At 63.7% G+C, this 57,118-nt stretch carries 50 protein-coding genes (2 of these 50 cut by a window edge); 38 read left to right on the forward strand and 12 right to left on the reverse strand.

What is annotated here, in order from left to right; all coding sequences use genetic code 11:
• The 3 genes from AAHK21_RS21995 to AAHK21_RS22005 form a co-directional block, all read right to left on the reverse strand.
• Positions 1-352, reverse strand: the start of a protein-coding gene (locus tag AAHK21_RS21995; protein ID WP_110704511.1) for a NarK/NasA family nitrate transporter. The gene continues 860 nt to the left of window position 1, outside the view; 352 of the gene's 1,212 nt are visible here — the first part of the coding sequence; the start codon lies at positions 350-352; its stop codon lies off the left edge, out of view.
• 161 nt (positions 353-513) lie between these two features.
• Positions 514-1,089: an ANTAR domain-containing response regulator gene (locus AAHK21_RS22000; protein ID WP_367858316.1), complete on the reverse strand. Its 576-nt coding sequence runs from the start codon at positions 1,087-1,089 to the stop codon at positions 514-516.
• A 10-nt stretch (positions 1,090-1,099) separates the two neighbouring features.
• Positions 1,100-2,314, reverse strand: coding sequence for a CmpA/NrtA family ABC transporter substrate-binding protein (locus tag AAHK21_RS22005; protein ID WP_367858317.1), 1,215 nt, complete (start codon positions 2,312-2,314; stop codon positions 1,100-1,102).
• Between the two features lie 126 nt (positions 2,315-2,440).
• On the opposite strand from AAHK21_RS22005, the gene AAHK21_RS22010 reads away from it, so the two are divergent.
• The gene (locus tag AAHK21_RS22010; RefSeq protein ID WP_367858318.1) at positions 2,441-3,466 is read left to right on the forward strand and encodes a quinone-dependent dihydroorotate dehydrogenase; all 1,026 of its coding nucleotides are present in this window, start codon (positions 2,441-2,443) and stop codon (positions 3,464-3,466) included.
• 135 nt (positions 3,467-3,601) lie between these two features.
• Here AAHK21_RS22010 and AAHK21_RS22015 read toward each other — a convergent pair whose 3' ends face one another.
• Entirely contained in the window at positions 3,602-3,817 is a 216-nt protein-coding gene (locus AAHK21_RS22015; protein WP_003248687.1) for a ribosome modulation factor, read from the reverse strand.
• A 550-nt stretch (positions 3,818-4,367) separates the two neighbouring features.
• Between AAHK21_RS22015 and rlmKL the strand changes: the two genes are divergently transcribed.
• From rlmKL to AAHK21_RS22055, 8 genes are all read left to right on the forward strand, one after another.
• Positions 4,368-6,566, forward strand: a complete 2,199-nt coding sequence (rlmKL, locus tag AAHK21_RS22020) for a bifunctional 23S rRNA (guanine(2069)-N(7))-methyltransferase RlmK/23S rRNA (guanine(2445)-N(2))-methyltransferase RlmL (RefSeq protein WP_367858319.1) — start codon at positions 4,368-4,370, stop codon at positions 6,564-6,566.
• A gap of 95 nt (positions 6,567-6,661) precedes the next feature.
• Complete coding sequence (locus AAHK21_RS22025) at positions 6,662-9,061, forward strand: diguanylate cyclase (RefSeq protein WP_367858320.1); 2,400 nt, start codon at positions 6,662-6,664, stop codon at positions 9,059-9,061.
• A gap of 650 nt (positions 9,062-9,711) precedes the next feature.
• Positions 9,712-11,075 (forward strand): IS3 family transposase gene (locus AAHK21_RS22030; protein WP_367856463.1). Its coding sequence is split into 2 segments (ribosomal slippage): positions 9,712-10,177 and positions 10,177-11,075, totalling 1,365 coding nucleotides; the frame shifts between segments, so codons are not numbered across the junction.
• Between the two features lie 174 nt (positions 11,076-11,249).
• A complete protein-coding gene (locus AAHK21_RS22035) occupies positions 11,250-12,428 on the forward strand; it encodes an integrase core domain-containing protein (RefSeq protein WP_367856464.1) in 1,179 nt (392 codons plus the stop codon).
• Between the two features lie 524 nt (positions 12,429-12,952).
• Positions 12,953-14,395, forward strand: coding sequence for a PLP-dependent aminotransferase family protein (locus AAHK21_RS22040; RefSeq protein WP_038706507.1), 1,443 nt, complete (start codon positions 12,953-12,955; stop codon positions 14,393-14,395).
• A gap of 62 nt (positions 14,396-14,457) precedes the next feature.
• The gene (locus tag AAHK21_RS22045) at positions 14,458-14,922 is read left to right on the forward strand and encodes a hypothetical protein (RefSeq protein ID WP_367858321.1); all 465 of its coding nucleotides are present in this window, start codon (positions 14,458-14,460) and stop codon (positions 14,920-14,922) included.
• 107 nt (positions 14,923-15,029) lie between these two features.
• Positions 15,030-15,284 carry a YkgJ family cysteine cluster protein gene (locus AAHK21_RS22050; protein ID WP_023628900.1) on the forward strand — a complete coding sequence of 85 codons (255 nt, stop codon included), beginning with the start codon at positions 15,030-15,032 and terminating at the stop codon, positions 15,282-15,284.
• A 33-nt stretch (positions 15,285-15,317) separates the two neighbouring features.
• Complete coding sequence (locus tag AAHK21_RS22055; RefSeq protein WP_110704459.1) at positions 15,318-15,923, forward strand: START domain-containing protein; 606 nt, start codon at positions 15,318-15,320, stop codon at positions 15,921-15,923.
• Between the two features lie 69 nt (positions 15,924-15,992).
• Here AAHK21_RS22055 and gltA read toward each other — a convergent pair whose 3' ends face one another.
• Entirely contained in the window at positions 15,993-17,282 is a 1,290-nt protein-coding gene (gene gltA / locus AAHK21_RS22060) for a citrate synthase (protein ID WP_046854764.1), read from the reverse strand.
• Positions 17,283-17,634: 352 nt separating this feature from the next.
• Here gltA and sdhC point away from each other — a divergent pair, with 352 nt between their 5' ends.
• From sdhC to AAHK21_RS22115, 11 genes are all read left to right on the forward strand, one after another.
• On the forward strand, positions 17,635-18,021 hold the full coding sequence (gene sdhC / locus AAHK21_RS22065; protein ID WP_023628897.1) for a succinate dehydrogenase, cytochrome b556 subunit: 387 nt from the start codon (positions 17,635-17,637) through the stop codon (positions 18,019-18,021).
• Entirely contained in the window at positions 18,015-18,383 is a 369-nt protein-coding gene (sdhD, locus tag AAHK21_RS22070; protein WP_023628896.1) for a succinate dehydrogenase, hydrophobic membrane anchor protein, read from the forward strand. Before sdhC ends, sdhD begins: the two co-directional genes overlap by 7 nt.
• A 3-nt stretch (positions 18,384-18,386) precedes the next feature.
• Positions 18,387-20,159 carry a succinate dehydrogenase flavoprotein subunit gene (gene sdhA, locus AAHK21_RS22075; protein WP_023628895.1) on the forward strand — a complete coding sequence of 591 codons (1,773 nt, stop codon included), beginning with the start codon at positions 18,387-18,389 and terminating at the stop codon, positions 20,157-20,159.
• An 11-nt stretch (positions 20,160-20,170) separates the two neighbouring features.
• The gene (locus AAHK21_RS22080) at positions 20,171-20,875 is read left to right on the forward strand and encodes a succinate dehydrogenase iron-sulfur subunit (protein ID WP_012315348.1); all 705 of its coding nucleotides are present in this window, start codon (positions 20,171-20,173) and stop codon (positions 20,873-20,875) included.
• A gap of 246 nt (positions 20,876-21,121) precedes the next feature.
• The gene (locus AAHK21_RS22085; protein ID WP_046854765.1) at positions 21,122-23,953 is read left to right on the forward strand and encodes a 2-oxoglutarate dehydrogenase E1 component; all 2,832 of its coding nucleotides are present in this window, start codon (positions 21,122-21,124) and stop codon (positions 23,951-23,953) included.
• Positions 23,954-23,995: 42 nt separating this feature from the next.
• Positions 23,996-25,222, forward strand: coding sequence for a 2-oxoglutarate dehydrogenase complex dihydrolipoyllysine-residue succinyltransferase (gene odhB, locus AAHK21_RS22090; protein WP_046854766.1), 1,227 nt, complete (start codon positions 23,996-23,998; stop codon positions 25,220-25,222).
• Positions 25,223-25,312: 90 nt separating this feature from the next.
• On the forward strand, positions 25,313-26,749 hold the full coding sequence (gene lpdA / locus AAHK21_RS22095) for a dihydrolipoyl dehydrogenase (protein WP_046854767.1): 1,437 nt from the start codon (positions 25,313-25,315) through the stop codon (positions 26,747-26,749).
• A gap of 172 nt (positions 26,750-26,921) precedes the next feature.
• Positions 26,922-28,088 carry an ADP-forming succinate--CoA ligase subunit beta gene (gene sucC, locus AAHK21_RS22100; protein WP_023629628.1) on the forward strand — a complete coding sequence of 389 codons (1,167 nt, stop codon included), beginning with the start codon at positions 26,922-26,924 and terminating at the stop codon, positions 28,086-28,088.
• Entirely contained in the window at positions 28,088-28,972 is an 885-nt protein-coding gene (gene sucD, locus AAHK21_RS22105; protein ID WP_004376004.1) for a succinate--CoA ligase subunit alpha, read from the forward strand. Before sucC ends, sucD begins: the two co-directional genes overlap by 1 nt.
• A 391-nt stretch (positions 28,973-29,363) precedes the next feature.
• Positions 29,364-30,677, forward strand: coding sequence for a branched-chain amino acid transport system II carrier protein (brnQ, locus tag AAHK21_RS22110; RefSeq protein ID WP_367858322.1), 1,314 nt, complete (start codon positions 29,364-29,366; stop codon positions 30,675-30,677).
• Positions 30,678-30,868: 191 nt separating this feature from the next.
• The gene (locus AAHK21_RS22115) at positions 30,869-31,618 is read left to right on the forward strand and encodes a DUF599 family protein (RefSeq protein ID WP_267302876.1); all 750 of its coding nucleotides are present in this window, start codon (positions 30,869-30,871) and stop codon (positions 31,616-31,618) included.
• A 67-nt stretch (positions 31,619-31,685) separates the two neighbouring features.
• On the opposite strand, the gene AAHK21_RS22120 is transcribed toward AAHK21_RS22115, so the two are convergent.
• Positions 31,686-31,961, reverse strand: a complete 276-nt coding sequence (locus AAHK21_RS22120) for a hypothetical protein (protein WP_367858323.1) — start codon at positions 31,959-31,961, stop codon at positions 31,686-31,688.
• A gap of 136 nt (positions 31,962-32,097) precedes the next feature.
• Between AAHK21_RS22120 and AAHK21_RS22125 the strand changes: the two genes are divergently transcribed.
• The 4 genes from AAHK21_RS22125 (at position 32,098) to AAHK21_RS22140 (ending at position 35,857) form a co-directional block, all read left to right on the forward strand.
• Positions 32,098-32,574, forward strand: a complete 477-nt coding sequence (locus tag AAHK21_RS22125) for a PaaI family thioesterase (protein WP_367858324.1) — start codon at positions 32,098-32,100, stop codon at positions 32,572-32,574.
• Positions 32,571-33,029: a PaaI family thioesterase gene (locus AAHK21_RS22130; protein ID WP_023629623.1), complete on the forward strand. Its 459-nt coding sequence runs from the start codon at positions 32,571-32,573 to the stop codon at positions 33,027-33,029. Before AAHK21_RS22125 ends, AAHK21_RS22130 begins: the two co-directional genes overlap by 4 nt.
• Positions 33,030-33,122: 93 nt before the next feature.
• Positions 33,123-35,030, forward strand: coding sequence for a molecular chaperone HtpG (gene htpG, locus AAHK21_RS22135; RefSeq protein ID WP_102684712.1), 1,908 nt, complete (start codon positions 33,123-33,125; stop codon positions 35,028-35,030).
• A 101-nt stretch (positions 35,031-35,131) separates the two neighbouring features.
• The gene (locus AAHK21_RS22140; protein WP_367858325.1) at positions 35,132-35,857 is read left to right on the forward strand and encodes a dienelactone hydrolase family protein; all 726 of its coding nucleotides are present in this window, start codon (positions 35,132-35,134) and stop codon (positions 35,855-35,857) included.
• 112 nt (positions 35,858-35,969) lie between these two features.
• Here the strand turns inward: AAHK21_RS22140 and AAHK21_RS22145 are convergent, their stop codons facing one another.
• Positions 35,970-36,833, reverse strand: a complete 864-nt coding sequence (locus AAHK21_RS22145; protein ID WP_367858326.1) for a pirin family protein — start codon at positions 36,831-36,833, stop codon at positions 35,970-35,972.
• A 109-nt stretch (positions 36,834-36,942) separates the two neighbouring features.
• On the opposite strand from AAHK21_RS22145, the gene AAHK21_RS22150 reads away from it, so the two are divergent.
• Together AAHK21_RS22150 and AAHK21_RS22155 are read left to right on the forward strand one after the other, a co-directional pair.
• Positions 36,943-37,950 carry an amidohydrolase family protein gene (locus tag AAHK21_RS22150; RefSeq protein ID WP_367858327.1) on the forward strand — a complete coding sequence of 336 codons (1,008 nt, stop codon included), beginning with the start codon at positions 36,943-36,945 and terminating at the stop codon, positions 37,948-37,950.
• Between the two features lie 114 nt (positions 37,951-38,064).
• The gene (locus AAHK21_RS22155; protein WP_367858328.1) at positions 38,065-39,690 is read left to right on the forward strand and encodes a methyl-accepting chemotaxis protein; all 1,626 of its coding nucleotides are present in this window, start codon (positions 38,065-38,067) and stop codon (positions 39,688-39,690) included.
• A gap of 71 nt (positions 39,691-39,761) precedes the next feature.
• Here the strand turns inward: AAHK21_RS22155 and fabB are convergent, their stop codons facing one another.
• The 5 genes from fabB to AAHK21_RS22180 all read right to left on the reverse strand — a co-directional run bounded on the left by fabB (position 39,762) and on the right by AAHK21_RS22180 (position 46,675).
• On the reverse strand, positions 39,762-40,979 hold the full coding sequence (fabB, locus tag AAHK21_RS22160; protein WP_367858329.1) for a beta-ketoacyl-ACP synthase I: 1,218 nt from the start codon (positions 40,977-40,979) through the stop codon (positions 39,762-39,764).
• Positions 40,980-40,990: 11 nt separating this feature from the next.
• Positions 40,991-41,506 carry a 3-hydroxyacyl-[acyl-carrier-protein] dehydratase FabA gene (fabA, locus tag AAHK21_RS22165; RefSeq protein WP_023631260.1) on the reverse strand — a complete coding sequence of 172 codons (516 nt, stop codon included), beginning with the start codon at positions 41,504-41,506 and terminating at the stop codon, positions 40,991-40,993.
• 206 nt (positions 41,507-41,712) lie between these two features.
• Positions 41,713-43,641: an ATP-binding protein gene (locus tag AAHK21_RS22170; RefSeq protein WP_367858330.1), complete on the reverse strand. Its 1,929-nt coding sequence runs from the start codon at positions 43,639-43,641 to the stop codon at positions 41,713-41,715.
• Entirely contained in the window at positions 43,638-44,528 is an 891-nt protein-coding gene (locus AAHK21_RS22175; RefSeq protein WP_367858331.1) for an ABC transporter substrate-binding protein, read from the reverse strand. Before AAHK21_RS22175 ends, AAHK21_RS22170 begins: the two co-directional genes overlap by 4 nt.
• A complete protein-coding gene (locus AAHK21_RS22180; RefSeq protein WP_367858332.1) occupies positions 44,528-46,675 on the reverse strand; it encodes a TonB-dependent receptor plug domain-containing protein in 2,148 nt (715 codons plus the stop codon). The genes AAHK21_RS22175 and AAHK21_RS22180 overlap by 1 nt, the downstream gene beginning before the upstream one ends.
• 142 nt (positions 46,676-46,817) lie before the next feature.
• Here AAHK21_RS22180 and AAHK21_RS22185 point away from each other — a divergent pair, with 142 nt between their 5' ends.
• The 12 genes from AAHK21_RS22185 to kdpC all read left to right on the forward strand — a co-directional run.
• Positions 46,818-47,843: an NAD(P)H-dependent glycerol-3-phosphate dehydrogenase gene (locus AAHK21_RS22185; RefSeq protein ID WP_038706499.1), complete on the forward strand. Its 1,026-nt coding sequence runs from the start codon at positions 46,818-46,820 to the stop codon at positions 47,841-47,843.
• A gap of 11 nt (positions 47,844-47,854) precedes the next feature.
• A complete protein-coding gene (locus AAHK21_RS22190) occupies positions 47,855-48,202 on the forward strand; it encodes a DUF4389 domain-containing protein (RefSeq protein WP_038706498.1) in 348 nt (115 codons plus the stop codon).
• Positions 48,199-48,657 (forward strand): phosphohistidine phosphatase SixA, encoded by a 459-nt coding sequence (sixA, locus tag AAHK21_RS22195; RefSeq protein WP_367858333.1) that lies wholly within the window; start codon positions 48,199-48,201, stop codon positions 48,655-48,657. Before AAHK21_RS22190 ends, sixA begins: the two co-directional genes overlap by 4 nt.
• 96 nt (positions 48,658-48,753) lie before the next feature.
• Positions 48,754-49,098: a hypothetical protein gene (locus AAHK21_RS22200; RefSeq protein ID WP_367858334.1), complete on the forward strand. Its 345-nt coding sequence runs from the start codon at positions 48,754-48,756 to the stop codon at positions 49,096-49,098.
• Between the two features lie 97 nt (positions 49,099-49,195).
• Positions 49,196-49,984: an alpha/beta fold hydrolase gene (locus tag AAHK21_RS22205; protein WP_367858335.1), complete on the forward strand. Its 789-nt coding sequence runs from the start codon at positions 49,196-49,198 to the stop codon at positions 49,982-49,984.
• Positions 49,981-50,835 (forward strand): alpha/beta hydrolase, encoded by an 855-nt coding sequence (locus AAHK21_RS22210; RefSeq protein WP_367858336.1) that lies wholly within the window; start codon positions 49,981-49,983, stop codon positions 50,833-50,835. Before AAHK21_RS22205 ends, AAHK21_RS22210 begins: the two co-directional genes overlap by 4 nt.
• Positions 50,836-50,937: 102 nt before the next feature.
• On the forward strand, positions 50,938-51,732 hold the full coding sequence (locus AAHK21_RS22215; protein ID WP_367858337.1) for a DUF4892 domain-containing protein: 795 nt from the start codon (positions 50,938-50,940) through the stop codon (positions 51,730-51,732).
• Positions 51,733-51,744: 12 nt separating this feature from the next.
• Positions 51,745-52,797 (forward strand): AI-2E family transporter, encoded by a 1,053-nt coding sequence (locus AAHK21_RS22220; RefSeq protein ID WP_046857716.1) that lies wholly within the window; start codon positions 51,745-51,747, stop codon positions 52,795-52,797.
• A gap of 148 nt (positions 52,798-52,945) precedes the next feature.
• Positions 52,946-53,035 carry a K(+)-transporting ATPase subunit F gene (gene kdpF / locus AAHK21_RS22225; protein WP_011534724.1) on the forward strand — a complete coding sequence of 30 codons (90 nt, stop codon included), beginning with the start codon at positions 52,946-52,948 and terminating at the stop codon, positions 53,033-53,035.
• Positions 53,036-53,044: 9 nt separating this feature from the next.
• A complete protein-coding gene (kdpA, locus tag AAHK21_RS22230) occupies positions 53,045-54,739 on the forward strand; it encodes a potassium-transporting ATPase subunit KdpA (RefSeq protein WP_367858338.1) in 1,695 nt (564 codons plus the stop codon).
• A gap of 10 nt (positions 54,740-54,749) precedes the next feature.
• On the forward strand, positions 54,750-56,804 hold the full coding sequence (gene kdpB / locus AAHK21_RS22235; RefSeq protein WP_046854788.1) for a potassium-transporting ATPase subunit KdpB: 2,055 nt from the start codon (positions 54,750-54,752) through the stop codon (positions 56,802-56,804).
• A gap of 12 nt (positions 56,805-56,816) precedes the next feature.
• A protein-coding gene (gene kdpC, locus AAHK21_RS22240; RefSeq protein WP_367858339.1) for a potassium-transporting ATPase subunit KdpC crosses the window boundary here: on the forward strand, positions 56,817-57,118 show its 5' portion. Its footprint extends 256 nt past the window's final position; only the first 302 of its 558 coding nucleotides appear in the window; it begins with the start codon at positions 56,817-56,819; the stop codon falls past the right edge of the window.

Genomic DNA, 57,118 nt, shown 5'->3' on the forward strand with positions numbered 1-57,118 from the left:
AGGCCCCGGCAAAACCAAGGAACACACCCAGCAGCAAGGCTTGTTCGTAGCTGCGCACGCCCAGCTGCCAGGCACAGGCCAGGGCGACGATCACCACCACCTGGCCGATCAGCCCGGCGGTCTTGGGCGACAGGCGATCGACCAGCACGCCCATGGCAAAGCGCAGTAGCGCGCCGGCCAGGATCGGCGTGGCCACCATCAGGCCGCGTTGCTGTGCGGTCAGTTGCAGGTCGGCGGCAATCTGCACCGCCATCGGGCCGAGCAGGTACCAGACCATGAAACTTAGGTCGAAATACAGGAAGGCGGCGAACAGGGTGGGCACATGCCCGGATTTCCAGAAGCTCGTATTCATCGGACACCTCGTGGGGCGCACAACACAGGGCGGAAACGAAAAGACGCCGCTGCCCGGTCCACGGATGAGTGGCGGGGAAGCGACGTCTTTGTCGGGGTCTGGGGGGCAACCGCCGTTGGCTACCCGGGGTTGCATGAGCAAGAGGCGGGCCAAGGTCTTGCCTAGCCCAGCAGCTCCGACATGGCGATGATCTGTTCCGCTACCTGGATCAGCTTCTGCTGGCGGCTCATGGCCTGGCGGCGCATCAGGGTGTAGGCCGCTTCCTCGTTGCAGTCCTTCATTTTCATCAGCAGGCCCTTGGCTTGTTCGATGCGCTTGCGCTCGGCCAGTTGCTGGTCGCGGGCCAGCAATTGCGCCTTCAGCGCCTGGTCGCTTTCGAAACGGGCCATGGCCACGTCGAGGATCGGCTGCAGGCGCGTGGTCTGGATCCCCTCGACGATGTAGGCGCTGACTCCAGCCTGGATCGCCTGGCGCATCACGTCGGGGTCGTGCTCGTCGGTGAACAGCACGATCGGGCGGGGGCGATCACGGCTGACCAGCACCACCTGTTCCATCACATCGCGGCCAGGTGACTCGGTATCGATCAGCACCACGTCCGGGTGCACCGTTTCGACACAGGCGGGCAGGTCGATGCTCAGGTTGCCGGCCTCGATTACTTCGAAGCCGGCCTCGATCAGGGCCGCCTTGAGACGACCGACTTTCTTTTCGGTGTCGTCGATCAGCAGGATACGCAGCATGTTCGCCCCCTCAGTGACTGGCGCGGGCATCAGGCGCCGCGTCCAGGGCGTGCAGGGGGAAGCTGCGCGCATAGCCATGGGGGTCGCTGCCGTCCCAGCGGCGGCCGTCGAGCAGCAGGCTGCTGCGCATGGGCAGGTCGGCGCAGGGCACGCCCAGTGCAGAGGCGGCCTCGCGGTAAAGGGCCAGCTGTTGCACCTGGCGGGCGACCCCGAGGTAGTCCGGGTCGTCACGCAGCAGGCCCCAGCGGCGGAACTGGGTCATGAACCACATGCCGTCGGACAGGTAGGGCAGGTTGGCCCGGCCCTGGTCGAACAGGCGCAGGCCATGGGGGTCGTGCCAGCGATGGCCGAGGCCATCCTGATAGTCGCCGAGCAGGCGCGGCTCGATGCTGTCGACGGGGGTGTCAAGGTAGGCGCTGCCGCTGAGCAATTGCGCGGTGCTGCGGCGGTTCTCCTGGCTCTGCTCGATGAAGCGCGCGGCGGCGAGTACCGACTGGATCAGCGCCCGGGCGCTGTTGGGGTACTGTTCGACGAAACTGCGGGCGCAGGCGAGGACCTTTTCCGGGTGATCGGGCCAGATCGACTGGCTGGTGGCCAGGGTGAAGCCCTGGCCCTTGGCGAGCGCGTCCGCCGACCAGGGTTCGCCGACGCAGAAGCCGTCGATGCGCCCGGCCTGCAGGTGGGCGGCCATTTGCGCCGGGGGCACCACCACGCTGCTGACGTCACGCAATGGGTGGATACCCTGGCTGGCCAGCCAGTAGTACAGCCACAGGGCATGGGTGCCGGTGGGAAAAGTCTGGGCGAAGGTCAGCCGTGCGCCTTGCTGGTGCACCAGCCGCGCCAGTGCCTCGGGGTTGGTCACGCCCTTGCGCTGCAGCGTGGGGGAGAGGTTGATGGCCTGGGCGTTCTGGTTCAGGCCCATAAGCACGGCCAGGGGGCTGGCGGGCACGCCGCCGATACCGAGGTGCACCGCGTACACCAGGCCATAGAGGCAGTGGGCAGCGTCGAGTTCGCCGCTGACCAGCTTGTCGCGCAGCCCGGCCCAGGAGGCCTGCCGGCGCAGGTTGAGGGTCAGGCCGAATGGCTGGGCGAAGCCCTGGGTGGCGGCGACCACCACCGAGGCGCAGTCGGTGAGGGCCATGAAACCGATGTCCAGGCTGGGTTTTTCCGGCGCGTCGCTGCCGTTGACCCAGGCCAGGGGCGTTGTCGGGAGGGCTGTGTCCACGGAGTTCCTCGGGTGTTCGCAAAGGGCTGCATACCACTGACATAGCAACCCATGTGCCATGGCCCTGTCGCCCTGGCGGCGCGCTGGCTATAATCGCCCCCTCACACACCGCGAGTCCGCCCGCCCATGTATAACCTGGCCCGCCAGCTGCTGTTCAAGCTCTCCCCGGAAACCTCCCACGACCTCTCGCTGGACCTGATCGGCGCCGGTGGCCGCCTCGGGCTCAATGGTCTGCTGTGCAAGCAGCCAGCGGCGTTGCCGGTGACGGTGATGGGCTTGAACTTCGCCAACCCGGTCGGCCTGGCCGCAGGCCTGGACAAGAACGGCGCGGCCATCGACGGTTTCGCCCAGCTGGGCTTCGGCTTCGTCGAGATCGGCACCGTGACGCCACGCCCGCAGCCGGGCAACCCCAAGCCACGGCTGTTCCGCCTGCCTGAAGCCACGGCCATCATCAACCGCATGGGCTTCAACAACCTGGGTGTCGACCACTTGCTGGCACGTGTGCGCGCCTCGAAGTACACCGGGGTACTGGGTATCAACATCGGCAAGAACTTCGACACCCCGGTCGAACGGGCCCAGGACGACTACCTGATCTGTCTGGAAAAGGTCTACAACGACGCCAGCTACATCACCGTCAACGTCAGCTCGCCGAATACCCCGGGCCTGCGTTCGCTGCAGTTCGGCGACTCGCTCAAGCAACTGCTCGATGCCCTGGCCGAGCGCCGCGAACAACTGGCCACGGCCAACGGCAAGCGCGTGCCATTGGCGATCAAGATTGCACCGGACATGAGCGACGAAGAGACCGCGCTGGTGGCCGCGGCGCTGCGCGAGTCGGGCATGGATGCGGTGATCGCCACCAATACCACCCTGGGCCGTGAAGGTGTCGAAGGTCTGCCGTTCGGTGGCGAGGCGGGCGGCCTGTCGGGCGCGCCGGTACTGCAAAAGAGCACGCACACGGTGAAGGTGCTGGCGGGCGAGTTGGGCGGCAAGCTGCCGATCATCGCCGCTGGCGGCATTACCGAGGGGCGTCACGCGGCTGAGAAGATCGCCGCTGGGGCTAGCCTCGTGCAGATCTATTCGGGCTTCATCTATAAAGGCCCGGCGTTGATTCGTGAAGCAGTGGATGCGATTGCGGCGATGCCGCGCCAATGACTGAGTAAAGGCCCGCACCGGCAGCGATGGTTGAAAGATTCGAAGCATAAAAAAGGGGTCCCTCAAGGGACCCCCTGGGCCGCAGCCCGCCGCCCGGATAGGGCGCGCATGGTGACTCGAATTCAGTGTCCTCGTTCAGCCAACGGCGTGATTTTCGTTGAGTCTATGAATGCCAGCGGTGCCGGTCATGCCATCCCAGTTATCGCCGCGACCTTCGCGCCAGCCGTTGATCCAGGCTTGGCGTACAGAGGGTAGATTGAAGGGGCAAAGTTCGCGGGATTTGCCGGTGACTCCATACTGGTAGCCACGTGAATATGCTCTTTCCAACGGATCACGCTTAAGTCTTCTCATAGGGTGTTGCCCTCACTTGTTGACTGTAATGTCCCGTCGGCCTCTCCGAGGCCGGGCAGAATCGTTCTGCCGGTTTGCGCCCGCTGCCGGCGTCGCGGGCTGAAAGTGCCGCCCCGTTGCGGTGCGGCCTGAGATCAGTTCTAACGAATGCGAGTCACAGTGTGAATGATCGATTTGTCATAAGGACGTAACCTTTCCAAGGGTGAGGGGATAAGTAAATAAATGCGACTCAACCTTGTTTGCCGTTGAGCCCGCTATGATCAGGGTTTAGTCAACGTTGACGTCAATTGGCCAGCGTTGCTCGCTGATGACAGTAATAATTGGTAATGCGACGAAGGGTCACATCTGAACCCTGGGTCCACGAAATTTTCACACTGCCCGACGATCAAAGCCTTTTTCGCCTCTGCGCGAGGCGTTGGTCTGCCGGGCGGCCAGGTCTTGCGAACGCTTCGCAAGGCCACCCGGGCGCCTGCTGGAAAGGTGCCCGGGCAAACAGCGGCAGCCGATGCGTCGGCTTGCCATCTACCTAGCCAAAGGCTCTGGATTGCACATGTCGGACCGTTTCGAACTTTATCTCACCTGCCCCAAGGGTCTTGAAGGCCTGCTCGCCGAGGAGGCCCGCCAATTGGGCCTGAGCGAGGTGCGTGAACACACCTCGGCCATTCGCGGCGACGCCGATATGGAAACCGCCTATCGCCTGTGCCTGTGGTCGCGCCTGGCCAACCGGGTGCTGTTGGTGCTCAAGCGTTTTTCCATGAAGAACGCCGATGACCTCTATGACGGTGTGAATGCCCTGGATTGGGCCGATCACCTGGCGGCCGACGGTACGCTGGCGGTGGAGTTCAGCGGCCATGGTTCGGGTATCGACAACACCCACTTCGGCGCCCTGAAAGTGAAGGACGCCATCGTCGACAAGCTGCGCAACCGCGAAGGCCTGCGCCCGTCGGTGGAGAAGGTCGACCCGGATGTGCGCGTACACCTGCGCCTGGACCGTGGCGAGGCCATCCTGTCCCTCGACCTGTCCGGCCACAGCCTGCACCAGCGCGGCTATCGCCTGCAGCAGGGCGCGGCGCCATTGAAGGAAAACCTGGCAGCGGCGGTGCTGATCCGCTCGGGCTGGCCACGCATTGCAGCCGAGGGCGGCGCCCTGGCCGACCCGATGTGCGGTGTGGGCACCTTCCTGGTCGAGGCGGCGATGATCGCCGCCGACATCGCCCCCAACCTCAAGCGCGAGCGCTGGGGCTTCACGGCCTGGCTCGGGCACGTACCGGCGCTGTGGCGCAAGCTGCACGACGAGGCCCAGGCCCGTGCCCAGGTGGGCCTGGCCAAGCCACCGCTGTGGATTCGTGGCTACGAGGCCGACCCGCGGCTGATCCAGCCGGGGCGCAACAACGTCGAGCGCGCAGGCCTGGGCGACTGGGTGAAGATCTACCAGGGCGAGGTGGCGAGCTTCGAACCGCGTCCGGACCAGAACCAGAAGGGCCTGGTGATCAGCAACCCGCCCTATGGCGAGCGCCTGGGTGATGAAGCCAGCCTGCTGTACCTCTACCAGAACCTCGGCGAGCGCCTGCGCCAGGCGTGCATGGGCTGGGACGCGGCGGTGTTCACCGGTGCGCCGGAGCTGGGCAAGCGCATGGGCATACGCAGCCACAAGCAGTACGCTTTCTGGAACGGCGCATTGCCGTGCAAGCTGCTGCTGTTCAAGGTCCAGCCGGACCAGTTCGTCACCGGCGATCGTCGCCAGGCCCAGCCCGAGGCGGGGGAGAACGAGCCGCGCCGCCAGGCGCCGGTGGCCAGCGAGCCGGCGCGCCTGTCGGAAGGCGCGCAGATGTTCGCCAATCGCCTGCAGAAGAACTTCAAGCAGCTGGGCAAGTGGGCCCGTCGCGAGAAGGTCGATTGCTACCGCGTGTACGATGCCGACATGCCCGAGTACGCCTTGGCTGTCGACCTGTATCACGACTGGGTACACGTGCAGGAATACGCCGCGCCCCGTTCGATCGATCCGGACAAGGCCCAGGCGCGCCTGCTCGACGCGTTGAGCGCGATTCCCCAAGCCCTGGGCGTCGATCCGCAGCGGGTGGTGCTCAAGCGCCGGGAACGCCAGACCGGCACTCGCCAGTACGAACGCCAGGCCACCGAAGGACGCTTCCAGGAAGTCAGCGAAGGTGGCGTCAAGCTGCTGGTCAACCTCACCGATTACCTCGACACCGGCCTGTTCCTCGACCATCGCCCGATGCGCCTGCGTATCCAGCGCGAGGCGGCGGGCAAGCGCTTCCTCAACCTGTTCTGCTACACCGCCACGGCCAGCGTGCACGCAGCCAAGGGCGGCGCGCGCAGCACCACCAGCGTCGACCTGTCGAAGACCTATCTGGACTGGGCACGGCGCAACCTGTCGCTCAACGGTTTCTCCGAGCGCAACCGCCTGGAGCAGGGCGACGTCATGGCTTGGCTTGAGAACGCCCAGGACAGCTACGACCTGATCTTCATCGACCCGCCGACCTTCTCCAACTCCAAGCGCATGGAAGGGGTGTTCGACGTGCAGCGCGACCATGTGCAGTTGCTCGACCTGGCCATGGCGCGCCTGGCGCCGGGTGGTGTGCTGTACTTCTCCAACAACTTCCGCAAGTTCCAGCTCGACGAGCACCTGGCGACGCGGTATGCGGTGGAGGAAATCAGCGCCCAGACCCTGGACCCTGACTTCGCTCGCAACAACCGCATCCATCGCGCCTGGCAGCTGCGTTTGCGCTGAGCCGACGAGGTACATGGCGTGGCCACTGGCCAGCGGCTATAAAGCAGGACAGGGCGGGACAATACGCAGGACGCTGACGTTGCTGAGAGTCCTCTATGTCGAACCCAGGCGTACCTGCGAAGCCGCTTGGCCTGTTCGGTGACGAGCTGTCGGCCTGGGGCGTGGCCCTGGCGGCGCTGGTCGCCGGAGCGCTGCTCACGGCCGCGCTGGCCATTGCCACGCAGACCTTCTTCAAGCAGCAACTGCGCCAGCGCTTCGAGCTGCTGGCCAGTGAGCGCTACAGCCGCATCGCCGAACGTTTCGAGGAGCAGGAGCAGCGCCTGGACGGCCTGCGCCGCTTCTTCGCCTACTCCAGTGAAATCACACCCTACGAGTTCGATGGCTATGCCCGTCCATTGCTGCATCGCACCCAGGCCTATTCCTGGGCGCCGCGGGTAGCGTCCGGGCAGCGCGCGGCGTTCGAACAGCACGCCAGCGCCTTGCTGGGGCAGCCTTACCAGATCCGCGACCTGGATGCCCAGGGGCGCTGGCAGGCGGCAGCGATGCGCGATCACTACTATCCGGTGCTGTACACCCAAGCGGCGAGCCGACAGGCCCAACCCTATGGCTTCGACCTGGGCGGGCAGGCGCTGCGCGCCGCGACCCTGGCGCGGGCCTCGGGCCCTGGCAGCATGGCGGTGTCCGCGCCGCTGGACATGATCAATGTCGAGCCGGCCTACACCCGCGGCTTGCTGATGGTCGCCCCGGTGTTCGCCGATGATGCGCCGGCGAGCGAGTTGCCCCGAGGTTATGTGATGGCCTTGCTGAGCCTGCACCAGTTGATTGCCGAGAGCCTGCCGACCGTGGCCGACGACAACCTGGTGGTGCGCATCCTCGACCTGTCCACCGAGGGCGGCCACGAGGTGCTGTTCGACTCGGGCATGCCGCCTGCGCGCATGGGCCTTGCCAGCAGTCACCTGCTGCACCTGGCCGACCATCACTACCAGCTCGATATTCGCCCCAGTCAGGGCTTTCTGTTGGCCAACCGGTCGTCTGCGGTGCCTGTCGTGGCATTGCTGGGTGGCCTGCTGAGCGTACTGCTGGCGCTGCTGCTCTACAGCCTGTTCAGCCAGCGTCAGCGTGCCCTGGGCCTGGTGGCCCGGCGTACCGCCGAGTTGCGGGTCAGCGAGCAGTCGTTGCGCGAGACCCACAACCAGCTGCGCAGCGTGCTCGATGCCGCGACCCAGGTCGCGATCATCGCCACCAGCCTGCGCGGGGTGATCGGCACGTTCAATGCCGGCGCCGAACGCATGCTGGGTTATTCGGCCGGGGAAGCGCTGGGCCAGCTGCGGCTGGAGGACCTGGTTTTGCCCGAAGAGCTGCATCAGCGTGCCCATGCCTTGAGCGTGCGCTTTGGCCGCGAGGTCGGCGCCGGCCAGGCGATGTTCGCCGAAACGGTGCAGGAGGGTGGCGCGCAGCCGGCGGACTGGACGCTGGTGCGCAAGGACGGCAGTCATCTGCTGGCCAACATGCTGGTGACGGCGGTGCTGGACGAGCAGGGCTTGTGGGTGGGTTACCTGGCGATCTGCATCGATGTCACCGAACGGCGCCGGGTCCACGAGGCCTTGGCGGCCCGCGACCGGCTGCTGGAGAAACTCAGCGCCGAGGTGCCTGGCGGGATCTACCAGTACCGCCTGGATGCCGATGGCCACTCCTGTTTTCCCTACGCCAGCCAAGGGCTGCACGACATCTACGAGGTGGACCTGGCGGTACTGCGCGAGGATGCCACGGCGGTGTTCGAGCGTATTCACCCTGACGACCTGGAGCGGGTACGACGTTCGGTGCGGTATTCCGCCGAGCACCTTGCGCCGTGGCGCGAGGAGTATCGGGTGTGCCTGCCGCAAGCGGGGCTGCGCTGGGTGCGTGGGGAGGCTACGCCGGAGATCGGCGAGCACGGCAGCACGCTGTGGCATGGCTACCTGACGGACATCTCGGATCTCAAGCGGGTCGAGGAAGAGTTACGCGCATTGTCGGTGACCGACGCCCTGACCGGCATCTACAACCGACGCTATTTCCAGGAGCGGCTGCGCAACGAACTGGATCGGGCGCAGCGCGAAGGTTTGGACCTGGCGGTGATCATGCTGGATATCGACCATTTCAAGCGTATCAACGATCAGTTCGGGCACGCGGTTGGGGATCATGTGTTGCGCAATCTTTGCCAGCGGATCGCGCATCGGCTGCGGCGCACCGATGTGTTCTGTCGCTTGGGCGGGGAGGAGTTCATGGTGCTGTGCCCCGGGAGCAATGCCGAGCAGGCGCGGATGTTGGCGCAGGAGTTGTGGCAGGGGGTGCGCAGTGTGCCGGTGGAGGGCGTTGGGCGGGTCACGGCGAGTTTCGGGGTGGCGGGGTGGCGGGCTGGGGAGGGGGCGGATGCATTGTTGTTGCGGGCGGATGCTGGGGTATATGTGGCCAAGCAGGGGGGGAGGGATCGGGTTGAGGGGGAGTTGTTGTCTTGACTTGGGTTTGATGTTCTTGTTGATTGGTGGATATTACTTGGTGTTGGTTTTGAAGTTGTATGCGAATTTAGTTTATATTACGTCGCGTCGGTGCATTGTCATCTTTTCAATTGCTTAATCTTCAAGTTTTGCTCTTGCTCTTGCTCTGTTTTTGCTTCTAAGTGCGCGATAGTTCAGGCGACACAAATTGCGACTTCAGAAGGCCGAACGGAGGTCTTGCGGAGGGAGGTGACGGGCATGGATGCCCGTCAAGCGCTGCGCCCCAGGATGGGGCGTTCAGCGCGGTCCTCCCGGGAGCAAGGCCGGAGTGAGGGGACCCCGGAGCGAAGCGTAGGGGCCGGATGAATGGAGCGAGGATTTTTTGGTTCCTTTTTGATCCTTCAAAAAGGGACCCGCCGTAAGGGCGGAAAGGTGATTATGCGTCACCATCGCAACTGAATGCGCATATAACTTTCAAAACACACACTGTGTAAGTCAAAGTCAAAGTCAAAGTCAAAGTCAAAGTCAAAGTCAAAGTCAAATGCGGTTGGTGTGGGTTTTTACAGTTGTAAGCGCATTCATTGGCTATACTGACGCATAGTCACCTTTTCGCCCTTACGTGAACTGACCCCCGAAAGTTGGACACCTTATCCCCAACCGGAGGGTGTTCCATGACGAAATACAACCTGGCACTCAAGCAGGCACTCATCGAAGAGTGCCTTTCTGCCCGCAGTGTTCATGAGGTGGCGCTCAAGCATGACCTGAGTCCATCGCTGTTACGCCGCTGGGTAAAGGGCTACGAGCAACACGGTGCAGCCGGTTTGATTGCCAAGTACAGCCACTACGACGCGCAGTTCAAATTGAAGGTTTTGCAGTGCATTGAGCAAGACGGACTGTCCGCCCAGCAAGCTTGCGTGCAGTTTGATATCCGCGGCCCGAGTAGCATCAGGCAATGGAAAAGGTTGTACGATAAAGGCGGAGTAGAAGCCCTTCACCCGCGCCGTACCCGAGAGTTCAGCATGCCCCGCAAGCCATCAAAACAGTCCAGCACAAGCCCGCCCACCCCAGCGGACAGCGAGCTGACACCAAAGCAAATGCTCGAAGAGCTGGAATACCTGCGCGCGGAGAATGCTTATCTAAAAAAGCTCGATGCCTTGATCCAAGCGGACCCTCGAACTGCGCAGGCAAGAAAACGCAGGCTATCCAAGGATTGAGGCGCGGGCATCGACTTGCTCTGCTGCTACGTGCTGCAGGGCTGGCACGCAGTACCTTTTATTACCAAAGCAAAGTGCTGGTGGCTGACAAGCATGCTGCTCTCAAAGAGCGCATCAACAGCCTCTATCACGGACATAAGGGGCGGTACGGCTATCGTCGTATCACTGCGGTCCTCGGGCACAATGGCGAGGTGGTCAACCACAAGAAGGTGCAGCGACTGATGCAGTTGATGGACCTCAAATCTCTGGTCAAAGTTAAGAAATATCGCTCGTACCGAGGCTCCGAGGGGGTTGTTGCATCTGATCTACTCAAACGCAAATTCAAGGCAGAAGCCCCCAATCAGAAATGGGCAACCGACGTGACAGAGTTCAAGGTAAAGGGGCAGAAGCTGTTTCTCTCGCCTGTGATGGACCTGTACAACGGCGAGATCCTTGCTTATCAGATCAACCGGCGTCCTGAGTTCAAGATGGTTTCGACAATGCTGGAGCAAGCCTTCGAGCGGCTGAATCCAGGTGACAAACCGATACTGCATTCCGATCAAGGCTGGCAATATCAACAGCCAACTTACCGGCATATGCTGGCTGGGAAGAATATCGAGCAGAGCATGTCACGTAAGGGCAATTGCCTGGACAACGCCGCCATGGAAAGCTTTTTCGGCACGCTCAAGAGCGAGTTTTTTTACCTGGAATCGTTTGAAAGTGTTGAGCAACTGGCATCAGGGCTAGAGGATTACATCGCCTACTACAACCAAGAACGCATCAGTCTCAGACTGAATGGCTTGAGTCCGGTAGAATTCCGAACCCAAGCGCTGGCCGCATAGCGCTACCTGTCCAACTTTCGGGGGTCAGTTCACCGGCGAGTCACTTTTTGTCAAACGCGACAAAAAGTAACCAAAAAACGCTGCGGGTATGACTCACCCACATGGGTTACAAATCAGTTCACGCACATAGGTAACAGTCTTTAACTGGCAGGGTCGGTTTTCGAGGATCTGACCATGCCTTGGCGAGAGCTGAAACCTATGGACCTTAAAATGCTTTTCATCGCGGATTACCTGCAGGGGCCGCCCAGCTTCAGCGCCCTGTGCCAGGCCTACGAGATCAGCCGAAAGACCGGCTACAAATGGGTCGAGCGATATGAGAAAGAGGGGCCTTCGGGGCTGGAAGAACGCAGCCGCCGCCGGTTGAACCAGGATTGGGTCGTACCCGCCGCAGTTCGCGAAGCCATCATCGAATTGCGCAGTCGAGGCGAAACGGAACCGGGGCCGAAAAAGATCCAGGCTGCGCTGCAGGAGCGTTTCCCTGATCAGGCGCCGCCCTCGAAGACAGCGATCTACAACATCCTCAAGAAAGCCGAATTGGTCAAACCACGCCGCTTACGTCAGCGTGTAGCGGTCTATCCCAAGCCCCTGGAGAAGGCCGAGTCGCCTAACCAGCTGTTCAGTGCGGACTACAAAGGTCAATTCCTGACAGGTGCAGGCGTCTGGTGCTATCCGCTGACGATCATGGATCACGCCAGTCGTTTCCTGCTCGCCTGTCACAGCATGCCCAATACCAACCTGCTGGAAACCCAGGCCGTTTTCACCCAAGTGTTCCGAGAGAATGGCTTGCCTGAGCGGATTCGTACCGATAACGGTGTGCCGTTTGCCAGTAAGGGGCGTGCGGGACTTTCTCAGCTGTCGATCTGGTGGCTGCGTCTAGGCATCATTCCCGAGCGTATTGCGCCTGGTCGGCCTGAACAAAATGGCCGCCACGAGCGCATGCATCGAACGCTCAAAAGCACGCTCCCATCGCCGCCGGCAGTGGCCTGGGAGGCTCAACAACGGCACTTTGATCGCTTTCGGCAGCACTACAATCATGAGCGCTTGCATGAAGCGCTGAAGCAGAAAACACCGGCGTCTTGCTACCAGCCATCTCCACGCCCATTCCCTGAAAAGCTCCCCGAAATGACCTATCCCAGTCATATCGAGAGCTTGCCGGCTGATAGCTCCGGCATCATCAATCGCCGGGGCTTGAGGATCTACGTAGGTTATGTGCTCAAGCACCAGACCATTGGACTGGAGCAGGTTGGGGATGGCATCTGGGATGTTATTTTCGGCCCCATCATCCTTGGCAGGGTCGATGTGCGGGATGCCACTGATGGTTATGTAACACTCAAGGTGTTGTCACCTATGTGAGTGAACTTTTGTGTAACCCATGTGGGTGATCCGTACATGCGCTCCATTCATCCGGCCCTCCGCTTCGCTCCGGGTCCCCTCACTCCGGCCTTGCTCCCGGGAGGACCGCGCTGAACGCCCCATCCTGGGGCGCAGCGCTTGACGGGCATCCATGCCCGTCACCTCCCTCCGCAAGACCTGCGTTCGGCCTCCTGAAGTCGCGAAGTTACGGGCGGCGCCTGGGCTGACGCAGCTGTCGCTAGCTGGGTAGGGCGCTAGACTCTTGATCGGCAACGGCAACGGCAACGGCAACGGCAACGGCAACGGCAACGGCAACGGCAACGGCAACGGCAACGGCACAGTATCAAAGGTAATTTGAGCGTTCGTCGGCGCGCCGACGTGGTCGGCTATCACTTCTCTGTCACGTAACTGTATTGTTGGCTATTCTCCGATCTGTCCCAGTACACTTCGTAACTGTTACGGTATTCTGGCCCCGCAGTGAGCCACACAAGAACAATGACCCGTCAGCGCTTCGAGAACACGCCATGACCAACCTGCTGCTGTACCAGCGCATTGCCCAGCAACTGGCCGATGACATCCGCCGGGGTGTCTACCAGCCGGGGGAGCGGGTGCCGTCGGTGCGCAAGATGAGCGCGCAGCTCAATGTCAGCCACGCCACCGTGCTGCAGGCTTACGCCAATCTCGAGGACCAGGGCCTGATACGTGCCCGGCCGCAGTCCGGTTACTACGTCCACCAGACCCCGGCGTTGACGGCGCAGACCCCGGATATCGCGCGGGTCGAACGCCCGGGCCTGGTCACCCGGGCAAGCATCATCCAGCAAGTGCTGGTCGAGGCGCGGCGCGATGGGGTTTTCCCGTTCGGCGCTGCGGTGCCGCATGTCGACTACCTGCCCGTGCGTGCCCTGCACCAGCAGTTGGCCAAGGTGACGCGCTTCCATAGCCCGCGTGCCTTCAGCTACATGTTCAGCCCAGGTTTCGAACCGCTGCGCCGGCAGATCGCCATTCGCATGCGTGATGCCGGCGTGCTGGTCGATCCGCGTGAGGTGGTGGTCACCCACGGCTGTGTCGACGCCCTGCAGATGGCGCTGCGGGTGCTGACCCGGCCGGGCGACCTGATCGCGGCCGAGTCGCCCACTTACTATGGCCTGCTGCAGTTGGCCGACCTGCTGGGGCTCAAGGTCATCGAGATTCCCAGCGACCCATCTACCGGTATCAGCCTGGAGGCCCTGCAACTGGCCGCCAACCAGTGGTCGATCAAGGCGTTGGTGTTGACGGCGCGCTTGAGCAATCCCCTGGGCGGCACCATCCCCGAGGAGCGGCAGAAGCAGTTGCTGCGCCTGGCCTCCGACTTCGACATACAGATCGTCGAGGATGATATCTACGGCGAACTGATGTTCGAGCAGGGGCGCACCAAGGCGCTCAAGGCGTTCGATCGCCTCGACCGGGTGATTTACTGCTCGAGTTTCTCCAAGACTCTGTCGCCAGGGGTGCGGGTTGGCTGGATGATCGCCGGGCGCTACCAGGACGAGATCCAGCGCCTGCAGACGTTCACCACGCACTCGGCCTGCAGTGTCACGCAGATGGCGGTGGCCGCCTACCTGGAGAACGGCGGCTACGATCGCCACCTGCGCTACATTCGCCAGGAATATCGCAAGAACCTCAGTGCCTACCAGCTGGCAGTGCAGCAGCATTTCCCGGAAGGCACGCAGATGACCCGGCCCACTGGCGGCTTCATCCTCTGGGTCAGCCTGCCGGGGCGGGTCAATACCCAGGAGCTGCATGTGCGGGCGTTGGAGCAGGGGATCAGTATCGCGCCGGGGCTGATCTTCAGTAATACGGAGCAGTTCAACCACTGCATCCGGCTTAATTGCGGCATTCCCTGGAACCGCGAGGCGGAGCGCGCGGTGATGACCCTGGGGCTGCTGGCCCAACAATTGTGCCGCGAGCCGACAGGTTCACTTCTGTAGGCTTGTCAGATGAGCGGGGAACAGGGAGCATACGCGTTTTGCAGCTTACGCTCCCGGTACCCATGAACCTGTTTCGTCCTCTTGTCATTGCCCTATGTTGCGCGTTGCCCTGGCTGCCGGCCGGAGCGGTGCAGGCCGCCGAGCCTGCAGCCAAGGCGCAGGGAGTGCACAAGTCGGCGGCCAAGGCTGCAGCCAAGCCGGCAGCCAAGCCCAAGGCCAAACCAAAGGCCAAGCCCAAGGTGAAGGCCAAGCCTGTCAGCAAGGCTGTCGCGAAACCGCTGCCCAAGCCGAAGATCGACCTGAGCCTGCCGAGTGAGATGGTCAGGCATCTCGAGCCGGACCTGGGTGACGGGCCGGTGGTGCGCAAGCCGCTGCTGCCGTCGATGTTCCCTACCAAGCCGGAGTCCGACAGCAGCCCGTTCCAGCTCAACGGCCGGCTGATCAGCAACGAAATGCAGCTGCAGTTGCGCAACGACAGCCGGCGTGATGTCGACGGCGCGGCGATCGATTTCGAATTCCGCAACTGACTGCCGGGTCACGGTTTTTTTCATTCGCTCGGCAATTTCAAACATTTGTTTGAGCGGTTAGTATCCAGGGACGTTCGTCCCGTTTTGCTCCTGGGAGTCCTGTTGTCATGAAATGCCGCGAGGGCTGCGGTGCCTGCTGCATCGCCCCGTCCATCAGTTCGCCTATCCCCGGCATGCCGCAGGGCAAGCCGGCCGGCGAACGCTGCCTGCACCTCAATGTCGAAAACCTTTGCGCGCTGTTCGGCAAGCCCGAGCGACCGCAGGTGTGTGGCGGCTTCAAGGCGGAAGCGGACATCTGTGGCAACGATCGTGACGAGGCCATCCGCATCATCGGGTGGCTGGAGCAGATGACGGCGGCGTGACAGGTTGGATCCTCGACAACAAGGAACAAGATGATGAGATCGATCAAACGTATTGCACTGCTGTGTGGCATGGGTGTCGTGCTGGCACCGACGGCCTGGGCCGAGAACTGGCAGGTGGCCAAGGACGAGGAGGGGATCAAGGTATCCCTCAGCGAAGTGGCCGGTTCCAAGTACAAGGCCTACCGTGGCGTGACCGTGATCAAGGCACCGCTGGCCAAGGTCAAGGCGTTGCAGGAGGACGTGGCCGGGGCCTGCGCCTGGATCCACGAGTGCAAGTCGCAGAAACTGCTCAAGAGCGAGGGCGACCAGAGCTGGACCTACACCCAGTTCAATACGCCATGGCCGGTGACGCCACGCGATTCCGTCCTGCATGTGACCACTGTCCAGGAGGCTGATGGCAGCCTCACCCGCAAGCTTGAGGAGCAGCCGAAGTATCTGCCGGAGGAAAAGGGCTTCGTGCGCGTCGCCCAGGTAGAGGGCTACTGGAAGCTGGTGCCCAAGGGTGACAGCACCGAGGTGACCTACCAGGTGCACACCGAGCCAGGTGGCAGCGTGCCGTCCTGGCTGGCCAACAAGTTCGTGGTGGATGCACCGTTCAATACCCTGAAGGGGTTGAAGGAGCGTGCCGAGAAACAGTGATCGGCGCCGGTAACGCAGAAACAAGAAAGGCTGCCCGAGGGCAGCCTTTTTGCGTTCGGCCGAAAAGGCTTACTTGCGGTCTTTCAGCTCGACGATGTCACGCTGCTCGTAGCCGGTGTACAGCTGGCGCGGGCGGCCGATCTTGTACGGGCTGGAGAGCATTTCCTTCCAGTGCGAGATCCAGCCGACGGTCCGCGCCAGGGCGAAGATCACGGTGAACATGCTGGTCGGAATACCGATGGCCTTGAGGATGATGCCCGAGTAGAAGTCGACGTTCGGGTACAGCGAGCGCTCGACGAAGTACGGATCGGTCAGGGCGATCTCTTCCAGGCGCATGGCCAGTTCCAGCTGCGGGTCGTTCTTGATGCCCAGCTCGCTGAGCACTTCGTCGCAGGTCTTCTTCATCACGGTGGCGCGCGGGTCGCGGTTCTTGTACACGCGATGGCCGAAGCCCATGAGCTTGAACGGATCGTTCTTGTCCTTGGCCTTGGCGATGAACTTGTCGATGTTCGAGACATCGCCGATTTCATCGAGCATGGTCAGTACGGCTTCGTTCGCACCGCCGTGGGCCGGGCCCCACAGTGCGGCGATGCCGGCGGCGATACAGGCGAACGGGTTGGCGCCCGAGGAGCCCGCCAGGCGCACGGTGGAGGTGGAGGCGTTCTGCTCGTGGTCGGCGTGGAGGATGAAGATCCGGTCCATTGCCTTGGCCAGCACCGGGCTGATCGGTTTGATCTCGCACGGGGTGTTGAACATCATGTGCAGGAAGTTTTCCGCGTACGACAGGTCGTTGCGCGGGTACATCATGGGTTGGCCCATGGAGTACTTGTAGACCATCGCGGCCAGGGTCGGCATTTTCGCGACCAGGCGTACCGCGGAGATTTCGCGGTGCTGCGGGTTATTGATGTCCAGCGAGTCGTGATAGAACGCCGACAGGGCGCCGACCACGCCGCACATCACCGCCATCGGGTGGGCGTCGCGGCGGAAGCCGTTGAAGAACGACTTCAGCTGCTCGTGAACCATGGTGTGGTTCTTCACGGTGCTGACGAACTGGGCCTTCTGCTCGGCATTCGGCAGTTCGCCGTTGAGCAGCAGGTAGCAGGTCTCAAGGTAGTCCGACTGTTCGGCGAGCTGTTCGATCGGGTAGCCGCGGTGCAGCAGCACGCCCTTGTCGCCATCGATGTAGGTGATCTTCGACTCGCACGAGGCGGTCGCCATGAAACCAGGGTCGAAGGTGAAGTGGCCTGATGCCCCCAACCCGCGGACGTCGATAACATCGGGACCAACGGTGCCGGTTAAAATGGGCAGCTCGACGGGGGCAGCGCCCTCGATGATCAACTGCGCTTTTTTGTCAGCCATGTGGCCTCCTATTAATGCTTGAAATCATCAGACAGACCCCCCACGCAGGGCCCGCACCACTATAGAGGGATAAATTCGAATGTCAATTTGCCTAAAGGCTGGTTGAAACGCCCTCTGAGGCCTGATTTTTCACGAAATTCTCGCCCGTTTACGCCTTTTGTCCCTTAAAGGCAATGCGCTATTTGGGCTAGCCCCTCACGTTGTCATAAGCAGCCTAACTGTCTATACTCGGCAGCCGACTCCCAGGGGCTTTCAAGCCCGCCCTGCTGGGTGTCGTCGCTCTCCTGGGTGGTGGGTACCTGACCAGTACACTTACCAACAACTTTGCCCTGTTAGCTAGGGGCTCTTCAGTGTGAAAAAAGCCGTGAAAAGCCAACGACCTGTAAACCTAGACCTAAGGACCATCAAACTCCCGATCACCGCGTACACGTCCATTCTTCACCGTATTTCCGGCGTCATCCTCTTCCTCGGCCTTGCCATCATGCTGTACGCACTGGGCAAGTCGCTGGGTTCGGAGGAAGGCTTTGCCGAGGTGAAGGCGTGTCTGACCAGTCCGCTGGCCAAACTGGTGACCTGGGGCCTGCTGTCCGGCCTGCTGTACCACCTCGTGGCAGGTGTGCGCCACCTGATCATGGACATGGGTGTCGGTGAGACGCTGGAAGGCGGCAAGCTGGGCTCGAAAATCGTGATCGTCATCTCCGTGGTGCTGATCGTTCTGGCAGGAGTTTGGGTATGGTAACTAACGTCACGAACCTGTCGCGTTCGGGCCTCTACGACTGGATGGCGCAGCGCGTCTCGGCGGTCGTTCTCGCGGCTTACTTCATTTTCCTGATCGGCTACCTCGCCGCCCACCCGGGCATCGACTACGCCCAGTGGCACGCTCTGTTCACCAACAATGCGATGCGCATCTTCAGTCTGCTGGCCCTCGTTGCCCTGGGCGCCCACGCCTGGGTCGGCATGTGGACTATTGCCACCGACTACCTGACGCCGATGGCGTTCGGCAAGTCGGCGACTGCGATTCGTTTCCTGTTCCAGGCGGTATGCGGCGTTGCGATGTTCGCTTACTTCGTCTGGGGTGTGCAGATTCTCTGGGGTATCTGATTCATGGCTAACATTCCAACCATTTCCTTCGACGCCATCATCATCGGTGGCGGCGGCGCGGGCATGCGCGCAGCACTGCAACTGGCTCAAGGCGGCCACAAGACCGCCGTAGTCACCAAGGTGTTCCCGACCCGTTCGCATACCGTTTCCGCCCAGGGCGGCATCACCTGCGCCATCGCTTCGGCCGACCCGAACGACGACTGGCGCTGGCACATGTACGATACCGTCAAGGGTTCCGACTACATCGGTGACCAGGACGCTATCGAATACATGTGTCAGGAAGGCCCGGCCGCGGTCTTCGAACTGGACCACATGGGCCTGCCGTTCTCGCGTACCGAAACCGGCCGTATCTACCAGCGTCCGTTCGGTGGCCAGTCCAAGGACTTCGGCAAGGGCGGCCAGGCTGCCCGTACCTGCGCAGCCTCCGACCGTACCGGTCACGCGCTGCTGCACACCCTGTACCAGGGCAACCTGAAGGCAGGCACCACCTTCCTCAACGAGTACTACGCCGTTGACCTGGTGAAGAACCAGGACGGCGCGTTCGTCGGTGTGATCGCGATCTGCATCGAAACCGGCGAAACCATGTACATCAAGTCCAAGGCCACCGTGCTGGCGACTGGCGGTGCCGGCCGTATCTACGCCTCCACCACCAACGCCCTGATCAATACCGGCGACGGTATCGGCATGGCCCTGCGTGCTGGCGTGCCGGTGCAGGACATCGAGATGTGGCAGTTCCACCCGACCGGCATCGCCGGCGCCGGTGTACTGGTCACCGAAGGTTGCCGCGGTGAGGGTGGCTACCTGATCAACGCCCACGGCGAGCGCTTCATGGAGCGTTACGCGCCGAACGCGAAAGACCTGGCCGGCCGCGACGTGGTCGCCCGTTCCATGGTCAAAGAGATCATCGCCGGCAACGGCGTGGGCCCGAACAAGGACCACGTGCTGCTGAAGCTGGATCACCTGGGCGAGGAAGTGCTGCACAGCCGCCTGCCAGGTATCTGCGAACTGTCCAAGACCTTCGCCCACGTCGACCCAGTGGTCGCCCCGGTACCGGTCGTGCCGACCTGCCACTACATGATGGGCGGCGTTGCCACCAACATTCATGGCCAGGCCATCACCATGGACGCCGAAGGCAAGGACCACATCATCCCGGGTCTGTTCGCCGTGGGTGAAGTGGCTTGCGTATCGGTCCACGGCGCCAACCGCCTGGGCGGCAACTCGCTGCTCGACCTGGTGGTGTTCGGCCGTGCCGCCGGCCTGCACCTGGAAAAGGCGCTGACCGAAGGCGTCGAGTACCGCGATGCCAGCGACACCGACGTCGATGTTGCCCTGAACCGCCTGAACAAGCTCAACGAGCGTACCAGCGGCGAAGACGTGGCAAGCCTGAAGCGCGAACTGCAGAGCTGCATGCAGAACTACTTCGGTGTATTCCGTACCGGTGAATACATGCAGAAGGGTATCGAGCAACTGGCTGGCCTGCGTGACCGCATCGCCAACGTCAAGATCAACGACAAGTCCCAGGCCTTCAACACCGCGCGTATCGAAGCGCTGGAGCTGCAGAACCTGCTGGAAGTCGCCGAAGCTACCGCCATCGCGGCCGAAGCCCGTAAAGAGTCCCGCGGCGCGCACGCCCGTGAAGACTTCGAAGACCGTGACGACGAGAACTGGCTGTGCCACACCCTGTACTACCCGGGTGAGAAGCGCGTTGCCAAGCGCGGCGTCAACTTTGCGCCGAAGACAGTTCCTGCCTTCGAACCAAAAGTCCGGACTTACTAAGGGTGGCTGCTATGTTGAAAGTCGAAGTTTATCGCTACAACCCCGACACCGACTCGGCGCCCAAGATGGAGTCGTTCGACGTCGATACCGGCGGCAAGGACCTGATGGTTCTGGACGTGCTGGCACTGATCAAGGAAAAGGACGAGGGCTTCTCGTACCGTCGCTCCTGCCGTGAAGGCGTGTGCGGTTCCGATGGCATGAACATGAACGGCAAGAACGGCCTGGCCTGCATCACCCCGCTGTCGGGCGTGGTCAAGGGCAACAAGCTGGTGCTGCGCCCGCTGCCAGGCCTGCCGGTCATTCGTGACCTGGTGGTCGATATGAGCATCTTCTACAAGCAGTACGAGAAGGTGAAGCCATTCCTGCAGAACGACACGCCGGCTCCGGCCATCGAGCGTCTGCAGTCGCCGGAAGACCGCGACAAGCTGGACGGTCTGTACGAGTGCATCCTGTGCGCTTGCTGCTCGACCTCCTGCCCATCGTTCTGGTGGAACCCGGACAAGTTCCTGGGCCCCGCCGCCCTGCTGCAGGCCTACCGTTTCCTGGCCGACAGCCGCGACACCAAGACTCAGGAGCGCCTGGCGTCCCTGGATGACCCGTTCAGCGTGTTCCGCTGCCGCGGGATCATGAACTGCGTGAACGTTTGCCCGAAGGGTCTGAACCCGACCAAGGCGATCGGCCACGTACGTAACATGCTGCTGCAAAGCGGCACCTGATTCAAAGCGTTGTACCTGCAGTAAGCCGAGGTGCGGGTGGTGAGCCCGCACTGAGGTAAAACCCGAGCAAGGGCCCACAAAGCCCGCGCTCATTACCTATGAAGATATGAGACCAGCAGGGGCTTTCCGGGCTGGTACCCGGAAAATCAGCAGGATCCAAGTGGCGTGGTTCAGTCGCTGTGTTCGGACTTTTCCAGGTTTGCTGTGGCTCTCGCCGATCAGTCCCCTAACCGAGGGTGACCAAGCATGCAAGAAAGCGTGATGCAGCGCATGTGGGAAAGCGCCCACCTTTCAGGTGGTAACGCTGCATATGTGGAAGAGCTTTATGAGCTCTACCTGCACGACCCTAACGCTGTGCCAGAAGAGTGGCGCACCTACTTCCAGAAGTTGCCCGCCGACGGCAGCACCGCTACCGATGTATCGCACTCGACGATCCGCGACCATTTCGTACTGCTGGCAAAGAACCAGCGCCGCGCCCAACCGGTTTCCGCCGGGAGCGTGAGCAGTGAACACGAGAAGAAGCAGGTTGAAGTGCTGCGACTGATCCAGGCCTATCGTATGCGCGGCCATCAGGCTGCCAAGCTCGACCCGTTGGGGTTGTGGCAGCGTCCTGCGCCCGTAGACCTGTCGATCAATCACTACGGCTTGACCAATGCCGATCTTGATACGACCTTCCGTGCCGGCGACCTGTTCATCGGCAAAGAGGAAGCGAGCCTACGCGAAATTTCCGAAGCGCTGCAGAAGACATATTGTCGCACCATTGGCGCCGAGTTCACCCACATCGTCGATTCCGAGCAGCGCAGCTGGTTCCAGCAGCGTCTGGAAAGCGTGCGTGGCCGTCCGGAATTCTCCGCTGACGTGCAGGCCCACCTGCTCGAGCGCGTCACGGCCGGTGAGGGCCTGGAGAAGTACCTGGGCACCAAGTACCCGGGCACCAAGCGCTTCGGCCTCGAGGGCGGCGAAAGCCTGATCCCGATGCTGGACGAAATGATCCAGCGCTCCGGTTCGTACGGCACCAAGGAAGTCGTGATCGGCATGGCCCACCGCGGCCGCCTGAACGTGCTCGTCAACACCTTCGGCAAGAACCCGCGCGAGCTGTTCGACGAGTTCGAAGGCAAGAAGATGAACGAGCTGGGCTCCGGTGACGTGAAGTATCACCAGGGCTTCTCCTCCAACGTGATGACCGCCGGTGGCGAAGTTCACCTGGCCATGGCGTTCAACCCTTCCCACCTGGAAATCGTCTCGCCAGTGGTGGAAGGTTCGGTTCGCGCCCGCCAGGATCGCCGCAACGACACCGTTGGCGACAAGGTCCTGCCGATCTCGATCCACGGCGACGCAGCGTTCGCCGGCCAGGGCGTGGTCATGGAAACCTTCCAGATGTCGCAGACCCGCGGTTTCAAGACCGGCGGCACCGTGCACATCGTGATCAACAACCAGGTTGGTTTCACCATCAGCAACCCGCTGGACTCGCGTTCCACCGAGTACGCCACCGACGTTGCCAAGATGATCCAGGCGCCGATCCTGCACGTGAACGGCGATGACCCGGAAGCGGTGCTGTTCGTCACCCAGCTGGCCATCGACTACCGCATGCAGTTCAAGCGTGACGTGGTCATCGACCTGGTCTGCTACCGTCGCCGCGGCCACAACGAGGCCGACGAGCCAAACGGTACCCAGCCGCTGATGTACCAGCAGATCAGCAAACAGCGCACCACCCGTGAGCTGTATGCCGACGCCCTGATCCAGGCCGGTCGCATCGATGCCGAGCGCGCCCAGGCCAAGATCGACGACTACCGCAACGCGCTGGACAACGGCCTGCACGTGGTCAAGAGCCTGGTCAAGGAGCCGAACCGCGAGCTGTTCGTCGACTGGCGCCCCTACCTGGGCCATGCCTGGACCGCGCGTCACGACACCCGCTTCGACCTCAAGACCCTGCAGGAACTGTCGGCCAAGCTGCTCGAGCTGCCGGAAGGCTTCGTCGTCCAGCGCCAGGTGTCGAAGATCTACGAAGACCGCCAGAAGATGCAGGCCGGTGGCTTGCCGATCAACTGGGGTTACGCGGAGACCATGGCCTACGCCACCCTGCAGTTCGAAGGTCACCCGATCCGCATGACCGGCCAGGACATCGGCCGTGGCACCTTCTCGCACCGTCACGCGGTGCTGCACAACCAGAAGGACGCCAGCACCTACGTGCCGCTGCAGAACCTGTTCCCGGGCCAGCCGCGTTTCGACCTGTACGACTCCTTCCTTTCGGAAGAAGCGGTACTGGCCTTCGAATACGGCTACTCGACCACCACGCCGAACGCGCTGGTGATCTGGGAAGCCCAGTTCGGCGACTTCGCCAACGGCGCGCAAGTGGTGATCGACCAGTTCATCACCAGCGGCGAGCACAAGTGGGGCCGCCTGTGCGGTCTGACCATGCTGCTGCCACACGGCTATGAAGGGCAGGGCCCGGAGCACTCCTCCGCGCGTCTGGAGCGTTACCTGCAGCTGTGCGCCGAGCACAACATCCAGGTGTGCGTGCCAACCACCCCGGCACAGATCTACCACCTGCTGCGTCGTCAGGTCATCCGTCCGCTGCGCAAGCCGCTGGTCGTGCTGACGCCCAAGTCGCTGCTGCGCCACAAGCTGGCCATCTCGACCCTGGAAGACCTGGCCGAAGGCTCGTTCCAGACCGTGATCCCGGAAATCGATACCCTCGATCCGGCCAAGGTCGAACGCATCGTCCTGTGCAGCGGCAAGGTCTACTACGACTTGCTGGAAAAACGCCGTGCCGAAGGCCGCGAAGACATCGCCATCGTGCGTATCGAGCAGCTGTATCCGTTCCCTGAGGACGACCTGGTCGAGATCCTTGCGCCTTACACCAACCTCAAGGCAGCGGTGTGGTGTCAGGAAGAACCGATGAACCAGGGCGCCTGGTACAGCAGCCAGCACCACATGCGCCGTATCCTGGGCCGCCACAACAAGGCACTGGTCCTGGAATACGCCGGCCGCGACGCTTCCGCCGCGCCAGCCTGTGGTTACGCTTCGAAGCACGCCGAACAGCAGGAAAAACTGCTGCAAGACGCCTTCACTGTCTAACGCCTTCGCGCACCTGAAACCGAATTTAAGGAAACACAGATAATGGCTATCGAGATCAAAGCCCCAACCTTCCCGGAATCGGTTGCCGATGGCACCGTTGCCACCTGGCACAAGCAGCCGGGCGACGCCGTCAAGCGTGACGAGCTGATCGTCGACATCGAAACCGACAAAGTCGTCCTGGAAGTCCTGGCCACCGCCGATGGCGTGCTGGGCGCCATCGTCAAGGGCGAGGGCGACACCGTCCTGTCCGACGAAGTGCTGGGTTCGATCGTTGAAGGCGGCGCTGCTGCCGCTGCACCAGCTGCCGCTCCGGCCGCTGCTGCTCCGGCTGCCGCTGCTGCCGCCGACGCTGGCGAGGACGACCCGGTTGCCGCGCCTGCCGCGCGCAAGCTGGCCGAAGAGAACGGCATCGACCTGGCTACCGTTGCCGGCACCGGCAAAGGCGGTCGCATCACCAAGGAAGACGTGGTTGCGGCTGTTGCCAACAAGAAGTCCGCGCCTGCCGCCGCTCCGGCTGCCAAGCCTGCCGCTGCTGCCGCTGCCCCGGTTGTGGTTGCCGCCGGCGACCGCACCGAGAAGCGCGTGCCGATGACCCGCCTGCGCGCCAAGATCGCCGAGCGTCTGGTCGAAGCCCAGTCGAACATGGCGATGCTGACCACCTTCAACGAAGTCGACATGACCGAAGTCATGGCCCTGCGTTCGAAGTACAAGGACCTGTTCGAGAAGACCCACAATGGCGTGCGCCTGGGCTTCATGTCGTTCTTCGTCAAGGCTGCCACCGAGGCGCTGAAGCGCTTCCCGGCGGTCAACGCCTCGATCGACGGCAACGACATCGTCTACCACGGTTTCGCTGACGTCGGCGTCGCCGTCTCCAGCGATCGCGGCCTGGTGGTTCCGGTCCTGCGCAACGCCGAGTCGATGTCGCTGGCCGAAATCGAGAACGGCATCGCCACCTTCGGCAAGAAGGCCCGTGACGGCAAGCTGTCGATCGAAGAGATGACCGGCGGTACCTTCACCATCACCAACGGTGGTACCTTCGGCTCGATGATGTCGACCCCGATCGTCAACCCGCCGCAGGCTGCCATCCTGGGCATGCACAACATCATCCAGCGCCCGATGGCCATCAATGGCCAGGTCGTGATCCGTCCGATGATGTACCTGGCGCTGTCCTACGATCACCGCCTGATCGACGGCAAGGAAGCGGTAACCTTCCTGGTGACCATCAAGAACCTGCTGGAAGATCCGTCTCGCCTGCTGCTGGACATCTAATCAACTAGCTGCGCGCCGCCGGCCCCGTTTTTCAAGAGACGGGGCCGTGCGGTACGCGGCTTGTAGCTTGTAGCTGATAAGGAATCTTTTATGACCCAGAAATTCGACGTAGTGGTGATTGGTGCAGGTCCTGGCGGCTATGTTGCCGCCATCAAGGCTGCCCAACTCGGTCTGAAGACTGCCTGTATCGAGAAGTACACCGACGCCGAGGGCAAGCTGGCCCTGGGCGGCACCTGCCTGAACGTAGGTTGCATTCCTTCCAAGGCGCTGCTGGACAGCTCCTGGAAGTACAAGGAAGCCAAAGAGAGCTTCAACGTCCACGGTATCTCCACTGGTGAAGTGAAGATGGACGTCGCCGCGATGGTTGGCCGCAAGGCCGGCATCGTCAAGAACCTGACCGGCGGTGTTGCCACCCTGTTCAAGGCCAACGGCGTCACTTCGATCCAGGGCCACGGCAAGCTGCTGGCCGGCAAGAAAGTCGAAGTCACCAAGGCTGACGGCACCACCGAAGTCATCGAAGCCGACAACGTGATCCTGGCTTCCGGCTCGCGTCCGATCGACATTCCACCGGCTCCGGTCGACCAGAACGTCATCGTCGACTCCACCGGCGCCCTGGAATTCCAGACCGTACCGAAGCGCCTGGGCGTCATCGGTGCCGGCGTGATCGGCCTGGAGCTGGGCTCGGTCTGGGCTCGCCTGGGTGCCGAAGTCACCGTCCTGGAAGCCCTGGACACCTTCCTGATGGCTGCCGACACTGCCGTGTCGAAAGAAGCCCAGAAGACCCTGACCAAGCAAGGCCTGGACATCAAGCTGGGCGCTCGCGTCACCGGCTCGAAAGTCAATGGCAACGAAGTCGAAGTCACCTACACCAACGCCGAAGGCGAGCAGAAGATCACCTTCGACAAGCTGATCGTCGCGGTCGGCCGTCGTCCGGTGACCACTGACCTGCTGGCTGCCGACAGCGGTGTGACCATCGACGAGCGTGGCTACATCTTCGTCGATGACCACTGCGCTACCAGCGTTCCGGGCGTATTCGCCATCGGTGACGTGGTGCGTGGCATGATGCTGGCGCACAAAGCCTCGGAAGAGGGCATCATGGTCGTCGAGCGCATCAAGGGTCACAAGGCCCAGATGAACTACGACCTGATCCCGTCGGTCATCTACACCCACCCGGAAATCGCGTGGGTCGGCAAGACCGAACAAGCCTTGAAGGCCGAGGGTGTTGAGGTTAACGTAGGCACCTTCCCGTTCGCGGCCAGCGGCCGTGCGATGGCAGCCAACGATACCGGTGGTTTCGTCAAGGTCATCGCCGACGCCAAGACCGACCGCGTCCTGGGTGTTCACGTGATTGGCCCATCGGCTGCCGAACTGGTACAGCAGGGCGCGATCGCAATGGAATTCGGCACCAGTGCCGAGGATCTGGGCATGATGGTCTTCAGCCATCCGACCCTGTCCGAAGCGTTGCATGAAGCAGCGCTGGCGGTGAATGGCGGTGCCATTCACGTCGCCAACCGTAAGAAGCGTTAATTATAAGAAACCACGGCGGTCTGCCCGTCGTGGGTCTTGCGTGCAAGACTCACCGCGGAACGTCCGCCGGACCGGATCACATGGGAAAACCCGGGGTCAACGGTCACAGGTGGTGCGGCGCCAGTAATGGCGCAGCGCCGAAGCGCAGTACCTAACGAAGACGGTAAAAAGCATGAATCTTCACGAGTATCAGGGTAAGCAGCTGTTCGCTGAATACGGCCTGCCAGTTTCCAAGGGTTTCGCAGTCGACACCCCTGAAGCTGCAGCAGAAGCCTGCGACAAGATCGGCGGTTCCGAGTGGGTTGTAAAAGCCCAGGTTCACGCCGGTGGTCGCGGTAAAGCGGGCGGCGTCAAGCTGGTTCGCAGCAAGGAAGACGCCAAGGCGTTCGCTGCCCAGTGGCTTGGCAAGAACCTGGTTACCTACCAGACCGACGCCAATGGTCAGCCAGTTTCCAAGATCCTGGTCGAATCCTGCACTGACATCGCCAAAGAGCTGTACCTGGGCGCTGTAGTCGATCGTTCGAGCCGCCGCATCGTGTTCATGGCTTCCACCGAAGGTGGCGTGGACATCGAGAAAGTCGCTCACGACACTCCTGAGAAGATCCTCAAGGCCACCATCGATCCGCTGGTCGGCGCTCAGCCGTTCCAGGGTCGCGAGCTGGCGTTCCAGCTGGGCCTGGAAGGCAAGCAAGTTCAGCAGTTCGCCAAGATCTTCGTAGGCCTGGCCAAGCTGTTCAAGGATCACGATCTGGCCCTGCTGGAAGTGAACCCGCTGGTGATCAAGGCCGATGGCGATCTGCACTGCCTCGATGCCAAGATCAACATCGACGCCAACGCCATGTACCGTCAGCCTAAGCTGAAGACCTTCCACGACCCGTCGCAGGACGACGCCCGTGAAGCCCACGCCGCCAAGTTCGAACTGAACTACGTTGCCCTCGAAGGCAACATCGGCTGCATGGTCAACGGTGCCGGCCTGGCCATGGGTACCATGGACATCGTCAACCTGCACGGCGGCAAGCCTGCCAACTTCCTCGACGTTGGCGGCGGCGCTACCAAAGAGCGCGTTACCGAAGCGTTCAAGATCATCCTGTCCGACAGCAATGTCGCGGCCGTACTGGTCAACATCTTCGGCGGCATCGTTCGCTGCGACATGATTGCCGAAGGCATCATCGGCGCGGTGAAAGAAGTCGGCGTCAAGGTTCCGGTCGTCGTTCGCCTCGAAGGCAACAACGCCGAACTGGGCGCTAAAGTACTGGCAGAAAGCGGTTTGAACATCATTGCGGCAACCAGCCTGACCGACGCTGCTCAACAAGTTGTCAAAGCTGCGGAGGGCAAGTAATGAGCGTCCTGATCAATAAAGACACCAAAGTCATCTGCCAGGGCTTCACCGGCTCGCAGGGTACTTTCCACTCCGAACAAGCCATCGCCTACGGCACCAAGATGGTCGGCGGCGTCACCCCGGGCAAGGGCGGCACCACCCACCTGGGCCTGCCGGTGTTCAACACCGTGAAAGAAGCCGTGGAAGCTACCGGCGCTGACGCGTCGGTCATCTACGTACCGGCTCCTTTCTGCAAGGACTCGATCCTGGAAGCCGCCTTCGGTGGCATCAAGCTGATCGTCTGCATCACCGAGGGTATCCCTACCCTCGACATGCTGGACGCCAAGGTCAAGTGCGACGAGCTGGGCGTGACCCTGATCGGCCCGAACTGCCCAGGCGTGATCACTCCGGGCGAGTGCAAGATCGGCATCATGCCAGGTCACATCCACCTGCCAGGCAAGGTCGGTATCGTTTCGCGTTCCGGCACCCTGACCTACGAAGCTGTCAAGCAGACCACCGACGCCGGCTTCGGCCAGTCGACCTGCGTCGGCATCGGCGGTGACCCGATCCCGGGCTCCAACTTCATCGACATCCTGAAGCTGTTCCAGGAAGACCCGAAGACCGAAGCGATCGTCATGATCGGTGAGATCGGCGGTTCCGCTGAAGAAGAAGCCGCGGCCTACATCAAGGCCAACGTGACCAAGCCTGTCGTTTCCTACATCGCCGGTGTTACCGCACCTGCGGGCAAGCGCATGGGCCACGCTGGCGCCATCATTTCCGGTGGCAAGGGTACTGCGGACGAGAAGTTCGCCGCCCTGCAGGACGCTGGTGTGAAAACCGTGCGTTCCCTGGCTGACATCGGCAAGGCCCTGGCCGAGCTGACTGGCTGGGAAGTCAAGAAGTAAGTAACACGCAATACCCCCCCCACGCGCACAAAGGCCACCTTCGGGTGGCCTTTGTCGTTGATGGGGATCGCTTGGAAGCTGGGGCTGCACACCTGAGGAAATTCCGATGGTCGCTATCAGGATTTTCAACCAGACATTCGTTTGAATACGCAATAAATTGTCGCCGAACACGTTCAACAAGACGACAAACACATACGCACATCGGACAAGCAGCACTGTGCCAGTGCGTTTGCCCTGCAAAACAGGTAGGCTACGCGTTCACTCTGTGCCCGTACCCCAAAAGGGAACGACACGCTAAACGGGTCTGGCTCACCAAGCCGGGCAGCATTTCCCTTCATCCTATGGGAAATCCCCTCCGACTCCCGATTTCAGCAGTGTGGTATTTCCTTAAATGAAAGTGTTAAAAGGCCAGGATATCCTGGCGCTTGGCTTTATGACGTTTGCGCTTTTCGTAGGCGCCGGCAACATCATCTTCCCACCCATCGTCGGCCTGCAGTCTGGCCCGCACGTATGGATGGCCGCACTCGGCTTCCTGGTCACCGCCGTGGGCCTGCCGGTCATCACCGTGATCGCCCTGGCCAAGGTCGGTGGCGGCATGGACGCCCTGAGCAGCCCGATCGGCAAGTTCTTCGGCGGCCTGCTGGCGGCGGTGTGCTACCTCTCGGTCGGCCCGCTGTTCGCCACCCCGCGCACCGCGACCGTGTCGTTCGAAGTAGGCGTGGCGCCGCTGACCGGTGAAAGCCCGCTGGCTCTGCTCATCTACAGCGTGGTGTACTTCGCCGTGGTCCTGGCCGTGTCCATGTACCCGGGCAAGCTGCTCGACACCGTGGGGCGTTTCCTCGCGCCGTTGAAGATCATCGCCCTGGCTGTGCTGGGCATCGCGGCGTTCGCATTGCCGGCCGGCACCATCGGCGAGGCCCAGCCTGCCTACGCCGCCGCTGCGTTCTCCAAAGGTTTCTCCGATGGTTACCTGACCATGGACACGCTGGGGGCACTGGTCTTCGGTATCGTCATCGTCAATGCCATCCGTTCGCGTGGCGTCGAGTCGCCGAAGCTGATCACTCGCTATGCCATCATTGCGGGCCTGATTGCCGGCCTGGGTCTGGTCCTGGTGTATGTCAGCCTGTTCCGCCTCGGCGCGGGCAGCCATGACATCGCAGCCGATGCCACCAACGGTGCGATGGTATTGCATGCCTATGTGCAGCACACCTTCGGCTCGCTGGGCAGTGGTTTCCTGGCGGTACTGATCGCGCTGGCCTGCCTGGTCACCGCCGTGGGTCTGACCTGCGCCTGTGCCGAATACTTCAGCCAGATCCTGCCGCTGTCCTACCGTGCCCTGGTGGTGATCCTGGCTGGTTTCTCGCTGGTGATCTCCAACCTGGGCCTGACCAAGCTGATCATGTTCTCGATTCCCGTGCTGACGGCGATCTACCCGCCGTGCATCGTGGTCGTGGGCCTGAGCTTCGTGAAGGACCTGTGGAACTCGCCAACCCGCATCCTGGCGCCGGTCATGCTGGTGTCGCTGGTGTTCGGCGTTGTCGACGCCATCAAGGGCAGCAGCTTCGCCCACGTATTGCCTGACGCCCTGGCGCACCTGCCGTTCAGCAACGAAGGCATGGCCTGGTTGGTGCCTTCGGTGGTCACTCTGGCTGTCGCCGTGGTCTGCGACCGCATGCTGGGCAAGCCGCGCGAGGCGCTGGCCTGATGGATTGAAACCTGATGGACGGGGCGCTGGCCAAAAGCCGAAGGGCCCCCGTCAAAGGTGGATATCGAAACCCCGCTGCCGAAAGGCGCGGGGTTTTTTGTGGCCTGGACCGACGCTATCGCGCGATGGCGTGTCTTTTAACGAATCCGGGCGTCGAACACCGGTCTGTTTCTCTTTAAAGGGATTCCTGCATGACCTTCATCCAAAACAACCTGGGCAACCTCCTGGCCGTCTGCTGGTTCGCCATCTGCTGGGGCGGCTACACCCGCTATGCCACCTGGAAGGGGCGCGATACCGCGTGCCTGGCCAGCGTGTTGCACCTGTACCGCGAGGATTGGATGCGCCGCATGCTGCTGCGCGACAACCGCATCGCCGATGCCAGCGTGATCGGCAACCTGGAGCGCAATGCATCGTTCTTCGCCTCCAGCACCCTGATCATTCTTGCCGGCATCCTCACCGTGCTCGGTGCGTCCGACCGCGCATTGTCGCTGCTGGCCGACCTGCCGCTGGTACAGCAGGCGTCCCAAGGCATGTCGGAAATCAAGCTGCTGTGCCTGGCGACGGTGTTCGTCTATGCGTTCTTCACTTTCAGCTGGTGCATGCGTCAATACAACTTCGCCGCAGTGTTGGTGGGCTCGGCGCCGATGATAGGCGAACGTCAGGTCAACGAACTCGAACGCAAGGCTTTCGCCTCCCGCGCGGCGCGGGTGCTGTCGCTGGCCGCCAACCAGTTCAACCTGGGGTTGCGCTCGTATTACTTCGGCATGGCCATGTTGAGCTGGTTCATCAGCCCCTGGCTGTTCATGGCCATGAGCGTGGGCGTGGTGTTCATCCTGTATCGCCGTGAGTTCCACTCCCATGTGCTGGAAGTGATGGTGTTCACGCCCACCGAAAGTGCACCGGTAGAGGCGAGCAGGGACACTTCCGAAAGTGCAGGCTGAAGCCTTTCAGCGTTAAATGACAGACATAAAAAAACCCGACAGTGTCGGGTTTTTTTATGTCGCGAGATTACTGCTTGGTAGGCTCGGCAGGTGCAGTGGCCGGCGCTGGAGTGGAAGGCGCGGCTTCCTCGGCGGCCTTCTGCTGCGCTTCGGCCTGATCTTTGGCGGCTTCGGCGTTTTCCTTGGCGGCGTCGTTCATCTTATCCTGAGCTTCGCCCATCTTCTCTTGGGCTTGCTCGGCATGTTGCTGTGCGTCCTGGGCTTTGTCTTCGCTCGCTTTATCGCAAGCAGCCAGGCCCATGGCAGCGGCCAGCATCAGAGCAAAAGCAAAAGGTTTACGCATGGGGTGTTTCTCCTGGGTGGAATAACTTTGTATGTTCCTTCGAGTACGCTGCCGGCGAATAAGTTCAACGCAGGTTACAGATATATAACTGCCCGGCCTATATAGACTTTTTACCCATTTTATGCGGCGGCGGACAATGAACGAGACTCCATTGATGGCGATGGCCGAGCGCTTTCTGTCGGCATTGAAACATTGCCAGGTATTACAGATGCGGGTGCAGCATGCCGACGCCGATGGCATGACCTTGGTGCTGCCCTGGTCGCCGGCCATTGTCGGCAATCCGCAGAATGGCGCGGTGCACGGTGGTGTGCTGACCACGCTGATGGACACCACCTGCGGCATGGCCACGCTCTGCGCGCTGCCCAGCTTCGAGGTATGCCCGACCTTGGACCTGCGCATCGACTACATGCACCCGGCCGAGGCGGGCAAGGATATCTTTGGCCATGCCCAGTGCTACCGGGTGACCCGAGATGTCATCTTCACCCGGGGTACGGCCTACCAGGACGATCCCGCGCAACCGATCTGCCAGGTAGTCGGCACCTTCATGCGCCTGGGGCAGGACGTCAAAGGCGGCATCCGCTTCGGTAACAGCCTCAAGGAGCGCCGCACGTGATCCCCAGCGATATCCGCCAGCAGCTGAACCAGGCCCACGCCCGGGGTGATTACCAGCCCTTGCTGGCGTTGATCCCCTATGCCGGATTGATCGGTATCGAATGCGAGCGCCAGGGCGAAGACCTGCTGTTCCGTCTGCCGGCCAATCCGGACAATATCGGCAACCCGTTGCTGCCGGCGATCCATGGCGGCGTGATCGCCGGGTTCATGGAGCTGTCCGCGGCGCTCTACCTGCTGATCTACAGCGAAAGCGCGAGCATTCCGAAGATCATCGATTTTTCCATCGATTACCTGCGTGCCGGCCTTTACCGCGATACCTACGCCCAGTGCCAGCTGTGGCGCCAGGGGCGGCGGGTGACCAACGTCGCCATTACCGCCTGGCAGGGCGATCGCGACACCCCGATCGCCACGGCGCGCGCGCATTTCAAGATTGAACCCGAAAAGCCCTTGAAATAGTCAGGGCTGCCCCCATCTGCTGGACATCCGCCATCAAAAACGGCCCGCTGGCCGCCAGGCGTCACCAACCAACAGATTGGAGTTTTGAAGACCATGAGTGTGGAGACTCAAAAAGAAACCCTGGGCTTTCAGACCGAGGTAAAGCAACTGCTGCACCTCATGATCCATTCCCTGTATTCGAACAAGGAGATCTTCCTGCGCGAGCTGATCTCCAACGCCTCCGACGCCGCCGACAAGCTGCGCTTCGAGGCCCTGGCCAAGCCTGAGCTGCTCGAAGGCGACGCCGACCTGAAGATCCGCGTCAGCTTCGACAAGGCCGCCAACACCGTGACCCTCGAGGACAACGGCATCGGCATGAGCCGCGAAGACGTGATCGCGCACCTGGGTACCATCGCCAAGTCCGGCACCGCCGACTTCATGAAGAACCTCACCGGCGACCAGAAGAAGGACTCGCACCTGATCGGTCAGTTCGGCGTGGGCTTCTACTCCGCGTTCATTGTTGCTGACAAGGTCGACGTGTTCAGCCGTCGCGCCGGCCTGCCGGCTGCCGAGGGCGTGCACTGGTCGTCGAAAGGCGAGGGCGAGTTCGAAGTCGCCACCGTCGACAAGCCGCAGCGCGGTACCCGCATCGTCCTGCACCTGAAGAAGGGCGAGGATGAATTCGCCGATGGCTGGCGCCTGCGCAACGTGGTCAAGAAGTACTCCGACCACATCGCCCTGCCGATCGAGCTGCCCAAGGAGCAGGCCGAGGCCGCCGAAGGCGAGGAAAAGCCGGCGCAGGAATGGGAAACCGTCAACCGCGCCAGCGCCCTGTGGACCCGTTCACGCACCGAGGTGAAGGACGAGGAGTACCAGGAGTTCTACAAGCACATCGGCCATGACTTCGAGAACCCGCTGGCCTGGAGCCACAACAAGGTCGAAGGCAAGCTGGAGTACAACTCGCTGCTGTACGTGCCGGCCCGCGCGCCGTTCGACCTGTATCAGCGCGAAGCGCCACGCGGCCTGAAGCTGTACGTGCAGCGTGTGTTCATCATGGACCAGGCAGAGTCGTTCCTGCCGCTGTACCTGCGCTTCATCAAGGGCGTGGTCGACTCCAACGACCTGTCGCTGAACGTTTCCCGCGAGATCCTGCAGAAAGACCCGATCATCGACTCGATGAAGACCGCGCTGACCAAGCGTGTGCTGGACATGCTGGAGAAACTGGCGAAGAACGAACCCGAGCAGTACAAGGGCTTCTGGAAGAACTTCGGTCAGGTGCTGAAGGAAGGCCCGGCCGAAGACTTCGCCAACAAGGAGAAGATCGCCAGCCTGCTGCGCTTCGCCTCCACCCATGACGACAGCGGTGAGCAGAGCGTCGCCCTGGCCGACTACCTGGCCCGCGCCAAGGAAGGCCAGGACAAGATCTACTTCCTGACCGGCGAATCCTACGCCCAGGTCAAGAACAGCCCGCACCTGGAAGTCTTCCGCAAGAAAGGCATCGAAGTGCTGCTGCTGACCGACCGCATCGACGAGTGGCTGATGAGCTACCTCAACGAGTTCGACGGCAAGGCCTTCGTCGACGTCGCCCGCGGCGACCTGGACCTGGGCAAGCTGGACTCCGAAGAGGACAAGAAGGCCCAGGAAGAAGTCGCCAAGGACAAGGAAGGCCTGGTCGAGCGTCTCAAGGGCGCGCTGGGTGACAGCGTTGCCGAGGTGCGTGTCTCACACCGCCTGACCGACTCGCCGGCGATCCTCGCCATCGGCGAACAGGACCTGGGCCTGCAGATGCGCCAGATCCTCGAGGCCAGCGGGCAGAAGGTGCCGGAGTCCAAGCCGATCTTCGAGTTCAACCCGAGCCACCCGCTGATCGAGAAGCTCGATGGCGAGCAGAGCGAAGACCGCTTCGCCGAGCTTTCGCACATTCTGTTCGACCAGGCGGCCCTGGCGGCCGGTGACAGCTTGAAGGATCCGGCGGCCTACGTACGCCGTCTCAACAAGCTGCTGGTCGAGCTGTCGGCTTGACCTGAGGCAAGAAAAGCCCGCTTCGGCGGGCTTTTTCATGCCTGCCGTTGCCACGAATACATCTATCCTGTCCTGACCCGTGAACGCCCAAGGAGAGCTGAATGAGCAAGGTCATCGTCGAGTCGTTGGTTTATCACCTGTCAGGCAAGGCTTACGAAAGCCGCCTGGTCTACGCCCCGGGCGCGCTACCGCAGCCGGGCCTGGTGATGGCGCCGAACTGGATGGGTATCGGCGAGGGCGCCGAACGTATCGCCAAGGAGGTGGCCGAGCAAGGCTATGTGGTGCTGATTGCCGACTTGTATGGCCAGTCGGTGCGGCCGGCCAATGCTGACGAAGCCGGTACGGCGATGATGCCGCTGAAGAACGACCGCGCCGAACTGCGCAAGCGCATGCAGGAAGCGCTGGCGCAATTGCTGGGGCAGTCCAAGGCGCTGCTCGAGCCAGGCAAGGTCGCGACGTTCGGTTTCTGCTTCGGCGGCTGCTGTGCCCTGGAGCTTGCCCGCGCCGGCGCCGATCTGAGGGCGGCGGTGTCGTTCCACGGCACCCTGGATACCCCTAACCTCGAGGATGCCAAGCGCATCAAGGGTTCGCTGCTGGTGCTGCATGGCGCCTCCGATCCACTGGTGCCACGGGAGCAGTTGCCAGCCTTCGAAGAAGAGATGAATGCTGCCAAGGTTGACTGGCAGTTGCTCAGCTATGGCAGGGCAGTGCACTCGTTCACCGATCCGAACGCCAATGTGCCGGGCAAGATGCAGTATGACCGGCGCACCTCGGAGCGGGCATTCCGCTCTATGTATAACTTGCTCAAGGAAGTGTTCGCAGGCTGAGCGCTCAAGGGCCTGCTGCGCAGGCCCATCGCCGGCAAGCCGGCTCCCACAGAAGCAATGCAAATCCCTGTGGGAGCCGGCTTGCCGGCGATGGGGCGCGAAGCGGCCCCTATTAACGCGGCAGTTCGATCCGCCCGCTTTCTCCCGGCACCACCGGCCAATCCCCAGCCGCCCAGCGCGCCCGTGCCGCTTCTATCAATCCCGGGTCACTGCCGACGAAGTTCCAGTTCATCCGCCGCGGCCCATCCAGCGGCGCGCCGCCGATCAGCACCAGCTGGCACGTTTGCTCGGCATACAACACCACCTCTTCGCCCTCGGGCAGCACGATCAGGCTGCATGGCTCGACTTCGTCGTCATCCAGCATCAACTCGCCTTCGAGCAGATACAGCGCGCGCTGCACGTGTTCCGTCGGCACGATCAGGGTGGTGGCCGCCTGCATGTGCACATGGGCGTAGAGCGTGGGGGAGAGCACCGGTACCGGTGAGGCCAGGCAGAAGCCTGTGCCGGCGATCATGCGGATCCGCACGCCGAGGCTGTCACTGGCCGGCAGGCTGTCTGCCGGGTGATGGCTGTAGCTTGCCGGGCCCTGCTCATCGGACTTCGGCGAGGCCAGCCAGACCTGCAGCCCGTGCAGCCGCGAGCCGTGCTCGAACACCTCGGCCGGCGTGCGCTCGACATGCGCCACGCCCGCTCCGGCGGTCATCCAGCTGACGTCTCCCGGGCGCACGCGCTGGTCCGAGCCGAGGCTGTCCTTGTGCTGGATTTCACCCTCGAACAGGTAGGTGAGGGTGGACAGGCCAATATGCGGGTGCTGGCGAATGTCCATGCCATGACCCGGCGCGTAGTCGGTTTCCAGCATATGGTCGAAGAACACGAAAGGGCCTACGCTGCGGCACTGCGCCGAGGGCAGCGGGCGCAGGATCGGCTGGCCCTCGACCGATTCGGCGCGTGGGCGGATGACCAGGGGGCTGCTCATGGCGACACTCCTTGAGGGATGCCTGCAAGCATAGCGTTTTGCCGTCCGTGGCTGAACCGTCGCGAGCGCTGCCCGGTCTACTCTTGCGGTACCGGCAAAGGAGCCTGAGATGATCGCCCGCACATTGGCCTGCCTGCTGTTGAGCGCAAGTCTGTTCGACACTGCGCAAGCCCGCGACTACCGCTACAGCGACGCCCATCTGCACTACGTGGATTTCTTCCAGGAAACCGAAGGCATGTCGGCCTTGCTCAAGGCCATGGACGAGGCCGGGGTGGAGCAGTCGATGATCTCCGGCATCCCGGTGGCGAAGAAATGGCACGAGGACGAACCCAAGCGCCCGCGCTACTACGCCGGCGACGATGCCGATGCCTACTGGTACAGCGCCACCGACCTGTACGTCGCCGCCGCGCTGGAAAAGCTGCCCGCCGAGCAGCGCAGGCGCTTCCATCCGTTTCTCACCGGCTTCAACCCGGTGGACAAGAATGCCGTCAGCCATATCGAGCGCATGCTCGAACTTTATCCGGGGCTGTGGCAGGGTATCGGCGAGGTGTTCACCCGCCATGACGACCTCACCGCCCTGACCAGCGGCGACACGCCGCGGGCCAACAACGAAGCCATGACCCGCATCTACCACCTGGCCGCCGAGCGCGACCTGCCGGTGCTGCTGCATTCGAACATCACCTCCAAGCGCGAGCGCAACCCGCTGTACCTCGCGGAAATCGAAGAGCCGTTGCGTAACCACCCGCATACTCGCTTCATCTGGGCCCATGCCGGCAGCAGCATGGAGATTCACCGGCACCAGGAACGCATGGACTTTCTCCTGCCGGTGCTCACCCGATTGCTCGAGGACTATCCAAACCTGTACGTGGACTTGTCCTGGAGCGTGCTCGAGCCCTACCTGCTGGATGAGCAGGGCGTGCCACGCGAGGCCTGGGTCGACCTGGTCGTGCGCTTTCCCGAGCGCTTCATGCTCGGGTCCGATGTGGTGGGGCGCTTCGGCAGCATCGGCGAGCAGATGCACGCTTTCAATCCATTCCTCGATGCCTTGCCCGAAGCGTTAGCGGAGCGGGTGAGCCGGAGGAATTTTGTCGAACTGCTGCCAAAAAGCGTGAAATAGCGAGTTTCATGCACGGATAGCGTTTTGATATCGCCTTTTCGTCTTACGCAATTTCCAGATGGCCCGATACCTTTTTTAAGCAACGGAATATCACGCTTGGGAGGGATCCTGGAAATGAGCCTGAGACGCTTGAACATCGCGCCGCGCGCCGGCCTCGGCTTTGGCATCATGGCGCTGCTGGTAGTGGCGCTGGGCGGCTTCGCGCTGCAGCAGATGACCAACATGCGCCAGCAGTCCGAGCAGGTCGACAACAACTGGTTGCCGAGCGTGATCTCGGTGGGCCGCATGACCCAGGACATGCTGCGCATCCGCGCCCTGACGCTGCGCCTGCTGGTCAACACCGACCCGGCCGCCCAGCAACAGAACCGTGCCCGCATCGACGAGGTCAAGGGGGGGCTGAGCAAGGCTCAGAGTCACTACGATGCCTTGATCGTGCTTCCTGAGGAGCGGACGCTGTTCGACCGCTACCAGGGCCTCGAGCGTCAATACATGACCTTGCAGGGGCAGGTGGTGCAACAGGCCACCGATGGGCATGTCCAGGCAGCGGCGGCGCTGGTCAACGGTGAGATGAACCAGTTGGCCGACCAGATGACGGCGACCCTCAACGAGCTGATCGAACTGAACAATCATCAGGCCAACTCAGCCACCGACCTGGCCGAGGCCGTGTACAACGGCGCGAAGGTATGGGTCGGCGTGTTGCTGGTGATCGCCCTGAGCCTCACCGTGGTGCTCGCCCTGGCCTTGACCCGTAGCATCGTGCGGCCGCTCGGCCAGTCGCTGAAGGTCGCCGAGACGGTCGCCACCGGCGACCTGACCCCGCAGATCACCGTGCAAGGTGATGACGAGCCGGCGCGCCTGCTGGCGGCGCTCAAGAGCATGCAACTGAGCTTGCGCGAGACCATCGGGCGGATCTCCGACTCGGCCAGCCAGTTGGCCTCGGCCTCCGAGGAGCTGAGCGCGGTCACCGAAGACGCCACCCGTGGGCTGCAGCAGCAGAGCATGGAAATCGAGCAGGCCGCCACGGCGGTCAATCAGATGACGGCGGCGGTGGAGGAGGTGGCGAGCAACGCGGTGGCCACCTCCGAGGCCTCCCGTGAGTCCGACCAGATCGCCCGGCGCGGGCGCGAGCAGGTGCGAGCCACGGTTACCGCCATCGAGGCGTTGGCCACCGGCGTGGCCGGCAATGCCGAGGAGGTCGGGCAATTGGCCCAGCAGGTACACGACATCAGCAAGGTGCTGGATGTGATCGGCTCGATCGCCGAGCAGACCAACCTGCTGGCGCTCAACGCGGCCATCGAGGCGGCGCGGGCCGGCGAGGCCGGGCGCGGGTTCGCCGTGGTCGCCGACGAGGTGCGGGCGCTGGCCCACCGTACGCAGAGTTCGACCCAGGAGATCGAGCAGATGATCGTGGCCATCCGCAGCGGTGCCGAGCGAGCCGTGCAGGGCATGCAGCATAGCGATGCCCAGGCCCGTTCGACCCTCGACGGTGCCCATGCCGCGGGCCAGGCGCTGGAGGCGATCGCCGCGGCCATCGGCCAGATCAACGAACGCAACCTGGTGATCGCCAGTGCCTCGGAGCAGCAGGCCCAGGTGGCGCGGGAGGTGGACCGTAACCTGACCACCATCCGCGACCTGGCGCATCAGTCGTCGGCGGGGGCCGAGGAGACATCTGCAGCGAGCCAGGCCCTGTCGCGGCTGGCGGTGGACCTCAATACCCTGGTGCAGCGCTTCTCGGTGTAAGCCCCCTCGCGGGGCACAAACAAAAACGCCCCGACCTAGGTCGGGGCGTTCTCGTTCAGCGTGTCAGCCGATCACTTGCCTTCCCAGCGCTTGAGCACCAGGGTGGCGTTGGTGCCGCCGAAGCCGAAGCTGTTGCTCATCACGGTGGTGAGCTTGGCGTCTTCGGTCTTGCGTACGATCGGCAGGTCCGCGACTTCCGGATCCAGCTCGTCGATGTTGGCGGAGCCGGCGATGAAGTTGTTTTCCATCATCAGCAGGCAGTAGATCGCCTCGTGCACGCCTGCGGCGCCCAGCGAGTGACCCGACAGGCTCTTGGTCGAGCTGATCTTCGGTGCCTTGTCGCCGAACACTTCACGTACGCCCTTCATCTCGGCGACGTCGCCGACCGGGGTAGAGGTGCCGTGGGTGTTCAGGTAGTCGATCGGGGTGTCGACGGTGGACAGCGCCTGCTGCATGCAGCGGATGGCGCCTTCGCCGCTCGGGGCGACCATGTCGTAGCCATCGGAGGTCGCGCCGTAGCCGACGATCTCGGCGTAGATCTTGGCGCCACGGGCCAGGGCGTGCTCGAGTTCTTCGACCACCACCATGCCGCCGCCGCCGGCGATGACGAAGCCGTCACGGTCGGCATCGTAGGCGCGCGAGGCCAGCTCGGGGGTTTCGTTGCGCTTGGTCGACAGGGCGCCCATGGCATCGAACAGGAACGACTGGCTCCAGTGCTCTTCTTCACCGCCGCCGGCGAAGACGATGTCCTGCTTGCCCCACTGGATCTGCTCCATGGCGGTGCCGATGCAGTGTGCGGAGGTGGCGCAGGCCGACGAGATCGAGTAGTTGATGCCCTTGATCTTGAACGGGGTGGCCAGGCACGCCGACACGGTGCTGCCCATGGTGCGGGTGACGCGGTAGGGGCCAACGCGCTTGACGCCTTTCTCGCGAAGGGTGTCCAGGGCTTCCATCTGGTTCAGGGTGGAAGCGCCGCCGGAGCCGGCAACCAGGCCGGTGCGCGGGCTGGAGATCTGCTCTTCGCTCAGGCCGGAATCCTTGATCGCGTCCTGCATCGCCAGGTAGGCGTAGGCCGCGGCATGGCCGACGAAGCGGTAGACCTTGCGGTCGATCAGCTCTTCGAGGTTCAGGTCGATGGAACCGGAAACCTGGCTACGCAGCCCCATTTCCTTATATTCCGGGTTGTAACGGATACCCGGACGGCTTTTGCGCAGGTTTTCGGTGACGGTCTCTTTGTCATTGCCCAGGCACGAAACAATGCCCAGACCAGTGATAACGACGCGGCGCATGCGAATAACCCTTAGAAATTGTCAGTGGAGGTGAACACGCCGACCCGCAGGCCTTCGGCGGTGTAGATCTCGCGCCCGTCGACGCTGACCGAGCCATCGGCGATGGCCATGTTCAGCTTGCCCTTGAGGACGCGCTTGATGTGAATGTTGTAGGTGACTTTCTTGGCGGTGGGTAGTACCTGGCCGAAGAATTTCACTTCGCCCGAACCGAGCGCACGGCCACGGCCCGGCAGGCCCTGCCAGCCGAGGAAGAAGCCGACCAGCTGCCACATGGCATCGAGGCCCAGGCAGCCTGGCATCACCGGGTCGCCTTCGAAGTGGCAGGCGAAGAACCACAGGTCTGGATTGATATCCAGCTCGGCGACCAATTCACCTTTGCCGAACTTGCCGCCTTCCTCGCTGATGTGGGTGATGCGATCGACCATCAGCATGTTCGGGGCGGGCAGTTGCGCATTACCGGGGCCGAACAGCTCACCGCGACTGCAGCGCAGCAGGTCTTCCCGAGTAAAGGCGTTTTGTTTGGTCATGCGAGCTCCTCAATAACCCCCTGTGGCAGGGGACGAATCTTCCCGGCCGGCCCGAAGCGCTTTGCATCCGAGGCGGCAGCCTACAGGTAGACTATTGCGTTGTGGTGAAAGTCACAGCGCACCTGGCAAAAGAAGTACAGGTGTGCACTGAAATGTTATTTTCCGGCCCTGAGGCGGTCCTGTCCAGTCCTTAAGACTGCCGCACTTTAGCATTTATCGCCAGTCGCAACTGTCTGACCGGGCAACCAGCGGCGCAGGATGCGCTGCAGGTCGGTACGTTTGAACGGCTTGCTCAGGTAATCGTTCATCCCGGCGGCCAGACAGCGTTCGCGATCGCCCTGCAATGCGCTGGCGGTCAGGGCGATGATCGGCAACCCTTCAGCCTGCGGCAGCAGGCGGATGCGTCGGGTCGCCTCGTATCCGTCCACCTGGGGCAGGCGGCAATCCATCAGCACCGCGGCGAACCGCTGCTGGCCGACCAGTTCGATTGCCTGGGCGCCATCCATGGCCAGGCTGACCTCGAAGCCCAGGCTGCGCAGCATGGCCTCGATGACGCTCTGGTTGACCGGGTTGTCCTCCACCAGCAGGATCCGCCCGCCACCTTCAGTCGCCGCCTGGTCCTGTGTTGCGACACCGGGCAGGGCGCTGGGTGGGCTGGCCAGTGCCAGCGGCATTTCCAGGGTGAAGGTCGAACCCAGCCCTTCACGGCTCTCGCCGCGCAACTGGCCACCCATGCGTTCGGCCAGGGTGCGGGCAATCGACAGGCCCAGGCCGGTGCCGCCGTAGCGGCGGGAGATGGTGTTGTCGGCCTGCTGGAAGGCCACGAACATCATTTCCAGGCGGTTGCTGTCGATGCCGATGCCGGTGTCGCGCACGGTGCAGGTCAGCCAGATCAGCTGGCGGTCGAGCACTTGCCAGCGCGCCTCGATCGCCACTTCGCCACGCTCGGTGAATTTCAGCGCGTTGCCCACCAGGTTGAGCAGGATCTGACGGATCCGCGTCGGGTCGCCCACCACCTGCAATTGGTGCATACCGGGGGGCAGTTGCAGGCGCAGGTCGAGGTTGCGCTGCTGGGCGGTGTGCTGGAACGACTGCACGCTGCTGGTGATCAGGTCGCCGAGGTTGAAATCGATGTGCTCAAGCTCGAGGGTGGTGCGCTCGATCCGCGAGAAATCGAGGATGTCGTTGATCACCTTGAGCAGATGCCCGGTGGATTCGCTGGCCACCGCGGTGTATTCGGCCTGCTCACCGGTCAGTTCGGTGGTTTCGAGCAACTGCAGCATGCCCAGCACACCGTTCATGGGCGTGCGCAGCTCGTGGCTCATCATTGCCAGGAAGTCGGATTTTGCGCGGTTGGCCTGCTCGGCCTCTTCGCGGGCCTGGATCAGTTGGCCCATGGCCTGTTGTTGTTCATGGGCGGCCTGGTCGAGGGCGCTGGCCAGGTTGTTGATGTGCCGGGCCAGATGGCCCAGCTCGCTGTCGTCGACCACCGGCAAGGGCGCGTTGAAGTCGCCCTGCTGGATGGCGCGGACCGCATGGCCCATCTCGCTGATCGGCCTGGACAGGCTGGTGGCCAGGCGGCGGGCCAGCAGGAAGGTGAACAGCAGGGCGAACAGCGCGAGGATCGCAGCCTTGATTACGATCTCCTGCTGGCGCTGGCTGAAGGCATCGTCGGACATGCCGACGATCACCCGCCCGAGGTAGTCGTCGCCGATGTTCGGCGGCGGGGTCTTGCCCTGCAGGAAGTCGTTGTCCAGGCGGATCTGCTGCAAACGGATCGGCGCCTGGAACACCTCGACCCGCTGGGCGCGACTGAGGCTTTCATCGGGCTGCTCGACGTACACCAGGATATGGTTGCGGCTGTCCTGCACCTCGAGGAATCGCACGTGGGGAATGCTCAAGGTGGCGCGCATCAGGCTCTCGAGCACCTCGTTGTTGCCCGAAATCACCCCGTACTCGGAGGCCGGCGCCAGCTGGTTGGCGATCAGCTGCCCGGTGTGGTTGAGCTCCTGGCGCAAGTCCTGGATGCGTACGAAGGTAAAGAAGCTGATCAGCAGCAGGGTCAGCAACAGGGCGGGGCCCAGGCTGATGATCTGGGTGCGGGTGTGGATGTCCCAGCTCAGGCGCTTGCTCATGGGGTGGGGGCTCCTTCGGCAAGGGCCAGGGCGGCGGCGTCCGGGTCGATCGCTTCCAGGCCCAGAGCACGGGCCACCTGCTGGTTGCCGCTGACACCAAAGTGCGTAGGGTAGAGGCTGCGCGGCCAGCGCGCCGGTGGCTGGTCGAGCAACTGCTCGAGCACCGCCAGCCAATCGTCCTGGTCGCTGTAGGTGCTGGCCAGGGCGCCGGCGCGGACGAAGCCGACGTTCGGGCCGATCAGCGCCATCTGCCGGCCATAGCTGCTGAGCAGCACGTTCTTGGCCGACTTGGAGTTGTACAGCTCGGGGTCGTCCAGCCCCAGCAGCACATCACTGTTGTTCAGCAACTGCTGCAAGGGGCGGCTGTCGCGCACGTCGGGCCAGTCCTGGGCGACGATCTCCAGGCCCAGCGGGCGGGCGACCTGGCGCAGCTCGTCGAGCAGGAAGCGGCTGTGTTCGCCATACAGCACGCCGATGCGCCGCGCCTGCGGTAGCAGGTAGCGGGTCAGGCGCAGTTGCCGGGCCAGGGGCGGATCGCTCCACAGCAAGGTGAGGTAGGCGGGGCGCGACACCCCCAGGCGTTGCTCGGCCTGGACCCGGCTGATACGTAGCGCAAGGGCCGATGGCCCGGTTGCCTCCGTCAGCCGCCATTCCAGGGCCGGGATGTCGAGCAGCACCAGGCGGGTGTCGGCTTTAAGCTTGCCCGGACCAGGCAACTGCTCGACGGTCTGGAACCGCACCTGGTCGTGGGGCCTGCGCTTTTCCAGGGCTGCGACGAAGCTGCGGATGCCGGGCTGGTCTTCGCCGCCGACCAGCAGGATCTCGCTGGCCGACAGCGATCCCAAGGGCCACAGGCACAACAGCAGCAGGCGCAGCAGGCGCACCATCAGAACTCCAGCTCCGCGCTGACGCTCAGGCGGTGGCGGCTGTCATAGCGGTTCTGCTCGAGGGTGACCGGTTCGTCATCCAGGCGCTGCTGCCACAGCGCGGCCAGTTCCAGGTTGCTGCCGTGGATCTTGAAGCGCTTGGCCACGCGCAGGTCGACCCGCTCGTAGCGGTACTGGTTGAGGGCATCGTCGCCGTAATAGAAGAGGGCGCTGGACCAGCCCTCGCCCCAGTCGCGCAGCCAGCCGGCCGAGCCGCTGTTGCGCGCACTCAGGCGGCGATCGGCCGGGTTGCTGGCCCAGGCGTCGACATAGGCATAGGTCAGGCGCAGGCGGTCGCGCTGGGTGGCGCGCCAGTCGAACTGCGCCTCGCTGCCGCTGAAACGGGCCTTGTTGGCGTTGCTGGCGATGAACTGGTTGTTCTTCAACGGCTCGCTGATCATGCCGGTGATCTCGTCGTAGAACAGTTTCACGTCGATGTTCAGGTCGATGTCGCTGAAGGCGCCGTTGTAGCCGAGTTCTCGCGAACGCATGCGTTCCTGGTCGAGGTTGCCGGGGCCGCGGGTCTTGACGAAATATTCGCCGTTCTGCAGCCCGTACAGGTTGGGCGAGAGGTTCTTGACCGTGTAGCTCCAGTTGACGTTGTTCTCGAACATGTCCGGCGAGCGGATGGCCTCGGAATACACCGCGCGCAAGCCATGGCGAGGGGTGATCAGGTAGTTCACCGCCACACGCGGGGTCAGCGAGTTGCCCGACAGCTGCGAGTGTTCGTACATGGCGCCGCCCTGGAGGATCCAGTGCTCGTCGGCGCGCCATTCGAGCTGGCCGAACAGGCGCCAGGTCTGGTCGTCGATGCTGCCGTTGAAGTAGGTCTGCGAGTCGGCGCGGTCGTAGCGGTAGTTCATGCCGCTGACCAGGCGCAGGCTGTCGGTGAGGCTCAGGGTGTCCTGGATTTCCAGGTCATAGCGGGTTTCGCGGGTGCTCTGGTCGACGTCGCCGCAGATCGTGTTGCGCCCGCCGCTGGTCCACTGGTTCTGCACCTGGCCCATCAGCGAGCCGAGCACCGGATTGGTGGTGCTGGGCAGGTTGCCGGTGTACAGGTTGCGCGCGACCTTCTCGGCGAAGTTCGGGTCGAGCTGCCACAGGCGTGTCAGCTCGGGGCTGAAGGCAATTGCCGCATCGCAGGCGCGCCACACCTGCTGGCGGTCGAAATGCTGCGCCGAGCCCTGCACATACAGGCTGTGCTCGGGGTTGAGGTCGAGGTTCCAGCGCACCGAGCCGGCGTAGTCCTTGGCGTTGACGTCGGCGTTGTCGCCAGCGCGGTAGTTGCCGAACACCGGCTGGTAGGTGTAGGGGCGCTGGTTGCTGCCTTCCTTGGCCGCCAGTTGCCATTCCAGGGTCTGGTCAGGCGCCAGGGTATGCACGGCATTGATGTTGATGCGGTTGGCGCGGCGGCTGTCGCGGTAGTCGCGGCCGAACTGGTCCTGATCGAAGCCGTCGTCCTGCTGGCCGGAGAGCGACAGGCGCAGGTCGCCGCTGTCCCAGCCGAAGCCCTGGCTTGCGTAGTAGTCGTTGATGCCGTCCTGGCCGCGGGTCAGCTTGACCCGCGTGCCATGGCTGTCGGCCGGGTTGCGGGTGAGGATGTTGACCACCGCCATCAGCGCGTTGGCGCCGTAGCTGACCGTGTTCGGGCCGCGGAACACCTCGATGCGCTCGATATCCTCGATGGCCACGGGGATGTCGCTCCAGTCCACCGTGGCCAGCCCCGCGCGGTACACCGAGCGGCCATCGATCAGCACCTGCATGCGTCGGGCGTCGCTGACGTTGCTGCCGTGGTAGTTGACCGTCGGCTGGTTGCCGGCGCCGTAGCCGATCATCATGCCCGGCACCAGGCGCAGCAGCTCGGGGATGTCGCGGGCACCGCTGGCACGGATCAGCTCGTTGTCGAGCACGGTCATGCTGCCCGGAACCGCCGCCGGGGATTGTTTCAGGCGCGTGGCGGTCAGAACCTGCGGCAGGTCCTGGTTGTCGATGAACAGGTCATCGGCCACGGCCGGGCCGCCCAGCAGGGCAGTCAGCAACAGCAGGCGGGGGTACGGGGGCGTGCCAGGGAACACGAAACGGCCTTGTTTCAGAAATGAATCAGGCATGTTAACCGACCGTGCGGCTTTTGCCAGTGCGACACCATGACAGGCCCGCCCTGCCAATGGGTGGGTACTGCCACTGGCTCTGGCGCATGCGCGCCGTATAATGCGCACGTCGCCACTTACTTTATTGGTTAACGGATTGGATATGACTGAACAGCAACCTGTTGCAGTTCTTGGCGGCGGCAGCTTCGGCACCGCCGTGGCGAACCTCTTGGCACAGAACGGCCATCCGGTACGGCAGTGGATGCGCGACCCGGCGCAAGCCGAGGCAATGCGCGTCGACCGCGAGAATCCGCGTTACCTCAAGGGCATCCGCCTGCATGATGGTGTCGAACCGGTCAACGACCTGCTCGCCACCCTGCAGGGCAGCGCGTTGATCTTCGTCGCCTTGCCCTCCAGCGCCTTGCGCAGTGTGCTGGCGCCCCACGCCGAGCTGCTGCGCGGCAAGGGCCTGGTCAGCCTGACCAAGGGCATCGAGGCGAACACCTTCAAGCTGATGAGCCAGATCCTCGAAGAGATCGCCCCCCAGGCACGCATCGGCGTGCTGTCAGGCCCCAACCTGGCCCGCGAGATTGCCGAGCATGCGTTGACCGCCACCGTGGTCGCCAGCGAGGACGAAGCGCTGTGCCAGCAGGTGCAGGCCGTGCTGCATGGCCGCACGTTCCGTGTCTACGCCAGCAGCGATCGCTTCGGCGTCGAGCTGGGCGGTGCGTTGAAGAACGTCTACGCCATCATCGCCGGCATGGCCGTGGCCCTGGGGATGGGCGAGAACACCAAGAGCATGCTGATTACCCGGGCCCTGGCCGAGATGACCCGCTTCGCCGTGAGCCAGGGCGCCAACCCCATGACCTTCCTCGGGCTGGCCGGGGTCGGTGACCTGATCGTCACCTGCTCCTCGCCCAAGAGCCGCAACTACCAGGTCGGTCATGCGCTGGGCCAGGGGCTGAGCCTCGAGCAGGCGGTCAGCCGCCTGGGCGAGGTCGCCGAAGGCGTCAACACCCTCAAGGTGCTCAAGGCCAAGGCCCAGGAGGTGGGCGTGTACATGCCGCTGGTGGCGGGCCTGCACGCGATCCTGTTCGAGGGCCGCACGCTCAATCAGGTGATCGAGCACCTGATGCGCGCCGAGCCGAAGACCGATGTCGATTTCATTTCCACCAGCGGTTTCAACTGAGGGAGAAACGTATGAACGATACCCCGGAGCGCGCCCAGCGCGAGTCGATCATCCTGCGCGTGCTGTGGATGCTGGTGTTCCTGGTGGCCTGGCAACTGGCCGAGCTGCTGCTTGGCGGCCTGGTGCTGGTGCAGCTGATCTACCGCCTGATCTACGGCGCGCCCAGCGCCAGCCTGATGAACTTCGGCGACAGCCTGAGCCAGTACCTGGCACAGATCGGCCGTTTCGGCACCTTCCACAGCGACCAAAAACCCTGGCCGTTCGCCGACTGGCCGACCCCGCGCACCCCGGAAGGCGAGGCGCCCCACGCCGTGGCCCCGGCGCCACACCCGGTGCGTGACGAGGAGCCCAAGCTGTGAAGCTTTGGGTGCTGCGCCATGGCGAAGCCGAGCCACGGGCCAACAGCGACACCGAGCGGCGCCTGACCGCCCACGGTCGCGAGCAGGTGCTGCGCAGCGCCGCGCACCTGTTGGGCCAGCCGTTGCAGGCAATCATCGCCAGCCCCTACGTGCGTGCCCAGCAGACCGCCGCCCTGGTGCACGGCGCCCTCGGTTTTTCCGAGCCGGTGCGTACCGTGCCCTGGCTGACGCCAGAGAGTGACGTGCAGCAGGCGATCGGAGAGATCGAGCGCCTGGGGCTCGAGCATGTCCTGCTGGTCAGCCACCAACCCCTGGTGGGCAACCTGGTTGGTCTGCTTGAGCACGGTCATGCCCAGCAACCGGCACCTTTGAGCACGGCCAGCCTGGCCGAGCTGGAGGGTGACTGGCCGCTGGCCGGCCTGATGACCCTGCGCAGCCTCAACCACCCTGGCTGACCCCTGGCAACTGGCATTTATGCCAGTTGCCGTTCGGGTCGTGTGGGCCTTAGCGTGGCGGCGTGCATGATCACAACGCCGCGCAAGGAATCATGGATGAGCAGGCAACGCCTGGAGCTGGTGCGCTCCGTCAATCCCCAGAGCGTGATCGACAAGCTGGACAGCCCCGCTGCGCTGGACTTTGCCGAGTACTGCCTGTTGCGCGACTGTGCCGACGCCAAGCTCGACCAGCTGCTGCGCCGCTTCGAAGGCCAGTACGAGTTCGAGCAACTGCGCCAGTCCGGCATCCGCATGGCGCACCTGCTGCAATCCAGCTGCCTGGCGCTGCGTCGGCTGGCGGATACTCAGCAGGACCGCCAGCTGGCCCGCGAAGCCCTCGAATGGCAACTGGCCTATATGCGTGCCTGCCTGCACCGTTCGATGGCCAGGCTCGACCCGTGATGACCTGATCGTCACTGGCGATGACCGTTCAGGACGTTGCCGCCAGCCGGTCGCTTGCCGACAATGGGCCATCCATCCCCGTGCAGAGCAGGCGGCCATGTCGCAGCAGATCTTCTTCGCCCACGCCAATGGCTTCCCTTCGGCCACCTACGGCAAGCTGTTCGCCGCGCTGGCGCCGGACTACCAGGTGCACCACCTGGAACAGCACGCCCATGATCCGCGCTTTCCGGTCAACGACAACTGGCAGAACCTGGTGGACGAACTGCTGCATCACCTGGAACGGCAGGACGCACCGGTCTGGGGTGTCGGCCACTCCCTCGGCGGCGTGTTGCACCTGCATGCGGCGCTGCGCCGGCCGGAGTTCTACCGTGGGGTGGTGATGCTCGATTCGCCGGTGCTGACCCGCGCCGACGAATGGCTGATCCAGGCCGCCAAGCGCCTGGGTTTCATCGACCGCATCACCCCGGCCGGGCGCACACTGGGTAGGCGCGAGGCCTTCGCCGACCGCGACAGCGCCCGCCGCTACTTCGCCGGCAAGACCTTGTTCCGCCACTTCGATCCGGAGTGCCTGGAAGCCTACCTGGAACATGGCCTGGAGCAGGGCGAGGACGGTCTGCGCCTGCGCTTCGACCCGGCCACCGAGATCAGCATCTACCGCAGCATTCCGCATGTCAGCCCGGCCAGGCCACGTCAGCTCCAGGTGCCGCTGGCGATGGTGCGCGGCGCCCAGAGCCGAGTGATCCGCAAACACCACGCCTTGGCCGTGCGCGGCATGGCCAAGGGCGAATACCACAGCTTGCCGGGCGGGCACATGTTCCCGCTGGAGCGGCCCACCGACACTGCCAGCCTGATCAAGGGCCTGTTCGACCGCTGGAGCCAGGTATGAGCGCCCAGGTCGAGGAGATCCGCCTGACGCTGGGCCATATCGAGATGGCCGCGCACCTGTTCGGTCCGGCCGACGGCCTGCCGGTGATCGCCCTGCATGGCTGGCTGGACAACGCCAACAGCTTCGCCCGCCTGGCGCCGCAGCTGAAGGGGCTGCGCATCGTCGCCCTGGACCTGGCCGGGCATGGCTATTCCGAGCATCGCCCGGTCGGTGCCGGCTATGCCCTGGCCGACTACGCCCATGACGTGTTGCGGGTTGCCGAACAACTGGGCTGGGAGCGCTTCGGCCTGCTCGGTCATTCGCTCGGCGCGATCATCTCGGTGCAACTGGCCGGCGCCTTGCCCGAGCGGGTCAGCCACCTGGCGCTGATCGACGGGGTGATCCCACCGACGCTCAGCGAGCAGGACGCTGCCGAGCGCCTGGGGCTGGCCTTGCAGGCGCAGCTGCGCCTGGAGGGCAAGCGCAAGTCGGTGTACCCGACCCTGGAGGAGGGCGTCGAGGCGCGCATGAAGGGCATGGTCGCGGTCAGCCGCGAAGCCGCCGAGTTGCTGGCCCAGCGCGGCCTGATGCCGGTGCCGGGCGGCTACAGCTGGCGCAGCGACAGCCGCCTCACCTTGCCTTCGCCAACCCGGCTGAACCAGGACCAGGCCATGGCCTTCGTCAAGCGCATCGCCTGCCCGGCGTGCCTGGTGGTTGCCGCCGACGGCATGCTGGCGCGCCACACGGAACTGCTGGAGCAGCTACCCTTCGAGCAGGTGACCTTGCCGGGCGGGCACCATCTGCACCTGAACGACGCCGAGGGCGCGGCCCTTGTCGCAGACTGTTTCAATCGCTTCTTTGGCATTCCTTGACTTGCACCGGACAAGTGTCGAGGCTTGGCGGGTTGAAAGGGAGACAACCATGTACATGCCAGACATCCACGCACCTTGCCCCGCCACCTGCGAGGGCGGTCGATGAGCGCACCTGTTTTCGTTCGCGGCGCCATCGCCGCGTGCCTCGCCATTGCCAGCCCGCTGCTCTGGGCTGGCAGCCTGCCGGTACCCGCAGACGCCAAGGTGGTCGACCAACGCCCGGCAGTGGAGCAGGAACGCGTCTATCCCATGGGCCCGCTGCGCAAGATCAGCGGCCGGCTGCGGGTCGAGGACAAGGTCGAGAGCCGTGGCCAGGTCAGTTCCGTGACCTACGAACTGCCGGTCGAGCGCAGCGCCCGCGAAGCCTTCACCAGCGCCCGCGAAGCGTTGCAGCAGGACGGTGGCTACCCGTTGTTCTGGTGCCAGGGCCGCGACTGCGGCGAAGCCAGCCTGTGGGCCAATGACGTGTTTGCCAACGCCCGCCTCAATGGCGGTGACGAGCAACAGGCATTCATCCTGTTGCGCCGCTCCGCCGAAGAAGCCGACACCCTGGTGGCGCTGTACAGCGTGACCCGCGGCAACCGCCGCGCCTACCTGCATGTCGAGGAGTTCGTCGCCGGCAGTCCGTTGGGCGAGCTGCTGCCCACCGCCGCCACGGTGCTGCGCGAACTGCGCGACACCGGCAAGCTCGACTACCCTGACCTGGCCGAGCCCCAGGCCGCCTGGGCAACGCTGCTGGCCCGCAGCCTGAACCTCGATAGCACCCTGCGCGCCAGCCTCAGTGGCAAGGGCGCCGAAGCCTGGCGCGAGCAACTGGTCAAGGCCGGCGTGCGCAGTGCCCGGCTCGAGGTGGGCGACGCCCCGACCGAAGGCCTGCACCTGGAACTGATCCGTTGAGTGAGCGCCACCATGGCCAACAATGACCGCCTGTTGATCCAGATCCTGCTGCTGACCCTGCTGGGCGCCGCGCTGTGGGTGATGGCGCCGTTCATCTCGGCGCTGCTGTGGGGCGCCATCCTGGCCTTCGCCAGCTGGCCGCTGATGCGCTTGCTGACCCGCGTGCTGGGCGGCCGCGAAACCCTCGCCGCGAGCCTGCTGACCACGGTGTGGATCCTGCTGGTGGCCATGCCGCTGGTGTGGCTGGGGTTCAACCTGGCCGATCATGTGCGTGATGCCACCGCGTTCATTCGCGATGTGCAGGTCGATGGCCTGCCGGACGCGCCCGCCTGGGTGGCCGGGATCCCATTCGTGGGCGAGCGCCTGGTTGGCTGGTGGGAGTCCTTCGACCAGCAGGGCGCGGCCTTGTTGGCCTCGGCCAAGCCGTACCTGGGGCAGGTCGGCAACTGGTTGCTGGCCCGCAGCGCGCAGATCGGCGGCGGGGTGCTGGAGCTGACCCTGAGCCTGGTGTTCGTGTTCTTCTTCTACCGCGACGGGCCACGCCTGGCGGCGTTCGTGCACCGCCTGCTGCAACGGCTGGTGGGCGAGCGCGCCGAGTACTACGTCGACCTGGTCGCCGGCACTGTGCAGCGGGTGGTCAACGGCGTGATCGGCACCGCTGCCGCCCAGGCGCTGCTGGCGCTGATCGGTTTCCTGATCGCCGGCGTGCCGGGGGCCATCGTGCTGGGCCTGGTGACCTTCATGCTCAGCCTGATCCCCATGGGTCCGCCGCTGGCGTGGATACCGGCCACCGCCTGGCTGGTGTGGAAGGGCGACTACGGCATGGCGGTATTCCTGGGCGTCTGGGGCACCTTCATCATCAGTGGCGTGGACAACGTGCTCAAGCCGTACCTGATCAGCCGCGGCGGTAACTTGCCGCTGGTCATCGTGCTGCTCGGGGTGTTCGGCGGCCTGATCGCGTTCGGCTTCATCGGGCTGTTCATCGGGCCGACCTTGCTGGCGGTGGGCTACAGCCTGTTGCTGGACTGGAGCCGCAATACCGCGCAGCACACGCCGCAGCGCTGATCTCCATCGCGGGCTTGCCCCGCGATACATCAGCGATCTTTACGCTTTCTTTATGCCCTGACCCCACCCCCCATCTCGCCCCTTTACGCCCCTCCCTCGGACAATTTCCCCAAAGCGGCCTTCACGCCGCAACTAGGGGAGATTGCACATGTACATGCTCGACGGGCTGTCACTGCTTCTGGCGGTGGCGTTGGCGGTTTACCTGCTGGTGGCGCTGCTGCGCGCCGATCGCGGCTAAGGGGCGACCATGCACAGTTACGATTACCTGCTGCTGCTGGCGTTCTTCGCCATCGTGCTGTTGCCGGCGCCCTGGCTCGGACGCTTCTACTACAAGGTGATGGAAGGCCAGCGTACCTGGCTGTCTCCCCTCCTTGGGCCGGTGGAGCGGGGCTGCTACCGCCTGGCCGGGGTGAACGCCGAACAAGAGCAGGGCTGGAAGCAGTACACCCTGGCGCTGCTGGCCTTCAACCTCGCGGGCTTCCTGCTGTTGTTCGCCGTGCTGCTGCTGCAAGGCTCGCTGCCACTGAACCCGCAGCACCTGCCGGGCCAGGAATGGTCGCTGGCGTTCAACACTGCGGTCAGCTTCATGACCAACACCAACTGGCAGGCCTACAGCGGTGAAGCCTCGGTCAGCTACCTGACGCAAATGATCGGCCTGACCGTGCAGAACTTCGTCAGTGCCGCCACCGGCCTGGCCGTGCTGGTCGCCCTGTGCCGGGGCATCGCCCGTCGCTCGGCCAATACCCTGGGCAACTTTTGGGTCGACCTGACCCGCGCCACCCTCTACGGCCTGCTGCCGCTGTGCCTGGTGCTGGCGCTGCTGCTGGTCTGGCAAGGCGTGCCGCAGACCTTTGCCGACTATGTCCACGCCCTGACCCTGCAAGGCACCGACCAGACAATCCCGCTGGGCCCGGCCGCCAGCCAGATCGCCATCAAGCAGTTGGGTACCAACGGTGGTGGCTTCTTCGGCGTCAACTCGGCGCACCCGTTCGAGAACCCCACGGCCTGGAGCAACCTGTTCGAAGTGGCCTCGATCATCCTGATCCCGGTGGCCCTGGTATTCACCTTTGGCCACTATGTGAAGGACCTGCGCCAGAGCCGCGCGATCATCGCCTGCATGCTGGCGCTGTTCCTGATCGGCGGCAGTACCGCGCTGTGGTCGGAACACCAGCCCAACCCGGCCCTGGAAAGCGCCCAGGTGCAGCAGAGCGCGCCGCTGGAAGGCAAGGAAAGCCGCTTTGGCACCACCGGTTCGGTGTTGTGGACGGTGACCACCACCTCGGCCTCCAACGGTTCGGTCAACGCCATGCACGACAGCCTCAACCCGCTGACCGGCATGGTGGCGATGGTCAACATGATGCTTGGCGAGGTGATCTTCGGCGGCGTCGGCGCCGGCCTCTACGGCATGCTGCTGTTCGTGCTGATCGCCGTGTTCCTGGCCGGCCTGATGATCGGCCGCACCCCGGAATACCTGGGCAAGAAGCTGCAGGCCCGTGAAGTACAACTGCTGGTGGCGACCCTGCTGGTGATGCCGGTGGGCGTGCTGGTGCTCGGCGCCATCGCCGCCAGCCTGCCTGGGCCTGCCGGTGCGGTGACCAACCCCGGCGCCCACGGCTTCAGCCAACTGCTGTACGCCTACACCTCCGGTACCGCCAACAATGGCTCGGCCTTCGCCGGCTTCGGCGCCAACACCCCGTTCCACAACGTGATGATCGGCCTGGCCATGCTGATCGGCCGCTTCGGCTACATCCTGCCGGTGCTGGCCCTGGCCGGCAGCCTGGCGGCCAAGAAGAGCGCGCCGCAAGGCCTGAACAGCTTCCCCACCCACGGCCCGCTGTTCACCACGCTGCTGCTGGTGACCATCCTGCTGGTCGGTGGCCTGACCTTCCTGCCGACCCTGGCCCTGGGGCCAATCGCCGAACACCTGAGCCTGGGTTTCTGAGGAACACACCATGAACATGCCCATTCCCGAAGTGAAGGCGCGTCATAGCGCCAAGGACCAGACCCGTTTCGCCGCCCTGTGGCGCCCGGCGCTGGTGCAGGCCTTCGTCAAGCTCGACCCGCGCCAGCTCAGGCGCGCCCCGGTGATGCTGGTGGTGGCCCTCACTGCCATGCTGACCACCGTGCTTTGCTTTGCCCCTGAAAGTGGCGTGAGCACTTCAGTGGCCGTGCAGATCACCGTGTGGCTATGGTTCACCGTGCTGTTCGCCAACTTCGCCGAAGCCCTCGCCGAAGGCCGTGGCAAGGCCCGCGCCGACAGCCTCAAGGCCGGCAGCCAGGGCCTGGCCGCCAAGCGCCGCAAGAGTGACGGTACGTTCGAGACGGTCGCCGCCACCCAGTTGCGCAAGGACGACGTGGTGCGCGTGGTGGCCGGTGAGCTGATCCCAGGCGACGGCGAGGTGCTCGAAGGCATCGCCGCAGTCAACGAGGCGGCCATCACCGGCGAGTCCGCGCCAGTGATTCGCGAGTCCGGCGGTGACCGTTCGGCCGTTACCGGCAACACCCGCCTGGTCTCCGACTGGCTGCTGATCCGCATCACCAGCAACCCCGGCGAGTCGACCCTGGACCGCATGATCGCCCTCGTCGAGGGCGCCAAGCGGCAGAAGACCCCCAACGAGATCGCCCTCGACATCCTGCTGATCGGCCTGACCCTGATCTTCCTGATCGTGGTGGTGACCTTGCAGCCGTTCGCCCGCTTCGCCGGCGGCGAGCTGCCGCTGATCTTCCTCGCCGCGCTGCTGGTGACGTTGATCCCCACCACCATCGGCGGCCTGTTGTCGGCCATCGGCATCGCCGGCATGGACCGCCTGGTGCGCCTGAACGTGATCGCCCGCTCTGGCCGCGCCGTGGAAGCGGCAGGCGACGTGCACACGCTGATGCTCGACAAGACCGGCACCATCACCTTCGGCAACCGTCGGTGCAGCGCGCTGCACGCAGCCTCCGGGGTGACCGCCAAGGAGCTGGGGGAGGGCGCCTTGCTGGCCTCGCTGGCCGATGACACTGCCGAAGGCAAGTCGATCGTCGAGTACCTGCGCCAGTTGCACGATTTCGCGGAACCTGCGAGCAACCAGTACGAAGCCATCGCCTTCAGCGCCGAGACGCGCCTGTCGGGCATCGATTTCCAGCAGCGCCGCTACCGCAAGGGCGCCGTCGACGCGGTGCTGGCCTTCTGCGGCCTGCAACGCCTGGAGCTGCCCACCGCCCTGGCTCGTGAGGTGGAGCGCATTGCCCAGAGCGGCGGTACCCCGCTGTTGGTATGCGTCGACAAGCATCTGCTCGGCGTGATCCACCTCAAGGACGTGGTCAAGCCCGGTATCCGCGAGCGCTTCGCCGAACTGCGCAAGCTCGGTATCCGCACCGTGATGGTCACCGGCGACAACCCGCTGACCGCCGCCGCCATCGCCGCCGAGGCGGGCGTCGATGACGTGCTCGCCGAGGCCACCCCGGAGAAGAAGCTGGCGCGGATCCGCCAGGAGCAGAACGACGGGCGCTTGGTGGCCATGTGCGGCGACGGCGCCAACGACGCGCCGGCCCTGGCCCAGGCCGATGTCGGCATGGCCATGAACGACGGCACCCAGGCGGCCCGCGAGGCGGCCAACATGGTCGATCTGGACAGCGACCCGACCAAGCTGCTGGACGTGGTGCAAGTGGGCAAGGAGCTGCTGGTCACCCGCGGCGCGCTGACCACCTTCTCCATCGCCAACGACGTGGCCAAGTACTTCGCCATCCTGCCGGCGCTGTTCGCCGCCATCTACCCGCAGTTGGGCGTGCTCAACCTGATGCACCTGGCCAGCCCGCAGAGCGCGATCCTCTCGGCCATCGTGTTCAACGCGCTGATCATCATCGTGCTGATCCCCCTGGCGCTGCGTGGGGTACGGGTGCAGGCCGCCAGCGCCGCCCATTTGCTGCGGCGCAACCTGCTGATCTACGGCCTGGGCGGCATTGTCGTGCCGTTCGCCGGGATCAAGCTGATCGACATGCTGCTTACTGCGCTGCACCTGGTCTGAGGAGAGACTGACATGACCGCTTATGTACGCCCGGCCCTGAGCCTGGTCCTGCTGATGACCGTGGTCACCGGCGCGCTGTACCCCCTGGCGGTGACCGGCATCGCCCAGGTCGCCTTCCCTGAGCAGGCCAACGGTAGCCTGGTGCGCGATGACCGTGGCCAGGTGCGCGGCTCGGCGCTGATCGCCCAGGAATTCAAGGGCGACGGCTGGTTCCAGTCGCGGCCTTCGGCGGGCGCCTATGCCACCGTGGCCAGTGGCGCGAGCAACCTGGCGCCGAGCAACCCGGCGCTGGCCGAACGGGTCAGGACTGACGC

This window comes from Pseudomonas sp. TE50-2 (assembly GCF_040813665.1).
GTDB lineage: Bacteria > Pseudomonadota > Gammaproteobacteria > Pseudomonadales > Pseudomonadaceae > Aquipseudomonas > Aquipseudomonas soli.

Excerpts from the sequence above, each read along its gene's own strand:
- AAHK21_RS22000 (WP_367858316.1), bottom strand. The coding sequence starts at position 1,089 with ATGCTGCGTATCCTGCTGATCGACGACACCGAAAAGAAAGTCGGTCGT.
- AAHK21_RS22010 (WP_367858318.1), top strand. The coding sequence starts at position 2,441 with ATGTATAACCTGGCCCGCCAGCTGCTGTTCAAGCTCTCCCCGGAAACC.
- AAHK21_RS22015 (WP_003248687.1), bottom strand. The coding sequence starts at position 3,817 with ATGAGAAGACTTAAGCGTGATCCGTTGGAAAGAGCATATTCACGTGGC.
- rlmKL (WP_367858319.1), top strand. The coding sequence starts at position 4,368 with ATGTCGGACCGTTTCGAACTTTATCTCACCTGCCCCAAGGGTCTTGAA.
- AAHK21_RS22025 (WP_367858320.1), top strand. The coding sequence starts at position 6,662 with ATGTCGAACCCAGGCGTACCTGCGAAGCCGCTTGGCCTGTTCGGTGAC.
- AAHK21_RS22035 (WP_367856464.1), top strand. The coding sequence starts at position 11,250 with ATGCCTTGGCGAGAGCTGAAACCTATGGACCTTAAAATGCTTTTCATC.
- AAHK21_RS22040 (WP_038706507.1), top strand. The coding sequence starts at position 12,953 with ATGACCAACCTGCTGCTGTACCAGCGCATTGCCCAGCAACTGGCCGAT.
- AAHK21_RS22045 (WP_367858321.1), top strand. The coding sequence starts at position 14,458 with ATGAACCTGTTTCGTCCTCTTGTCATTGCCCTATGTTGCGCGTTGCCC.
- AAHK21_RS22050 (WP_023628900.1), top strand. The coding sequence starts at position 15,030 with ATGAAATGCCGCGAGGGCTGCGGTGCCTGCTGCATCGCCCCGTCCATC.
- AAHK21_RS22055 (WP_110704459.1), top strand. The coding sequence starts at position 15,318 with ATGAGATCGATCAAACGTATTGCACTGCTGTGTGGCATGGGTGTCGTG.
- gltA (WP_046854764.1), bottom strand. The coding sequence starts at position 17,282 with ATGGCTGACAAAAAAGCGCAGTTGATCATCGAGGGCGCTGCCCCCGTC.
- sdhD (WP_023628896.1), top strand. The coding sequence starts at position 18,015 with ATGGTAACTAACGTCACGAACCTGTCGCGTTCGGGCCTCTACGACTGG.
- sdhA (WP_023628895.1), top strand. The coding sequence starts at position 18,387 with ATGGCTAACATTCCAACCATTTCCTTCGACGCCATCATCATCGGTGGC.
- AAHK21_RS22080 (WP_012315348.1), top strand. The coding sequence starts at position 20,171 with ATGTTGAAAGTCGAAGTTTATCGCTACAACCCCGACACCGACTCGGCG.
- AAHK21_RS22085 (WP_046854765.1), top strand. The coding sequence starts at position 21,122 with ATGCAAGAAAGCGTGATGCAGCGCATGTGGGAAAGCGCCCACCTTTCA.
- odhB (WP_046854766.1), top strand. The coding sequence starts at position 23,996 with ATGGCTATCGAGATCAAAGCCCCAACCTTCCCGGAATCGGTTGCCGAT.
- lpdA (WP_046854767.1), top strand. The coding sequence starts at position 25,313 with ATGACCCAGAAATTCGACGTAGTGGTGATTGGTGCAGGTCCTGGCGGC.
- sucC (WP_023629628.1), top strand. The coding sequence starts at position 26,922 with ATGAATCTTCACGAGTATCAGGGTAAGCAGCTGTTCGCTGAATACGGC.
- sucD (WP_004376004.1), top strand. The coding sequence starts at position 28,088 with ATGAGCGTCCTGATCAATAAAGACACCAAAGTCATCTGCCAGGGCTTC.
- brnQ (WP_367858322.1), top strand. The coding sequence starts at position 29,364 with ATGAAAGTGTTAAAAGGCCAGGATATCCTGGCGCTTGGCTTTATGACG.
- AAHK21_RS22115 (WP_267302876.1), top strand. The coding sequence starts at position 30,869 with ATGACCTTCATCCAAAACAACCTGGGCAACCTCCTGGCCGTCTGCTGG.
- AAHK21_RS22120 (WP_367858323.1), bottom strand. The coding sequence starts at position 31,961 with ATGCGTAAACCTTTTGCTTTTGCTCTGATGCTGGCCGCTGCCATGGGC.
- AAHK21_RS22125 (WP_367858324.1), top strand. The coding sequence starts at position 32,098 with ATGAACGAGACTCCATTGATGGCGATGGCCGAGCGCTTTCTGTCGGCA.
- htpG (WP_102684712.1), top strand. The coding sequence starts at position 33,123 with ATGAGTGTGGAGACTCAAAAAGAAACCCTGGGCTTTCAGACCGAGGTA.
- AAHK21_RS22140 (WP_367858325.1), top strand. The coding sequence starts at position 35,132 with ATGAGCAAGGTCATCGTCGAGTCGTTGGTTTATCACCTGTCAGGCAAG.
- AAHK21_RS22145 (WP_367858326.1), bottom strand. The coding sequence starts at position 36,833 with ATGAGCAGCCCCCTGGTCATCCGCCCACGCGCCGAATCGGTCGAGGGC.
- AAHK21_RS22150 (WP_367858327.1), top strand. The coding sequence starts at position 36,943 with ATGATCGCCCGCACATTGGCCTGCCTGCTGTTGAGCGCAAGTCTGTTC.
- AAHK21_RS22155 (WP_367858328.1), top strand. The coding sequence starts at position 38,065 with ATGAGCCTGAGACGCTTGAACATCGCGCCGCGCGCCGGCCTCGGCTTT.
- fabB (WP_367858329.1), bottom strand. The coding sequence starts at position 40,979 with ATGCGCCGCGTCGTTATCACTGGTCTGGGCATTGTTTCGTGCCTGGGC.
- fabA (WP_023631260.1), bottom strand. The coding sequence starts at position 41,506 with ATGACCAAACAAAACGCCTTTACTCGGGAAGACCTGCTGCGCTGCAGT.
- AAHK21_RS22170 (WP_367858330.1), bottom strand. The coding sequence starts at position 43,641 with ATGAGCAAGCGCCTGAGCTGGGACATCCACACCCGCACCCAGATCATC.
- AAHK21_RS22175 (WP_367858331.1), bottom strand. The coding sequence starts at position 44,528 with ATGGTGCGCCTGCTGCGCCTGCTGCTGTTGTGCCTGTGGCCCTTGGGA.
- AAHK21_RS22180 (WP_367858332.1), bottom strand. The coding sequence starts at position 46,675 with ATGCCTGATTCATTTCTGAAACAAGGCCGTTTCGTGTTCCCTGGCACG.
- AAHK21_RS22185 (WP_038706499.1), top strand. The coding sequence starts at position 46,818 with ATGACTGAACAGCAACCTGTTGCAGTTCTTGGCGGCGGCAGCTTCGGC.
- AAHK21_RS22190 (WP_038706498.1), top strand. The coding sequence starts at position 47,855 with ATGAACGATACCCCGGAGCGCGCCCAGCGCGAGTCGATCATCCTGCGC.
- AAHK21_RS22200 (WP_367858334.1), top strand. The coding sequence starts at position 48,754 with ATGAGCAGGCAACGCCTGGAGCTGGTGCGCTCCGTCAATCCCCAGAGC.
- AAHK21_RS22205 (WP_367858335.1), top strand. The coding sequence starts at position 49,196 with ATGTCGCAGCAGATCTTCTTCGCCCACGCCAATGGCTTCCCTTCGGCC.
- AAHK21_RS22210 (WP_367858336.1), top strand. The coding sequence starts at position 49,981 with ATGAGCGCCCAGGTCGAGGAGATCCGCCTGACGCTGGGCCATATCGAG.
- AAHK21_RS22215 (WP_367858337.1), top strand. The coding sequence starts at position 50,938 with ATGAGCGCACCTGTTTTCGTTCGCGGCGCCATCGCCGCGTGCCTCGCC.
- AAHK21_RS22220 (WP_046857716.1), top strand. The coding sequence starts at position 51,745 with ATGGCCAACAATGACCGCCTGTTGATCCAGATCCTGCTGCTGACCCTG.
- kdpF (WP_011534724.1), top strand. The coding sequence starts at position 52,946 with ATGTACATGCTCGACGGGCTGTCACTGCTTCTGGCGGTGGCGTTGGCG.
- kdpA (WP_367858338.1), top strand. The coding sequence starts at position 53,045 with ATGCACAGTTACGATTACCTGCTGCTGCTGGCGTTCTTCGCCATCGTG.
- kdpB (WP_046854788.1), top strand. The coding sequence starts at position 54,750 with ATGAACATGCCCATTCCCGAAGTGAAGGCGCGTCATAGCGCCAAGGAC.